Source organism: Comamonas sp. A23 (genome assembly GCF_004522605.1).
Taxonomy (GTDB): domain Bacteria; phylum Pseudomonadota; class Gammaproteobacteria; order Burkholderiales; family Burkholderiaceae_C; genus Comamonas; species Comamonas thiooxydans.
The window spans coordinates 793,381-849,756 of record NZ_RSDT01000001.1; the positions used below are offsets into that span (position 1 = coordinate 793,381).

At 61.4% G+C, this 56,376-nt stretch carries 50 protein-coding genes (1 of these 50 only partly in view); 31 read left to right on the forward strand and 19 right to left on the reverse strand.

Going from position 1 to position 56,376, the window contains the following annotated elements; translation table 11 throughout:
• Positions 1-885, reverse strand: the 5' portion of a protein-coding gene (locus tag EIC84_RS03690) for a LysR substrate-binding domain-containing protein (RefSeq protein WP_004340705.1). The gene continues 24 nt to the left of window position 1, outside the view; 885 of the gene's 909 nt are visible here — the first part of the coding sequence; the start codon lies at positions 883-885; the stop codon falls past the left edge of the window.
• 114 nt (positions 886-999) lie between these two features.
• Between EIC84_RS03690 and EIC84_RS03695 the strand changes: the two genes are divergently transcribed.
• The 9 genes from EIC84_RS03695 (at position 1,000) to EIC84_RS03735 (ending at position 10,936) form a co-directional block, all read left to right on the forward strand.
• Positions 1,000-1,986 (forward strand): tripartite tricarboxylate transporter substrate binding protein, encoded by a 987-nt coding sequence (locus EIC84_RS03695; protein ID WP_004340706.1) that lies wholly within the window; start codon positions 1,000-1,002, stop codon positions 1,984-1,986.
• On the forward strand, positions 1,983-3,230 hold the full coding sequence (locus EIC84_RS03700) for a CaiB/BaiF CoA-transferase family protein (RefSeq protein ID WP_004340708.1): 1,248 nt from the start codon (positions 1,983-1,985) through the stop codon (positions 3,228-3,230). Before EIC84_RS03695 ends, EIC84_RS03700 begins: the two co-directional genes overlap by 4 nt.
• Positions 3,227-4,456, forward strand: coding sequence for a CaiB/BaiF CoA-transferase family protein (locus EIC84_RS03705; protein ID WP_004340710.1), 1,230 nt, complete (start codon positions 3,227-3,229; stop codon positions 4,454-4,456). Before EIC84_RS03700 ends, EIC84_RS03705 begins: the two co-directional genes overlap by 4 nt.
• A gap of 25 nt (positions 4,457-4,481) precedes the next feature.
• Positions 4,482-4,991, forward strand: coding sequence for a MaoC family dehydratase (locus EIC84_RS03710; protein ID WP_004340712.1), 510 nt, complete (start codon positions 4,482-4,484; stop codon positions 4,989-4,991).
• 79 nt (positions 4,992-5,070) lie between these two features.
• Positions 5,071-6,063, forward strand: a complete 993-nt coding sequence (locus EIC84_RS03715) for a tripartite tricarboxylate transporter substrate binding protein (protein ID WP_004340715.1) — start codon at positions 5,071-5,073, stop codon at positions 6,061-6,063.
• Between the two features lie 14 nt (positions 6,064-6,077).
• Positions 6,078-7,235 carry an acyl-CoA dehydrogenase family protein gene (locus tag EIC84_RS03720; protein WP_004340717.1) on the forward strand — a complete coding sequence of 386 codons (1,158 nt, stop codon included), beginning with the start codon at positions 6,078-6,080 and terminating at the stop codon, positions 7,233-7,235.
• Between the two features lie 14 nt (positions 7,236-7,249).
• Positions 7,250-8,287, forward strand: a complete 1,038-nt coding sequence (locus tag EIC84_RS03725) for an acyl-CoA dehydrogenase family protein (RefSeq protein WP_004340719.1) — start codon at positions 7,250-7,252, stop codon at positions 8,285-8,287.
• Between the two features lie 30 nt (positions 8,288-8,317).
• Complete coding sequence (locus EIC84_RS03730) at positions 8,318-9,106, forward strand: crotonase/enoyl-CoA hydratase family protein (RefSeq protein ID WP_004340721.1); 789 nt, start codon at positions 8,318-8,320, stop codon at positions 9,104-9,106.
• Between the two features lie 279 nt (positions 9,107-9,385).
• On the forward strand, positions 9,386-10,936 hold the full coding sequence (locus tag EIC84_RS03735) for a methyl-accepting chemotaxis protein (RefSeq protein WP_034362519.1): 1,551 nt from the start codon (positions 9,386-9,388) through the stop codon (positions 10,934-10,936).
• Between the two features lie 174 nt (positions 10,937-11,110).
• Here EIC84_RS03735 and EIC84_RS03740 read toward each other — a convergent pair whose 3' ends face one another.
• Positions 11,111-13,348: an AsmA family protein gene (locus tag EIC84_RS03740; RefSeq protein ID WP_004340724.1), complete on the reverse strand. Its 2,238-nt coding sequence runs from the start codon at positions 13,346-13,348 to the stop codon at positions 11,111-11,113.
• A gap of 250 nt (positions 13,349-13,598) precedes the next feature.
• Positions 13,599-14,549, reverse strand: a complete 951-nt coding sequence (locus EIC84_RS03745) for a LysR family transcriptional regulator (protein WP_004340728.1) — start codon at positions 14,547-14,549, stop codon at positions 13,599-13,601.
• Between the two features lie 113 nt (positions 14,550-14,662).
• On the opposite strand from EIC84_RS03745, the gene EIC84_RS03750 reads away from it, so the two are divergent.
• The 7 genes from EIC84_RS03750 to EIC84_RS03780 all read left to right on the forward strand — a co-directional run bounded on the left by EIC84_RS03750 (position 14,663) and on the right by EIC84_RS03780 (position 23,309).
• Entirely contained in the window at positions 14,663-15,778 is a 1,116-nt protein-coding gene (locus tag EIC84_RS03750) for an aryl-sulfate sulfotransferase (protein ID WP_004340730.1), read from the forward strand.
• A gap of 29 nt (positions 15,779-15,807) precedes the next feature.
• Positions 15,808-16,803: a tripartite tricarboxylate transporter substrate binding protein gene (locus EIC84_RS03755; RefSeq protein ID WP_004340732.1), complete on the forward strand. Its 996-nt coding sequence runs from the start codon at positions 15,808-15,810 to the stop codon at positions 16,801-16,803.
• Between the two features lie 83 nt (positions 16,804-16,886).
• Positions 16,887-17,804, forward strand: coding sequence for an RluA family pseudouridine synthase (locus EIC84_RS03760; protein ID WP_004340734.1), 918 nt, complete (start codon positions 16,887-16,889; stop codon positions 17,802-17,804).
• An 85-nt stretch (positions 17,805-17,889) separates the two neighbouring features.
• A complete protein-coding gene (locus EIC84_RS03765) occupies positions 17,890-18,438 on the forward strand; it encodes a TetR/AcrR family transcriptional regulator (protein WP_004340736.1) in 549 nt (182 codons plus the stop codon).
• 5 nt (positions 18,439-18,443) lie between these two features.
• A complete protein-coding gene (locus tag EIC84_RS03770; protein ID WP_004340737.1) occupies positions 18,444-20,624 on the forward strand; it encodes an MFS transporter in 2,181 nt (726 codons plus the stop codon).
• 16 nt (positions 20,625-20,640) lie between these two features.
• The gene (locus tag EIC84_RS03775) at positions 20,641-21,864 is read left to right on the forward strand and encodes an HlyD family secretion protein (RefSeq protein WP_034362521.1); all 1,224 of its coding nucleotides are present in this window, start codon (positions 20,641-20,643) and stop codon (positions 21,862-21,864) included.
• Positions 21,861-23,309 (forward strand): efflux transporter outer membrane subunit, encoded by a 1,449-nt coding sequence (locus EIC84_RS03780; RefSeq protein WP_004340741.1) that lies wholly within the window; start codon positions 21,861-21,863, stop codon positions 23,307-23,309. The genes EIC84_RS03775 and EIC84_RS03780 overlap by 4 nt, the downstream gene beginning before the upstream one ends.
• Before the next feature lie 55 nt (positions 23,310-23,364).
• On the opposite strand, the gene EIC84_RS03785 is transcribed toward EIC84_RS03780, so the two are convergent.
• The 3 genes from EIC84_RS03785 to EIC84_RS03795 all read right to left on the reverse strand — a co-directional run bounded on the left by EIC84_RS03785 (position 23,365) and on the right by EIC84_RS03795 (position 25,780).
• On the reverse strand, positions 23,365-24,069 hold the full coding sequence (locus EIC84_RS03785) for a ribosomal protein L7/L12 (protein ID WP_004340743.1): 705 nt from the start codon (positions 24,067-24,069) through the stop codon (positions 23,365-23,367).
• A gap of 37 nt (positions 24,070-24,106) precedes the next feature.
• Positions 24,107-24,871, reverse strand: coding sequence for a YwqG family protein (locus EIC84_RS03790; RefSeq protein WP_004340744.1), 765 nt, complete (start codon positions 24,869-24,871; stop codon positions 24,107-24,109).
• 126 nt (positions 24,872-24,997) lie between these two features.
• Positions 24,998-25,780, reverse strand: coding sequence for a type 1 glutamine amidotransferase (locus EIC84_RS03795; protein WP_004340747.1), 783 nt, complete (start codon positions 25,778-25,780; stop codon positions 24,998-25,000).
• A gap of 217 nt (positions 25,781-25,997) precedes the next feature.
• Here EIC84_RS03795 and EIC84_RS03800 point away from each other — a divergent pair, with 217 nt between their 5' ends.
• The gene (locus EIC84_RS03800) at positions 25,998-27,911 is read left to right on the forward strand and encodes a potassium transporter Kup (RefSeq protein ID WP_192810456.1); all 1,914 of its coding nucleotides are present in this window, start codon (positions 25,998-26,000) and stop codon (positions 27,909-27,911) included.
• 51 nt (positions 27,912-27,962) lie between these two features.
• Here EIC84_RS03800 and EIC84_RS03805 read toward each other — a convergent pair whose 3' ends face one another.
• Complete coding sequence (locus tag EIC84_RS03805; RefSeq protein ID WP_004340750.1) at positions 27,963-28,292, reverse strand: carboxymuconolactone decarboxylase family protein; 330 nt, start codon at positions 28,290-28,292, stop codon at positions 27,963-27,965.
• Positions 28,293-28,504: 212 nt separating this feature from the next.
• Between EIC84_RS03805 and EIC84_RS03810 the strand changes: the two genes are divergently transcribed.
• The 3 genes from EIC84_RS03810 to EIC84_RS03820 all read left to right on the forward strand — a co-directional run bounded on the left by EIC84_RS03810 (position 28,505) and on the right by EIC84_RS03820 (position 33,822).
• Complete coding sequence (locus tag EIC84_RS03810; RefSeq protein WP_034362567.1) at positions 28,505-30,178, forward strand: VRR-NUC domain-containing protein; 1,674 nt, start codon at positions 28,505-28,507, stop codon at positions 30,176-30,178.
• Positions 30,175-32,595 (forward strand): helicase C-terminal domain-containing protein, encoded by a 2,421-nt coding sequence (locus tag EIC84_RS03815; protein ID WP_004340757.1) that lies wholly within the window; start codon positions 30,175-30,177, stop codon positions 32,593-32,595. Before EIC84_RS03810 ends, EIC84_RS03815 begins: the two co-directional genes overlap by 4 nt.
• A gap of 99 nt (positions 32,596-32,694) precedes the next feature.
• The gene (locus EIC84_RS03820; protein WP_004340761.1) at positions 32,695-33,822 is read left to right on the forward strand and encodes a suppressor of fused domain protein; all 1,128 of its coding nucleotides are present in this window, start codon (positions 32,695-32,697) and stop codon (positions 33,820-33,822) included.
• Positions 33,823-33,903: 81 nt separating this feature from the next.
• Here the strand turns inward: EIC84_RS03820 and tsaA are convergent, their stop codons facing one another.
• The gene (gene tsaA, locus EIC84_RS03825; protein ID WP_004340764.1) at positions 33,904-34,386 is read right to left on the reverse strand and encodes a tRNA (N6-threonylcarbamoyladenosine(37)-N6)-methyltransferase TrmO; all 483 of its coding nucleotides are present in this window, start codon (positions 34,384-34,386) and stop codon (positions 33,904-33,906) included.
• Positions 34,386-34,811: a molybdopterin-binding protein gene (locus EIC84_RS03830; RefSeq protein WP_004340767.1), complete on the reverse strand. Its 426-nt coding sequence runs from the start codon at positions 34,809-34,811 to the stop codon at positions 34,386-34,388. Before EIC84_RS03830 ends, tsaA begins: the two co-directional genes overlap by 1 nt.
• Positions 34,812-34,956: 145 nt before the next feature.
• Between EIC84_RS03830 and EIC84_RS03835 the strand changes: the two genes are divergently transcribed.
• Positions 34,957-35,490 (forward strand): GNAT family N-acetyltransferase, encoded by a 534-nt coding sequence (locus EIC84_RS03835; protein ID WP_004340770.1) that lies wholly within the window; start codon positions 34,957-34,959, stop codon positions 35,488-35,490.
• Between the two features lie 169 nt (positions 35,491-35,659).
• Positions 35,660-35,962 (forward strand): YkvA family protein, encoded by a 303-nt coding sequence (locus tag EIC84_RS03840; protein ID WP_004340774.1) that lies wholly within the window; start codon positions 35,660-35,662, stop codon positions 35,960-35,962.
• Between the two features lie 54 nt (positions 35,963-36,016).
• Here EIC84_RS03840 and EIC84_RS03845 read toward each other — a convergent pair whose 3' ends face one another.
• Positions 36,017-36,931 carry a crotonase/enoyl-CoA hydratase family protein gene (locus tag EIC84_RS03845; RefSeq protein ID WP_004340777.1) on the reverse strand — a complete coding sequence of 305 codons (915 nt, stop codon included), beginning with the start codon at positions 36,929-36,931 and terminating at the stop codon, positions 36,017-36,019.
• A gap of 139 nt (positions 36,932-37,070) precedes the next feature.
• Between EIC84_RS03845 and EIC84_RS03850 the strand changes: the two genes are divergently transcribed.
• The 3 genes from EIC84_RS03850 (at position 37,071) to EIC84_RS03860 (ending at position 39,903) form a co-directional block, all read left to right on the forward strand.
• Complete coding sequence (locus EIC84_RS03850) at positions 37,071-37,703, forward strand: TetR/AcrR family transcriptional regulator (RefSeq protein ID WP_004340780.1); 633 nt, start codon at positions 37,071-37,073, stop codon at positions 37,701-37,703.
• A gap of 29 nt (positions 37,704-37,732) precedes the next feature.
• Positions 37,733-39,376, forward strand: coding sequence for an AMP-binding protein (locus tag EIC84_RS03855; RefSeq protein WP_004340783.1), 1,644 nt, complete (start codon positions 37,733-37,735; stop codon positions 39,374-39,376).
• A 131-nt stretch (positions 39,377-39,507) separates the two neighbouring features.
• The gene (locus EIC84_RS03860; protein ID WP_237704477.1) at positions 39,508-39,903 is read left to right on the forward strand and encodes a hypothetical protein; all 396 of its coding nucleotides are present in this window, start codon (positions 39,508-39,510) and stop codon (positions 39,901-39,903) included.
• Positions 39,904-40,086: 183 nt separating this feature from the next.
• Here the strand turns inward: EIC84_RS03860 and EIC84_RS03865 are convergent, their stop codons facing one another.
• The gene (locus tag EIC84_RS03865) at positions 40,087-41,718 is read right to left on the reverse strand and encodes an ATP-binding cassette domain-containing protein (protein WP_004340788.1); all 1,632 of its coding nucleotides are present in this window, start codon (positions 41,716-41,718) and stop codon (positions 40,087-40,089) included.
• 169 nt (positions 41,719-41,887) lie between these two features.
• Positions 41,888-42,805, reverse strand: coding sequence for a LysR family transcriptional regulator (locus EIC84_RS03870; RefSeq protein WP_004340793.1), 918 nt, complete (start codon positions 42,803-42,805; stop codon positions 41,888-41,890).
• A 438-nt stretch (positions 42,806-43,243) separates the two neighbouring features.
• Between EIC84_RS03870 and EIC84_RS03875 the strand changes: the two genes are divergently transcribed.
• The gene (locus EIC84_RS03875; protein WP_004340799.1) at positions 43,244-43,666 is read left to right on the forward strand and encodes a VOC family protein; all 423 of its coding nucleotides are present in this window, start codon (positions 43,244-43,246) and stop codon (positions 43,664-43,666) included.
• Positions 43,667-43,781: 115 nt separating this feature from the next.
• A complete protein-coding gene (locus tag EIC84_RS03880) occupies positions 43,782-44,411 on the forward strand; it encodes a DUF2625 domain-containing protein (RefSeq protein ID WP_004340802.1) in 630 nt (209 codons plus the stop codon).
• 89 nt (positions 44,412-44,500) lie between these two features.
• On the opposite strand, the gene EIC84_RS03885 is transcribed toward EIC84_RS03880, so the two are convergent.
• From EIC84_RS03885 to dsrO, 6 genes are all read right to left on the reverse strand, one after another.
• Positions 44,501-45,040: a DUF1697 domain-containing protein gene (locus EIC84_RS03885; RefSeq protein WP_004340805.1), complete on the reverse strand. Its 540-nt coding sequence runs from the start codon at positions 45,038-45,040 to the stop codon at positions 44,501-44,503.
• Between the two features lie 333 nt (positions 45,041-45,373).
• Positions 45,374-46,081, reverse strand: coding sequence for a hypothetical protein (locus EIC84_RS26165; protein WP_171832509.1), 708 nt, complete (start codon positions 46,079-46,081; stop codon positions 45,374-45,376).
• A gap of 79 nt (positions 46,082-46,160) precedes the next feature.
• Positions 46,161-46,835, reverse strand: coding sequence for a hypothetical protein (locus EIC84_RS03895; RefSeq protein WP_004340813.1), 675 nt, complete (start codon positions 46,833-46,835; stop codon positions 46,161-46,163).
• A gap of 726 nt (positions 46,836-47,561) precedes the next feature.
• A complete protein-coding gene (locus EIC84_RS03900; protein WP_004340816.1) occupies positions 47,562-50,753 on the reverse strand; it encodes a tetrathionate reductase subunit A in 3,192 nt (1,063 codons plus the stop codon).
• A 106-nt stretch (positions 50,754-50,859) separates the two neighbouring features.
• The gene (nrfD, locus tag EIC84_RS03905) at positions 50,860-51,900 is read right to left on the reverse strand and encodes an NrfD/PsrC family molybdoenzyme membrane anchor subunit (protein ID WP_004340820.1); all 1,041 of its coding nucleotides are present in this window, start codon (positions 51,898-51,900) and stop codon (positions 50,860-50,862) included.
• A gap of 13 nt (positions 51,901-51,913) precedes the next feature.
• The gene (gene dsrO, locus EIC84_RS03910; protein ID WP_034362525.1) at positions 51,914-52,762 is read right to left on the reverse strand and encodes a sulfate reduction electron transfer complex DsrMKJOP subunit DsrO; all 849 of its coding nucleotides are present in this window, start codon (positions 52,760-52,762) and stop codon (positions 51,914-51,916) included.
• Positions 52,763-53,355: 593 nt separating this feature from the next.
• Between dsrO and EIC84_RS03915 the strand changes: the two genes are divergently transcribed.
• Genes EIC84_RS03915 through EIC84_RS03925 form a run of 3 tightly spaced genes read left to right on the forward strand, consistent with a single transcriptional unit; the run spans position 53,356 to position 54,470 of the window.
• Entirely contained in the window at positions 53,356-53,667 is a 312-nt protein-coding gene (locus EIC84_RS03915; protein ID WP_004340823.1) for a DUF883 domain-containing protein, read from the forward strand.
• A 25-nt stretch (positions 53,668-53,692) separates the two neighbouring features.
• Entirely contained in the window at positions 53,693-54,094 is a 402-nt protein-coding gene (locus EIC84_RS03920) for a phage holin family protein (RefSeq protein WP_080554187.1), read from the forward strand.
• Position 54,095: 1 nt separating this feature from the next.
• The gene (locus tag EIC84_RS03925) at positions 54,096-54,470 is read left to right on the forward strand and encodes a hypothetical protein (RefSeq protein ID WP_004340829.1); all 375 of its coding nucleotides are present in this window, start codon (positions 54,096-54,098) and stop codon (positions 54,468-54,470) included.
• 78 nt (positions 54,471-54,548) lie between these two features.
• Here EIC84_RS03925 and EIC84_RS03930 read toward each other — a convergent pair whose 3' ends face one another.
• Complete coding sequence (locus EIC84_RS03930; RefSeq protein WP_004340830.1) at positions 54,549-55,607, reverse strand: quinone-dependent dihydroorotate dehydrogenase; 1,059 nt, start codon at positions 55,605-55,607, stop codon at positions 54,549-54,551.
• Positions 55,608-55,641: 34 nt separating this feature from the next.
• On the opposite strand from EIC84_RS03930, the gene rpiA reads away from it, so the two are divergent.
• The gene (gene rpiA / locus EIC84_RS03935; RefSeq protein ID WP_034362526.1) at positions 55,642-56,340 is read left to right on the forward strand and encodes a ribose-5-phosphate isomerase RpiA; all 699 of its coding nucleotides are present in this window, start codon (positions 55,642-55,644) and stop codon (positions 56,338-56,340) included.
• Positions 56,341-56,376: the final 36 nt, after the last annotated feature.

Consider the following 56,376-nt stretch of genomic DNA (forward strand, 5'->3'; position numbering starts at 1 on the left):
AAATTGCAGTGCATGTTCAATGAGCGTCTGCACTGCCCGGCTGCCCGGCGTGAGCGAATGCACCAGCGCAATGCCCACATGAAAGCCCGGAGGATTGTCCAGCAGCGGCAAACACTTCACGCCGCGCGGCTGAACGAGATGCGAAACGCCCGCGACCAGACCCACGCCCAGGCCGGAAGCCACCAGGCTCATGATGGTCTGCACCTGCATGGCCTCCTGGGCGATGCGCGGGGTGAAGCCCGATTGCTGGCAGCGTAGCTTGGCCAGTGCGGCGAGGCTGGGTACCGTGTCCTGTGGATACATCACAAAAGGCTCATGAGCTGCCTCGGACAGGGCGATAGCGTCGCGCTGCGCCAGGGGACTGTTGTCCGAGACGGCCAGCACGAACTCGTCCTGATCCAGCGGCGTGAGCGCGATGCGCTCATCGAGTTCGAGCACGGGGTAGCGCAGCAGGCCGGCATCGAAGCGCCGGCTTGCCAGCCCTTCGAGGATTTCGGCGCTGGTCGCTTCGTAGAACTCCAGCCCTACCTTGGGGTAGCGCTCGCGAAACGAGGGAATCAGGCGCGGCAGCAGTTCGTAGGTGGCCGAGCCGACAAAGCCCAGCCGGATCAGGCCGCCCACGCCTTCCCTGGTATCGCGCACCGCCTGGCGGCATTGCTCGGCATGAAACAGGGTCGCGCGTGCGCTCTCCAGCATGGCCTTGCCGGCAGGCGTCAGCACGACGCCGGTGCTGGTGCGATCGAACAAGGCGCTGCCCAGCTCCTCCTCCAGCTTGCGAATCGAGATGGACAGCGGCGGCTGGGCCATATGCAGCTGCTCAGCGGCACGGTGAAAGTTGCCGGTTTCGGCCAGGGCAATGAACTGCTGCAGTTGCTTGAGATTCATTGATATTCAATCGATATCAGAAACGAAATTTTTAATATTAGACATTAATTCCACGCCTGCCTAAAGTGGGCTCACAAGAAAAACACGGCAGCAATTCCGTATCAGGAGACAAACTTGAAACAAGCACGCAGATACCTGCTGGCGGCACTGCTGGGCTGCGGCCTGCTCGGCGTCGGCATGACCTCCATGGCTCAGGCACCGGCTCAGGGCTTTCCTGCCAAGCCGATCAAGCTCATCGTGCCCTTCGGTCCGGGCAGCGGCACCGACACCTCGGCGCGCTATTTCGGGCGCAAGCTGCAGGAGCTCACGGGCCAGCCCGTGGTCGTCGAAAACAAGGCAGGAGCCAACGGCTTCATTGCTGTCAAGCAGGTGCTGTCTGCGCCCGCCGATGGCTATACCGTATTCATCGGCAGCAACTCGACGCTGGCGGTCAATGCGGCACTGTTCAGGCATCTGCCCTACGACCCGTTAACGGACTTTGCACCGCTGACCATGATGATGCGCTCGCCGGCCATGCTGGCCGTCATGCCCCAAGCTGCCTACTCCGACCTGAAAGGCCTGATCAACCATGCCAGGGCCAACCCGGGGAAGGTGAATTTCGGAGCCGGCTCGGCAGGCTATCAACTGATGGGCGAGCTGTTCAACGACGCTGCCAGGATCGAAACCGTGCATGTCCCGTTCAAGGGGGCGGGGGAAACCACCACGGCAGTCGCTTCAGGGACGGTGGACTACACCTTCGCGGAAGTCACAGCAGTCCAGGAACTGGCCCGCGGAGGGCGTGTCAAGGTTTTGGCGGTGGCCTCCGACAAGCGCGTGAGCACCTCCCCCGAGATACCCACGGCCGCGGAGGCCGGTCTGCCCGGATTCGAGGCCTACACCTGGGTGGGTGCCATGGTGAGCGCCAGGACACCGGCGGCCGAGACTGCCAGGCTCGCCGAGCTTTTCACCGCCATTTCGAAGATGGATGAAACCCGTGCCTTCTACGAGCGTCTGGGGGCCATTCCCATGACCGGCGGCCCGGCACAGATGCATGAATTCCAGAAGAACGAAATCGCGCTGTGGAAGCGCATCGTCGTCAAGGCCAAGGTTCCCCTGCAATGAAAGCCAATGACAGCCAGCCGGCACAGGCGCTGCAGCACATCAAGGTGCTCGATCTTTCAAGGGTTCTGGCAGGCCCGTGGGCGGCACAGACGCTGGGTGATCTGGGCGCCGAGGTGATCAAGGTGGAAAGACCCGGCAGCGGTGACGACACGCGTGCCTGGGGGCCGCCCTATGTGGTCGACCCCGAAGGCTTGCCCACGGGGGAGTCGGCCTACTATATGTGCACCAACCGTAACAAGCAGTCGATTTCCGTGGACTTTACCCGCGGCGAAGGCCAGGAGATCGTGCGTCAGCTGGCGGCCCGATGCGATGTGCTGATCGAGAACTTCAAGACTGGCGGTCTGGCGCAGTACGGGCTTGATTACACGAGCCTCAGTGCCCTGAATCCCCGCCTTGTCTACTGCTCGGTCACGGGCTTCGGCCAGGACGGTCCCTATGCACACCGTGCGGGCTATGACTTTCTGATCCAGGGCATGGGGGGGCTGATGAGTATTTCGGGCCATGCCGATGGCCAGCCCGGAGGCGGTCCCATGAAGGTGGGTGTGGCGCTGACCGACATCCTCACCGGGCTATATGCCAGCACGGCGATTCTGGCGGCTCTGCAGGCCCGCGAGCATACGGGGCGCGGCCAGCACATAGATCTGGCTTTGCTTGATGTAGGCGTGGCCTGTCTGGCCAACCAGAGCATGAACTATCTGTACGGGGATCAGGTGCCTCAGCGCATGGGCAACGCGCATCCGAATACGGTGCCCTACCAGGAGTTCCCGACCGAAGACGGCCACATGATTCTGGCCGTGGGCAATGATGGCCAGTTTGCCCGTTTCTGCCAGGCTGCAGGCAGGAGCCAATGGGCCGAGGACCAGCGCTTTAGCAGCAATGCGGCGCGGCTGGCCCATAGAGCCGAGCTGGTGGAGATGATCCGCCGCGTGACGCTCACGCGCAGCACCAGGGCCTGGGTGCAGTTGCTGGAGCAGCATGCCGTGCCTTGCGGCCCCATCAACACGGTGCGTGAGGTGTTCGAGGATCCGCAGGTCAGGGCTCGTGGCATGCAGATCGCCATGACACACCCCAAGGCAGGCCAGGTGCCGCTGGTCGCCAGCCCCATCCGTTTGTCGGACACACCGGTGACGTATCGCCATGCACCGCCTCAGCTGGGCCAGCACACACTAGAGCTGCTGGAGCGCCATCTGGGTCTGTCTACTCAGCAAATGCAGGCCTATCGGGACAGCGGAGTATTGGGATGAACAGCCAGGAATCGTTGACGCACACGCGCATCGCGGGCCAGGACCAAGCCCTGGGGGCATTGTCAGGGGTGCGGGTGCTGGATCTTTCCAGCGTGATTTTCGGCCCCATGGCCAGCCAGGTGCTGGCCGACTACGGCGCCGAGGTGATCAAGATCGAGCCGCCGGAGGGCGACTCCACGCGTCACACCGGCCCGGCACTGGAGCCTGGCATGGCGGCCATGTTCATGGGCTCCAACCGCAGCAAGAAAAGTGTGGTGCTGGATCTGAGGCAAGAGCAGGCACAGGCCGCGCTGCATGCGCTGTTGCAAGGCGCAGATGTGCTCATGCACAGCATGCGCCCGCAAAAGCTGGCCAGGCTCGGGCTCGATCCGGACAGTCTGCGCAAGCAATACCCGCGTCTCATCTATGCGGGCCTGCACGGTTTTGGCGAAGACGGCCCCTATGCCGGGCAGCCTGCATACGACGACGTGATCCAGGGCATGAGTGGCCTGGCCGATCTCATGCGGCGCCAGACGGGCGAGGCCCGCTATCTGCCCACGATTGCGGCCGACAAGACCTGCGCTCTGGTGGCCGCGCATGCGGTGCTGGCGGCGCTCTACCAGCGCGAGCGCAGGGGCGAGGGCAGCTATGTGGAAGTGCCCATGTACGAGACCATGGCGGGCTTCAACCTGGTGGAGCATTTCTACGGCATGCATTTCACACCCGCACAGAGTGTCGCGGGCTATCCGCGCGTGATGGCGCCCTGGCGTAAGCCCTACAGGACGCTGGACGGCCATGTCTGCCTGATGCCTTACACCGATGCGCACTGGCGCCGTTTCTTTGCGGCCGTCGGTCAGCCCCAGCTGGCACAGGACCAGCGCTTTGCCACCCAGGCGATGCGCACCCGCCACATAGCTGAGCTGCTGGAGACGATGAGCGGCTACGTGGCGCAAAAGGACACCGCCTATTGGCTGGCCAGCTGCGAACAGCTGGAGATTCCAGCCGCCCCGGTGACACGCATGGACGATCTGCCCCATGACCCGCACTTGCAGGCCACCGGCTTTTTTGTCGAGAAGAAAGACGCAGCGATGGGGGTTGTGAAATTTCCGCGTTCGTCCGTGCGCATCAACGGCAGCCAGCCACCCATAGGCATGCCCCCGCGCCTGGGCGAGCACACACAGGCATTGCTGCGCGAGGCGGGCTGGGACGACGCGCGCATTGCGGCCTTGCAGTCGAAGGACTGCTGAACAAACAGTATGAAGCGGAGACAGAATGAGCGTGAGCAATTTGATTTCATCCACTGAAAACCGTGCCGCAGCGCTGGCAGACACGCCGCGCATGGGCCAGGGTTTTGTCTGGCAGGACCTGCGCGTAGGCCAGCAACTGCGCACCTTTCGCCGTACGGTGACCGAGACCGATCTGGTCAACTTCATCAACACCACAGGCATGCTCGAGGCGATCTTCATCGAGGACGGCTATGACGGCGGTGCCATTCAGGGCCGCGCGGTGCCGGGTGCGCTCACCTATACCTTGATCGAAGGCTTCATCCTGCAAAGCATGATCCAGGGCACGGGCCTGGCCATGCTCGAGTTGCACCAGAAGATTCTGGCTCCTGTGGTGGTGGGCGACACCATTGAGGCGCTGGTCGAAGTGATCGACATCAAGCCAACGAGCAAAGGCGGTCGCGCAGTAGTGAGCTCGCGGATCGAGGTCTACAACCAACGTCACCAGCAGGTGATGGCCTATACCGCCGTGCGCCTGCTGGCCGGCCGTGGGGCTTAGATCCGCGCTGCCGCGGATGCCGTTGCACCGGTGCGTACTTTCCAGTGCGCCGAGATGAAAAAACTACAGGAGACACAAGATGAGTTATCGATTTTCACGTCGGTCGTCGCTGCTCGCCGTTGCCGCGCCGGCCGTTGCCGCGCTGGCAGTTTGTGGTGCGGCGCAGGCGCAGGACAACTGGCCCAGCAAGCCGATCACGCTGATCGTCCCTTTCCCGCCCGGCGGTCCCACGGATATGGTGGCACGGGTGCTGGCGCAGCAGGTAGGCCAGCAACTGGGGCAGTCGGTCATCGTGGACAACCGGCCTGGTGCCAACGGCAACATCGGCAATGCGCTGGTGGCCAAGGCGCCAGCCGACGGCTACACCGTGCTCTACAACACTTCCTCGATTGCGCTCAGTTCGTCGCTCTACAAGAAGATGAGCTATGACGTGACCAGGGATCTGCGCCCGGTGGCCTTGACGGCGGTGGTGCCATTGGGGCTTGTCGTCAATCCCAAGGTGCCTGCCAACACCGTGCAGGAGCTCGTGAAGTACGCGCAGGAGCACAAAGGCAAGCTCTCCTACGGCTCGGCTGGCAACGGCAATGTCACGCACCTGGCGGCTTTTCAGGTGGTGCAGCACTACAACATGGATGCAAGTCATGTGCCTTACAAAGGCAGCGCCCCCGCCGACGTGGACCTGGTGGCTGGCCAGATCGATTTCATGACCGACACCATCAATTCGGTGGCGCCTTTCATCAAGGACGGCAGGCTCCGGCTGCTGGCCGTCAGCACGGCCGGACGTATTCCCAATTTCCCCAATGCGCCTACGCTGGCCGAAAGCGGCATGACCGGATTCGAGGCCGGAGCCTGGCAAGGCGTGATGGTGCCCGCCAAAACACCTGTTGCGGTCGTGGAACGCCTGAATGCCGAGCTGATGAAGGCGCTCAAGGATCCGGGAGTGCTGGAAAAGCTGCGCGTGCAGGGTGCGGAGCCGCTGGGGTCTACGTCCAAAGCGTATGGCGACTACATCCAGAGCGAAATCAAGCGCTGGGCAGGGGTTGTCAAAAGCACGGGCGTGTCCCTGGACTGAGAGAAAGCAAGACGATGACCATTCTCGATGGACTGAGCCTGACAGGCATCCCGCCGGAAGGCGAGGCACTGCGCGCCGAGGTGCGTGCTTTTCTGCAGGACGCGGTCAAAGACATTCCTGCGCATATCCGTGCCAAATCCTGGAGCGGATATGACCCGACACTCAGTCGCAAGCTGGGTGAAAAGGGCTGGGTCGGCATGACCTTGCCCAAGGCCTATGGCGGAGGCGAGCGCAGCGCGTTCGCCCGCTATGTGCTGGTGGAAGAGTGTCTGAACTTCGGTGCGCCTGTGGGCTCGCACTGGATTGCCGACCGCCAGAGTGCGCCGCTGATCCTCAAATATGGTACGGAAGCGCAAAAGCAGTTTTACATTCCCAGAGTCTGCCGGGGAGAGGTGTTTTTCTGTATCGGCATGAGCGAGCCCAATGCCGGCTCGGATCTGGCAAGTGTGAGGACTAGAGCGGTTCCCAACGAGCAGGGCTTCTTGCTCAATGGCCAGAAGATCTGGACCACCAACGCGCATCACTGCCAGTACATGATTGCTCTGGTACGAACCTCCGGCAGTGCCGAGGACCGTCACAAGGGCTTGTCGCAAGTCATCGTGGACCTGACATTGCCCGGTGTGACGGTGCGTCCCATCCAGGATCTATCGGGTGACAGCCATTTCTGCGAGGTTTTTTTCGAGAATGTGCAACTGTCGGCCGATGCGCTGATCGGTGCCGAAGGTCAGGGCTGGGAACAGGTTACCGCCGAACTCGCTTTCGAGCGCAGCGGCCCGGAGCGCCTTTTCTCCAGCATCGTGCTGTTCGATCAATGGCTGCAGTATGCACGTACGCCGCAGGGACGCACCGAGTCCGGCATGCGGCTTGCGGGCAAGGTGCTGACGCAACTGGCACCGCTGCGCGCGATGTCGGTATCCGTGCAGCAGAAGCTGACCCAGGGAGCAAGCCCTGTTGTGGAGGCCGCACTGGTCAAGGAGCTGGGCACGACACTGGAGCAGATGATCCCGGCGGCCATTGCCGACGAGCTGTTTGCACGACCGGACGAGGATGTGCCGGTGGAGCTGCTGCTGACGCTCAAGTACGTCACCGAAGCTTCTCCCTCGTTTTCCTTGCGCGGTGGCACGCGTGACATTCTGCGCGGCATGATCGCCCGTGGACTGGGTTTGCGCTGATCGGAGACAAGTTCATGAGCAATAACGATTTGTTTGCAGATGCCGCGCGCAAGGTGCTGGCAGACTGGTGCATCCCTCAGGTGATTCGCGAGATCGAGAGCGCCGGTAGCCGCTCGGTGGCCGTCGCCCGGCTATGGCAGCAGCTGGAGGAAACCGGCCTGGCCGATGCCTTGCTGGCCGAAGAAGATGGCGGCGCCGGTCTGGGCTTGGGTGAGATATTTGGCGTGCTGGAGCAGTGCGGAGCCCATGCCCTGCCTCTGCCTCTGGGAGAGACCATGCTGGCGCGGGCCATGCTGGCGCAGGCGGATATGGCCTGCCCGGCCGGCAGCATTGCGCTGGCGCAGGGTGCGATGCAGGCAGATGGCGGTTTGCATTGCGCGCTGGTGCGAGGCGGGCAAGTCGCGGACTCGGTGCTGGTTCAAGTGCAAGAGGAAGCCGGGGTCTGGCATCTGCTGAGCGTGTCTCGGGCAGGACTTGCGCCGCACGCTCTGGTGCTTGACGCGTCGTTGAGCTGGGCGCCGGAGCAGTTGCAGGCAGCCGGAGTCCTCCGGCTCGGGCCGCAATTCGATGCCCGGAGCCTGCAGGCCGCCGTGGTGGCTGCGCAGATGGCGGGGGCCATGCGCGATGTGTTCCAGCGTAGCTTGCAATATGCGAACGAGCGTCAGCAGTTTGGGCGTGCTATCGGGAAGTTCCAGGCGATCCAGCATCAGCTGGCAGTCATGAGCGAGCATGTCTTTGCCGCCCGCATGGCGGCTCAGCTCGGGTGCAGCGGTGACGGCATCGTGCCTGACAGATTGCGTGTGGCCGTCGCCAAGGCACGCTGCAGCGAGGCGGCTTTGGTGGTCACCGAGCTTGCGCATGCGATTCATGGCGCGATTGGCTTCACCGAGGAATATGACCTGCAGCTGTTTACCCGCAGACTGCATGCATGGCGCCTGACGGCCGGCAGCGAAGCCTATTGGCAGGCACTGGCCGGGCAGGCCCTGATGTCGCACGAGGGCATGACACTGGATCTGATTCGACGGATCACCGATGTCGAGGCCCTGGCTTGAAGCAGCTCAACAACTACGGAGATCTGGAACATGGCATTTCTGAACATTGAACGCGATGGCGGTATCTTGACCGTCACCATGAATCAGCCCGAGACACGCAATGCGCTGACCGGCAATACGGCGGTGGCGGAATTCGTGCAGCTCTGTGCAGATGTGCGCCTGGACGCCAGCGTGAAGGTGCTGATCCTGACCGGCGCCGGCTCTATCTTCAGCTCCGGCGGCAATGTCAAGGACATGAGGCGCTATTTCGATGACGCACTCACTCCCGACATGATTCGCGAGGAATACCGTCAGGGCATTCAGCAAATTCCGAATGCCCTCTACCAGCTGGATGTTCCTGTGATCTGCGCGGTCAACGGCCCGGCCATCGGTGCGGGTCTGGATCTGAGCTGCATGTGCGATATCCGGATTGCGTCGGAAAATGCCACTTTTGCGGAGAGCTTTGTTCGCGTGGGCATTGTTCCCGGTGATGGCGGGGCCTGGTTGCTGCCGCGTGTGGTGGGGATGTCAAAGGCCAGCGAAATGGCTTTCACGGGAGAGGCGATCAGCGCGGGCCAGGCATTGGCCTGTGGTCTGGTGAGCCAGGTCGTGCCTCCGGATGAACTGCTGCCGGCAGCCAGGGCATTGGCACTCAAGATTGCTGCCAATCCGGGCGGGGTGATGCGCATGACCAAGCGTTTGCTGCGAGAGGGCCAGAACGCCACGCTGGCTTCGCTGCTGGAAATATCGGCCGGGTATCAGGCAATTGCCCATAAAACGGCCGATCATCGTGAAGCCGTGACGGCCTTTGTCGAGAAGCGGGCTCCCCGCTTCTCATGAGCCGGCAGGTTTGCGTAGCCAGACCAGGTAACAAAGACAGCAAGGGCGCATTTTGCGCCCTTGCTTGTTTTGGCGAAGGCAGCAGCGCCTTGCTTGCTGAGATGATGTTTCGGGTCGGCCAATCCAGCGACGTAATCCCTTGATAATACTAATTACATTGTGTTGCTATTTGCGCTAGGCGAGCGACGCAGCAAGCGGCTTTGCCGGGTTGGCCCCATTTCATGTATCGGAGTGGCCGCTTTGCCGGCTATTTACTTTTCTATGGAATGGATGAAAGCGATGAGATTGACCAAGCTGAACATTGGTGCCCGACTGGGCCTGGGGTTCGCAGTGGTGTTGGCATTTGCCGTGGTGATCACGGTTATCGGCATCTGGCAGCTGCACTCGGTGGGCAAGGCCACGCAGCAGATGATGCAGGAGCCGCTGACCAAGGAGCGCCTGATCAGCGACTGGAACAGCAATGTCAGCGTGGCGGTGGCTCGCACCACGGCCATCGCCAAGAGCAGCGACGCAAGTCTGGTGCAGTTTCTGGCGGCAGATGCGGCCGCCACTACCAAGAGCACGGCCAATGTGCTAAAGCAGATCGAGCCCCTGATCACCCAGCCTGCGGAACGCGAGATCCTGGACAAGATCATGCAGGTGCGCAAAACCTATATTGCCAGCCGCGACAAGGTCAGTCAGCTCAAGGCCGACGGCATGGCCGAAGAGGCTGAGTCCACGTTGATCAACAACTATGTGCCGGCCGCCCAGGGCTATCTGAAGCTGCTCGGCGAGCTGCTGAACCTGCAGCGCGCCAGCCTCGACGCCAAGGCGGCAGAGGTGGAGCAGATCGAGAGCAGCAGCAGGACGTACTTCCTGATTCTGGCCTTGCTGGCTCTGACCATCGGCACCGTCAGCGCCTGGCGTCTGACGCAAGGCATCACCGCTCCGCTCAAGCATGCGGTCAGCGTGGCCCGCCGCGTGGCCGATGGTGATCTCACGGCCCGGATCCATGTGAGCAGCAGCGATGAAACCGGGCAGCTCATGCAGGCCTTGCACGATATGAATACCAGCCTGGATAGGCTGGTGGGGCAGGTGCGTCAGGGCACGGACAGCATTGCCACGGCATCGGGCCAGATTGCGGCGGGCAACCATGATCTGTCTGCGCGCACGGAAGAGCAGGCCAGTTCCTTGCAGCAGACCGCTGCCTCCATGGAGCAGCTCACTTCCACGGTCAAGCAAAATGCCGATAACGCCAGTCAGGCCAATCAGCTGGCGCTGTCAGCCTCCGATGTGGCCGTCAAGGGCGGCATGGTGGTGTCGCAAGTGGTGGAGACCATGGGGGCCATCAGCCAGTCCTCGCGCAAGATTTCCGACATCATCGGCGTGATCGACAGCATTGCTTTCCAGACCAATATCCTGGCGCTGAACGCCGCCGTGGAAGCGGCCCGTGCCGGCGAGCAAGGCCGCGGCTTTGCCGTCGTGGCATCGGAAGTGCGCTCTCTGGCCGGTCGCAGCGCTGAAGCGGCCAAGGAAATCAAGCAGCTGATTCAGGCCTCGGTCACCAAGGTGGAAGAGGGCAGCGCGCAGGTCAGCCAGGCCGGTCAGACCATGGATGAAATCGTCAGCAGCGTGCAGCGCGTGACGGACATCATGGGTGAGATCACAGCCGCCAGCCATGAGCAGACCAGCGGCATCGAGCAGATCAACCGCGCTGTGGCCGAGATGGATCTGGTGACTCAGCAGAATGCCGCTCTTGTGGAAGAGTCCACCGCTGCTGCGCAATCCATGCAGCAGCAGACCAGCGACCTGTCGCAGATGGTCAGCGTCTTCCGCCTCAAGAGCGCTTGATTCCGTGACGCTGCCGCAGTCCAGGCTGCGGTTGCCGCTTCCGCTTTGCTGATCTCCGAGACATGAAATATGGTGTGAGGCACTTCCGCCATATTCCGTCCGAGCGGCTGCCTGCATTCTTTGCAGTGTGCCAGGACTCGATGCTGAGATCGGGCTGTGAGCTGCTTGCCCGTATTAGCGGTTGCGTACTTGAGTCAGCAACTGCTTGCAGTTCACATCGTCGTCAGCTGCAGGTACGGTCAGCGGTACCAAAGCCAGTGCCGCTGGTGCAAAAACGGCAGCAGCCACTGCAGCGCCGGCACGGGCTGCCAGGGGGCCTGGCTCCAGGCCCACATCGGGCTTGGCAAAGCTGCCGCGCACATAAAGTGGCGTGCGCAACGAAAAGAACTTCCACTTCAGCGATTCGGGGACGATGCGCAGATTAAGCTGTTCCTGCGCCAGATTGATCTCGCCCGTGGCCTCAACAACGGCTTCTGTGGTGGCCAGCTTGGCCATGCGTGGGCGGGCAATGCCTTGTTGCACATTGAAGTCGGCCACGGCACAGCGCAACTGAACTTCCTTGTCGCTGCCAAACAGCTTGGCGATGACGATGGAGCCTACGTTCAGCCCCGCGAGGTCCAGCAGTTGCGAGCTGAAAGTGCCGTCGCGTACAAACAGGCGTAGCGAGCCATTGCCCGTGCCCAGCCACTGGGCCAGCGACTCGCCCTGTCCGGTGAGCGCGACTGCGCCATCGAGCCGGCCCAGGCTTTTTTTCATCTTTTCAATCGTGGGAAACAGGGCGGAGAGCTTGAGCGACTGCACCTGTGCGTTGAGTTTGGCAGCAACGGGCTTGGCATGGCTGTCCACGCTGGCGTCGATATTCAGCGAGCCTTCGGCGAGGCCGAACTTCAGTGGCGAGAGGGTGAGTCTGCCGTTGTCCAGCAGCGCATGCACGCTGAGGTTTTGCAGGGGCAGAGCTTCGGGCCGCAGGATATGGCTGCTTTCATAGCGCAGGTCGAGATCCATCTTGTCCCAGTTCTCGGTCTGGAACCGGACTTGTGGCAGTACCTTGCCGTTGACGGGTTGGGGCTTGTCGGGGCTGCCGGACGGGGCTGCGCCTATGACCGGTCCCAGATCCACCAGTCGCAGTTGTTTGGAGTGCAGCTGTGCCGTCAGCTTTGGCCGAGGCTGGGCGGAGCGGTATTGGAGATCGCCACGCAAATCGCTCTGACCCAGCTTGCCCTGAAACTTTTCGTACTGCCAGACGGCCTTGCCCGGCGCTAGGCTGCCGATCAGACGGCCGCTGGTTTCGAACGGCGGAGTGGCGGGCAGCAACAGGCCGCTGAGCTCGAACAGGTCGGCCATGCTCTTGCCGCGTATCTGAACTTGAAAGTCCAGTCCGTCCAGTGTCTTGGGATTGTCGAGAATCCCCTCGGCAAACGCTTGCAGGCTGCCGGCATTGGCCGATATGCGCAGCGGAAAGCGCAGCCTGTCCTGACGTAGATCCAGTACCGGTCCCGCCAGACCCTGGGCCTGAATCCGCGCGCGGGTCTTGCCTTGATGCAGATAGCCAGCGAGGCCGAAGCGCACACCATAAGGTTGATCGGCGCTGACCGGTCTGCGCAGCGTGTCGAAACGGGCGCGCACGGCCATGTTCTTGACGGCGTCGGACCAGCCCAGAACGCCGTCGCTGATGCGCAGCTGGCCTATTTCAAAACTCCACTTCGGGCCGTTGCTTGCGGGCTTGTCAAATGTCCAGTTGTTCTCGCCCTTGTCGTTGCGGGCCAGCACCATATCCGGAGCCTGTAACAGCAAGGAGTCGAGTTGTACATGGCGCGCCAATAGTGGCCAAAGGCGCAGGCTGGCCGTGGCATTTGCTGCGGTGATCATGGTGCGAGCATCGCGCTCGGGCGGTTGCCGGCCGGCATCGGCTATGGCGTCTTCGTCATCTACGCTCGTCTTTTTCTCGTTCGCTACCTGGTCTTGCTCGGGCAGGCGACCGGTATTGAGCTCCTTGGGTGTCGCAGGCAATACCGGCTGTTTGTCATCGGCTTTTTCAGGTGCCTGCCGAACCAGCCAGCCCTGGGGCTGCGAAAGTGTCAGATCGCTGGCATGCAGCACCACTCCGGGCACCCAGTGGCGCCAGCCCGTATCGAGGGGCTGTGGCCAGGTCCATTGCAGCTGCAGGTCACCGTTGATGGCAAAGTCGCGGCCCGCGGAAGTGCTGACTTTTTCATTGATCCATGGCCTGAGCTTGTTCCAGTCCATGAAGGCAATCAGCAGTGCCGCTGCCAGAATCAAGGCCAGCAGCAGCGCAATCGCAATGGCCGCCCAGCGCAGCCAGTGGCGCGTCAGGCGCTGATGTGCAGGATTGGGTTCAGAGGCTGAAGTGCTGGCGTTATCGACCATGGCGGTTGCATCCTTTTGCCACATGCTATTACGCATAGAGGTACTGCCTCGTCATCCAATTGCCTGACGCATGCAGGTCCGCATGCTATGAGTTCAGAAGTTTCCACACCGGTCGAGGAAACGGTGCAGCAGCTCGAAGCCTCCTTGTGTTGTGGGCGCAATCGTCTGAAGCAATGGCTACAGCGCTTCAAGAAATGCAGCTCCACTCCGCAAGAGACTTCAGCATCGACTTTCTGGCGCTTGTGCTTCTCCAGCGCGCGTCGTACCAGTGCAGTCAAACGGCAAGATTGCCGATGGACCAGGAAACACCGGTATCGAAGTTCGCCTTCAGCTCGTCCGCTGCATGTTCCAGCTCGGTCAGAAACATTTCCATTGCGGCTGCCATCGCATAGCCGGTTCGCTGATAAGCGCAGCTGTGCAGCAGCGAACCGGCATCGTGCAACGCACGCCAGCTCAGACGCTCGGCTGCCATGTCTTCCGCCACATTGTCCGGCAGCATGAAGGCCAGTGCCTGGCCGCTTGCCACCAGGCGACGGGCCATGGGGATGCTGCTGGTCTCCACCAGCGGCTGGATCCGGCTCAGCGCACCGTCGCCCAGACGCTCGAGCATGCTGCGCAACTCCATGTCGGGAGTCATCATGATCAGCGGATAGGCCAGGCAGTCACGCAGACGCAGCAGTCGCGGACGCATTCGCAGAGGGTGGTCCGGAGCCATCACCACGCCCAGGGGCTGTGCCCAGGAGCGCATCTCCTCGACACCGGCAGGAGGTGTTCGGCGCAGGCAGTAGGCCACATCGATCTCGCCCTGAGCCACATGGCGCAGCAGCTCTTCACCGATTCCGGCGCGCACGCTGAAGGTGATATCGGGATAGCGTTGATGCATTGCCGCAATCACCTTAGGGACGAGGTATTCGGCCGTCGCGTGGGGAACACCCACGCTGACATGCCCATGTCGCAAGGCATTCAGATCCTCGACCTGGGCCAGGGCATTGTCAAAGTCTCGCTGACTGCGCCTGACTGCTGCCAGCACGATCTCGCCCGCCACTGTCAGCTGCATGCCTCTGGGCAACCGGTCGAACAGAGGCTGACCGACCTGCGCTTCGAGATTGAGGATCTGCTGGTTGACCGCTGCGGCGGTCAGGTGCAGCGTCACCGAGGCCTTTCGCACCGAGCCTCGGCGCGCCACCTCGTCAAAGCACCGAAAGGCTTGTGAAATCGCTGGCATGGGCTGAGTGTAAAGTTTTTTCTGACATCTATTAAAAAACAATCAGCTATTCCTGACGCTGACGAACTCCTAGAGTGGCAGCCATCAATCCCTCAAGTCACAGAAAGAACCCCATGGCTACCACCGTTGACCAGGTCACCCAACGCCGACGCGGCACAGGTCTTATCGCTCATGACAGCGCTCTCAGCGCCGGCGGCTACACATTGATCGCCCCCCAGACGGCCGATGGACATGTCTACCTCATAGATATCCACGGTCAGGTGGCGCATGAGTGGAAGCTGCCTGTACGCGCCGGTCGCCATGCGGTCATCTTGCCTAACGGCAATCTCGGCTACAACGGCAACCATCGTGAATCGCCTGATCTCTATGCGCCCTGGTCCATGTGGCATGGCGGTGATTTCTACGAGGTCAGGCCCGACGGGGAGGTGGTCTGGCGCTATGAAGACCCGACACACCACCATGACGCACAGTGGTTGCCCAACGGTCATCTGCTCTATGCAGCCTGTGCCCCTGTTCCCCAGGGCTTTGCCGAACGGGTGCCCGGCGGCACCTCCCTTGGTGCTGATGAGCTGATGTATGGCGATGTGATCCGGGAAGTGGACCGCACAGGTCGATTGGTCTGGGAATGGAAGGCCTGGGAGCATCTGGAGCCTGAGGATTTCCCCATTCACCCGGGCTTCGGCCGCTATCACTGGCCCCTGGTCAACGGACTCGGGCTGGCCGCCGATGGGACAGTGCTCATGAGTCTGCGCACCACCTCGGGAATCATTGGCGTGGACAAGGCCAGCGGCAAAGTGAAGCTGCATATCCCGCCATCGGTGGTCTCGCACCAGCATGCTCCGGTTGCGCTGGCAAACGGCCATGTCCTGACCTTTGACAACGGCAACTTCCGCCAGGGAGCCCATGTGGCTTTCTCGCGTGTGCTGGAGATAGATCCTGTTTCCCACGAGATCGCATGGAGCTACCAGGACGAGATGGTCAACGCCTTCTACACCGCCTTCATGGGCAGCGCGCAGCGGCTTTGGAACGGCAACACGCACATCACGGAGTCCGCCACTGGGCGATTGTTTGAAGTGACGCCGCAGGGCGAGCTGGTCTGGGAGTTCATTCTGCCCTGGTTCGGCGAGTACTCCGATGCCGCTGCACGCCGCACAGGCCCGGGGCGCTTGAACACGGTGTTCCAGACTTGGCGCTATCAGGCAGAGCAACTGCCTTGGCTGTCCCGCTGAGCCATTCCAGGCCCAGCAGAAAGATCATCATGCAAATACGACGCAGACAGTTTGCAGCCTGGGCGCTGGGCGCTCCACTGCTTCAGCAACTGCCACTGGCCAGCCAGGCGACGGCACAGGCCTGGCCTTCCCAGGCACTGACGGTGGTGGTGCCCTTCGCACCGGGCGGCAGTGTTGATGTGGCTGCCAGACTGGTCATGCCACGTCTGGCAGAGCGCCTGGGCCAGCCCGTGATCATAGAGAACATGGTCGGGGCATCGGGGACTATTGCAACGCAGCGTGTTATCAAGGCCAGACCCGATGGCTATACCTTGCTCTTCGGTGTGGCCAGCTCTGTGCTGGTCGCGCCGCTGATCTCGCCGACCAAGTTTCGCTACGACGGACTGCAGGAGCTGAAGCCCGTGGCACCTGTAGCCTCTTCGGTCTTTGTGCTGCTCGCACGCCCGGGACTAGCTGCGGGCAGTGCGGACGATCTCATTGAACTTGCGTGCCAGAAGCCGGGGCGACTGACCCTGGGCACCGATGGCATCGGAACCAGCCTGCACCTGACGGGGGAGCTGATTCAGCAGATGTCCGGTATCGATCTGGTACATGTTCCCTACAGATCTGGCCCACAGGTGCTGACCGAGCTGGCAGGTGGTCAGATCGACCTTGCCGTTCTGCCTGTTGCGCTGGCGCAGCCGTTTGTTCTGGAGGGCAAGGTCAAGGCACTGGGCGTGACATCCCGCCAGCGTCTGATCACGCTGCCCCAGGCGCCAAGTCTTTCGGAGACGCCGGCCCTTCGCAATCTGGAAGTCGAGGCCTGGCAAGGCTTGCTGGCTCCCGCTCATACAGATGCCCGTATCGTGAAGCGTCTGGCCGATGAAATCGCGATCCTGCAAGCGGACCCCGAGATGGTCAGAAAACTGACGGAAGCAGGCTTCAAGCCCATGCGTATGGGGCATCCTCAGTTTCTGGCCTATCTGGAGCAGGAGAAAAGAGTTCTGGAGACCACCATTCGCAAAGCCAATATCCGAACGGATTAGCCGGCGCGAAGTCGCAGCGCTGGCGCGGCCATGCCGCCATGAACGCGAGGAGTCGGGCCAGCCAGCCACTAAAATTCCGCGCCATGCATAACTCCCACGATCCCAAGGTTCTGCCCGTGCGCGATGGCGTCAGCCCTAGCTGTGTGGTCTTGCCATCCCAGGGCGGGGGGCTGCTGATCGACTTCTTGTGCGAACGCCTGCCCGCCGTTGGGCGCACAGACTGGCTGCGTCGCATGGGAGCCGGTCAGGTGGTCAGTGAAACCGGAGAGATGGCTGGCCCGGACGCTGCATTTATGCCGGGGCTGCGCTATTACTACTATCGCGAGCTGGAGGCCGAGCCAGAGATTCCGTTTGCGGCTGAAGTCATCCATCGCGATGCGCATCTGCTCGTCGCCGACAAGCCACACTTTCTGCCCGTGGTTCCTGCCGGCCACTATCTGCAGAACACGCTGCTGGTGCGGCTCAGGCGCGAGTTCGACCTGCCCGAGCTGTCGCCGATTCATCGCATCGACCGCGACACTGCGGGGCTGGTGGTGTTTTCGGTACAGCGCGCCACACGCGGCATCTATCAAGGGCTGTTCAGGGACAGGGCCATTCACAAGGTCTACGAGGCCGTGGCGGCTTACCGCGCGGAGCTGAGCTTTCCGCGCGAGCACGCGAGCCGCATGGAGGAGAGTGGGCATTTCTTTCGCATGCATGAGGTGGCTGGCGAACCCAATAGCCGCACCTTGATGGAAATCATCGAGCACAACAGCGCCTGGGCGCGTTACCGGCTCAGTCCGGTTTCGGGCAAGCGCCATCAGCTGCGTGTGCATATGGCGGCGCTGGGTCTGCCGCTCAGGGGCGATGCGTTCTATCCCATGGTCAATGACCCGGAGCCGGGCGACTATTCCAGGCCCTTGCAGCTGTTGGCGCGCAGCCTGGCCTTCGATGATCCCCTGACTGGACAACGGCGCGAGTTCACCAGCCGGCGCAGCCTGCAGGCGCTGCCGCGCGACTGAGCGCAGTCCTGTCTGACCCTTGCCAGGTCAGGGGAAACGCCGAGTGCTGCAGTTTATCGGACAAAACTGTCCGATAATTGGCGCCATGTCCACCACCCGTCCTCCATCCGCCGAACGCCGCGCCCAGTTGTTGGACGCGGCCGATGCCGTGTTTGCCGAGCATGGCGTGACCGCACCCCTGGATCTCATCGTCGAGCGTGCCCAGGTGGGCCGTGCCACGCTGTATCGTCAGTTTCCGGACCGTCGCGCCATCATGCTGGCGCTGCTGGAGCGCTCGGTCGAGAAGACCCGCGCCGCCGCAGCTTCCTGGAAGGACGACGACCAGGCCTTCTTCAAGCTGCTGGCTCTGGTGGGCGAGCGCATTGCTGTGTCCGCCACGCTGGTGGACTACTGGCGTACGGTGGACCAGAGCGATGCAGAAGTCATTCATGCGCGCCAGCAGATGTGGCTGGTGTTCGAAGAGCCCATGAAGCGTGCGGTGGCCAAGGGCCTGTGCAAGCAGGCCTTGAATGCCAAGGATTTGTCTCTGGTGTTCGGCATGCTGGGCGGTGCCCTGCGTGGCGAAACTCCTGCCCAACGCAAGCAACTGGCGCGTCGTGCCTTGCAAATCATTCTGGACGGAATCAAGGCCTGAGGTTTATGAGTCAAGCTGCAGCACAAGCCACTGGGGCTCAAGCCAATCAAGAAGGCCCGAAACCTCCCAGCAGCCAGGCTTCAGCTTCTCCAGCCATTGCGCAGGGGCCCGTCATCCTGCTGCGCCGCCCGCCGGACTGGGCCGAGCATGAAAAGCCCGCGCTGCCTGGCTCGCCGGCCATGCCCCATCACGAGCCCTGGGTCCGCGTCTGCTATGGGCTGATTGCGGTCCTGGTCGGGCTGACCGGCGGCCTGGGCAATGCCTTGTTCACCGCCAATCTGCCCACGATTCAGGGACAGTTGGGGCTGACGGCGGTCGAGGCCGCCTGGCTGACGGGCGCCTACGTCATGTTCAATATGACGGCCAATCTGCTGGTCTATAAATTCCGCCAGCAGTTTGGCATGCGCCTGTTCACCGAGATCGGCCTGGGTTGCTACGCGGCGCTCAGCGTGCTGCATCTGCTGCTGGGCAGCTACGACAGCCTGATTCTGCTGCGTGCGGCCAGCGGCCTTGCTGCGGCGACCTGCTCCTCGCTGAGCACACTCTACATGCTGCAGTCGGCACCGCGCACCTATGTGCTCAAGATGCTGGTGATCGGCGTGGGCGTGGTCCAGCTGGCCACGCCGCTGGCCTGGATTCTGTCGCCGGGTCTGCTCTATAACAGCGAGTGGCACAACCTCTATCTGTTTGAAGCCGGTCTGGCGCTGATGTCCTTTGCCGCCGTGGTGCTGCTCAAGCTGCCCTCGGGCCTGTACATCAAGACCTTCGAGAAGCTGGACTTCGTCACCTTCTGCCTGATGGTTCCGGGTCTGGGTCTGTTGATTGCGGTGCTGGTCCAGGGCTACTCGCGCTGGTGGTTCGATACGCCGGGGCTGGCCTGGATGCTGGTGGCGGCGATCGCGCTGCTCAGCGTCGCGCTTTACATCGAACACCATCGTGCCAACCCCATGTTCCACACGCGCTGGTTCGCGCAGATGCCGACGATCCGTTTCGTGATCGGAGCCATCTTGCTGCGCTTTCTTACGGCTGAGCAAAGTTACGGCGTGGTGGGGTTGATGCGCACGCTGGGCATGACATCCGACCAGATGCAGCCGCTATTCATGGTGATTCTGGTGGGGACACTTATAGGTGTTGCATTGTCTGCTATTACTTTCGGTGTTCCCAATATGGGCAAGCAGATCGTGGTGGCGATTGCGCTGTTCGCTGTGGCAGCGTTTCTCGATCACCATCGCAGCAGCGTGGACCGGCCTTCGGACTTTTTCTTCAGCCAGTTTCTGCTGGCAGTGGGCTCGGGCGTCTTCATGGGTCCGCTGATGCTGACCGGCATCATCCAGGGGCTGAAATTCGGTGCCAACCACATGCTCACCGCCGTGGTCACGATTTCCATGACCCAGGCCATGGGCGGCTTGCTGGGTTCGGCCTTGCTGAGCACTTACCAGACCTACCGCGAGCAGATCTACTCCGTGGCTCTGGTGGCGCAGATAGACCCGACCGACCCCGTGGTGGCCGAGCGGCTCAAGATACAGAACCAGATCTACGGCAAGGTGACGCCCGATCCCGCCATGCGCGCCAACCAGGGAACGCTGCAGCTGTCGCAGATCGTGCGGCGCGAAGCCAATGTCAGGGCCTATAACGATGTGTTTGCGCTGACGGCCGCCATCGCCTTGCTGTATTTGCTTTGGAGCCTGGGAGCCTCGGCGCGCGTGCGCCAGGCTGCGGCCATGGTGCGCGCCATGACAAGGCAAAGCGGCAACCAGGTGGCGGCAGCCGCAGGGACCGACGGTACGCCCCAGCGCGCACCTTCGGTGGCGCCGGTTGCAGAGCCTGAGGCAGCGAACGCCCATGAGCCCGACGCATCGCAGCGTGTCACGGTCGTGGTGCAGCCCACGGCCACCGATGCCTATGGCGATGTGGAAGAGGGCGGTCAGAACGAGCCCGCCAGTCCGGCGCGCACCGTGGTGATCGAAGGCGCGCAGGCCACGCACCTGGCTGCCGCCGCGCAGGCGGCCGAGACTCGCGAGCAGGCCGTGCTGGCCAGCCGCGACCCCTTGCAGGACAACGCCCAGGCGCTAGAGCTTGAGGCCGAGCTGGAGCAGGAAATCGACAAGAACGCCCGCAGCAGCCCTGCGGTCGGCGATGGCGGCCGGGATGGCTCCGATCACCAGGCAAGGAACTCAAACCGATAACAGCAAGAGATTGAGCATGAGCGACAGTCAACAACCCCATTCCCCCGCAGCCTCTGCGGCGACAGCAGCCCCTTCATCCGCTGCAGCCTTGCCTCCCACGCCGAAGAAGATCAAGCCTTCTTTGCGCAGCGTGCTCATCATGCTGGTGGTGGCCCTGGCAGGCATGCTGCTCGTGCTGCGGGCCTGGAATCTGTGGCCTTTCAACAGCTCTGTGGTGACCACGGACAATGCCTATGTGCGTGGTGCCGTCACCGTGCTGGCTCCGCAGGTCAATGGCTACGTGACCGAGGTGCTGGTCAAGGATTACGAGCAGGTCAAGGCCGGCCAGGCGCTGGTGCGCATCGATAGCCGCAGCTATGAAGCAGCCGTCGCGCAGGCCCAGGCGCAACTGGCCAATGCCCAGGCGCAGCTGAGCAATTCCGAACAGACACAGGCCCAGAACCGTGCCACGCTGAGCGCCAGCCGCGCCGGTCTGGCTGCCGTGGAGGCTGAGGCCCAGCGCTCGCAGGCGGAGCTCAAGCGTGTGCAGGAGCTGGCCGAGCGAGGCTCCGTGTCTCTGAACGAACGCGACAAGGTGCGCGCCACCTCGCGCCTGGCCGCGACCAACGTGGCCAAGGCCCAGGCAGACATCGCGATCAACCAGGAAAAGATCAAGGCCACGACCGTGGGCCGTGACTCTCTCAAGGCCCAGGTGCAGATGGCCGAGGCGCTGCTGCGCCAGGCACAGATCAATCTGGACAACACCGTGGTCCATGCACCCAGCGATGGACAGGTCAGCGAGGTATCGGTACGCAAGGGCCAGTACGTGGCAGCCGGTACGCAGCTCATGTATGTGGTGCCGCCCACTTACTGGGTGGTGGCCAATTACAAGGAAACCCAGACCGCCCGGGTGCAGATCGGCCAGGTCGTGAGCTTCAGCGTGGACGCGCTGGGCGGCTTGCGCCTCAAGGGTCATGTGCTGGAGATTGCACCGGCCACGGGGTCGGAGTTCAGTGTGCTCAAGGCCGACAACGCCACGGGCAATTTCACCAAGGTCGTCCAGCGTCTGCCCATCAAGATTGCCATCGACGAGGGTCAGGCCGATGCCGCGCGCCTGCGCCCTGGGATGTCGGTCATCGTGCGCCTCGATACTGCACAAAAAGTAGAGCATTCAGCGCAGACCCATCAAGCGATTGAGGCCAATTTGGCTCAAAAACCTCAAGCGCCCGCAGTGTCCGCATCCGAACAGGCCAAGCCATGAAGAACGCCTTCCATACCGTGCGTGTCTTGCCCTTGGCGCTTGCAGTCCTGATGGCTGGCTGCAGCGTGCCCAGTCTGACCCGGGCCCCGGACAGCGCCCGGCCTGCGGTGCCGGCCAGCTGGAGCGCGGAACGGGCCGCAGATGGTGCCAGCGCAGTCCAGACCGGTTGGTGGCAGGCCTTTGGTGATGCGCAGCTGAGTCGCTGGGTGGAACTGGCGCTTGCGCGCAACAACGATGTGCTCACCGCCCTGGCCCGGGTGGAGGAGGCACGCGCGAATCTCGATGTGACGGGCTCGGCGGCTGCACCGCAGCTGTCGCTAAGCGCACCGGGCTCGGCCAACCGCAGCCTGAGCGCGCGAACCGGCCAGATGGTGCATGTGCGTTCGGCCCAGCCGGTGCTGCAAGCGAGCTGGGAGCTGGATCTCTGGGACCGCCTCGGCAGTCTGAGTCGGGCTGCCGATAAACGCCTGCAGGCCAGCCAGGCGGATCGCGACGCGGTACGCCTGACGGTGGCCGCGACCGTGGCGCAGGCCTATATCGCTCTGCGCTCGCTGCAGGCCCAGCTCGCCGTGGCCGAGGATACGGTGAAGTCGCGCGAGGATGCGTTGCGTCTGCTCACCGACCAGGTGCGTGTGGGCTATATCTCGCAGCTGCAGCAGAGCCAGGCACTGGCCGAGCTGGAAAGCGTGCGGCAATCGGTGCAGCAGCTGTCTCTGGCGCTGCAGCGCCAGCGCATAGCACTGATGCAGCTGGTGGGCGGCAGCGGTGATGACCAGGCACAGGCCTTGGCCCGTTCCAGCTTGAGCGCCCATGCTGGGCTCGATTCCATGAGCCTGCCCGCCATGCCTGCACCTGGCTTGCCATCGGGCTTGCTGGAGCGCCGCCCCGACATTGCGCGCGCCCAGTTGCTGCTGGCGGCCAGCGACAGCAATCTTACGGCACAGCGCGCGGCCTTTTTGCCGCAGGTGAGCCTGAGTGCGAACTTCGGCAGCCTGTTCATCAACGCGCTGGATTACAACCCGGCCCGGGTCTGGTCGCTTGGCGGCAGCATTCTGGCGCCGCTGTTCAACGGCGGTCGCCTGCAGGGCCAGTTCGATGCGGCATCTGCCCAGCGCGATCAGGCCGCTTACGCCTATCGCGGCGTGGTCATCAAGGCCTTTGGCGATGTGGAAACAGCCCTGGTCAGCTCCCAGCAACTGCAAGCCCAGTGGGAGCATGCCAAGGAACGCGAAAAAGTGCTGGGTCGTACCCTGGGCTTTGCCAAGGATCGCTATGAGGCCGGCTACGCCAGCTATCTGGAGGAGCTGGATGCCCAGCGAAATCTGTTTACTGTGCAGCAGGAAGTGCTGCGCCTGCGCCAGAGCCAGCTGGAAAACGCCGTGGCGCTGTACCAGGCGCTGGGTGGCGGCTGGCAACTGGCGGATGCAACTGTCCCGCAACCTTGAGTTCAAGCTGAATGCTCCTCAAAAGTGAGCTTTTTTCCTTTGTCTGATAAAGGCTTCAAGGCATCTTGAAGTAATACCAAAGGCCGGCAGCAGCCAGTGCCAGCACCAGCAGCCACAGATACCGGCCTTGTCCTCTGGGGACTTCGCCCGGTGATGGTGCTCCAGGCTGAAAGCTGTTTGGGATGCTGGCCTGCACCGATTGCCGTTGCAGAATCTGCCAGTCCAGCGCAATGCCATCCATGGCCGCATCGATATGGTCCTTGGCCTGGGCCAGACCCAGGCCCGTGGCGTCGCGCAGCAGCTTGATGGCTTCGACCTTGTTGCCGCGTGCCATGGCCTCTTCCACCTCGGCCCTGGTCTCCGCGGGCACTGTGTTTGCACCGGACATCAGCGCCTCTATGGCCTCTGCATGATCGCCGCTCACAGTGACGCTTGTGGTGGTCTTGCCATTGACGGTCGTGGTGGTGGTCTTGATGGAAGAGAAGGAGCTGCCTGGCGCGGTGTCGGCCCGATTCAGCTGGTCCAGCAGCAAAGTGGCATCCTTCATGCCCAGCTTTTCCAGCTGCTCGCGCAACTGCTGCATGGCTTGCGCCCGCTCTGCTGCGCCATGCTGGACAAAGTCCGGCTCGTCGCTGGCTTCCAGCAGGTCTTTGGCCTCCTTCAGACCCAGCCCGCCTTGCTCGCGCAGCTGTTTGATGGCTTCGATCTTGTGACCGTTTTTCCAGTGCTTGAGGATCTCCGGTGGAATCTGTGTGGGCATGAGCTGCTCTTTATGGTTGTGGCTGTTGAACCAGGCGTCAGCCGCAGTCCACTTGCAGATGGCCGAAGTCCCTGGCGTGCAGCTTGGCATCCTCGATAAAGGCCATGAGGCGTGCGCCGTCCTGCCAGCACCAGTGGAATTCCTCGTGCGACTGGAGCGTCAGTAGCGAGCGCCAGTGCGAGCTGCCGGGGTGTTCCTCGGCCTCGGGCGTGGGGTCGTAGCCCAGGCTGTCCCAGGAGGGGTGGCCCAGCAGATAGTCGCGAGGCAGATCGCCGCTTTCCTCAAACCCATGGAGCCAGTCCTGGAGTTCATCGAACTCCACGGGCCAGTCCTTGCACAGCTCCTCGTGGCGAGGAAGGTCGATGCCGTTCTCAAACTGCAGCGCACGGCTGTCCGTGACCCACTGATGGGGAGCCTGGATTTCATGCATGCCGCTGATGTCCGGCCAGTAGAACGCCTTGAGATAGTCCTGGTCGCGCCAGAAGATGGCGTCGTCCTCGTCAAAGCCGTGGAACAGCGACAGCAGGCCGCTGGCCGGCAGCTCTGCAGGGCGACCGGGTCCGCCGGGGAGCTCGGCAAAGTTGATCTGTCCGACAAACAGGTAGTGGCCGTTCGGATGCTCGGGCCAGACAAAGCCCGCAGGCACCATGGGCTGGCCGCCAAAGCGGCTTTGCAGGGGCTCGCCCATGGCGTGGCCCAGGCGAATGGCCACGGCGGGCTGGGCCAGATTCAGGAAGTATTGCTTGTGCGCCTTGAGCAGTGGCGAGGTATCCAGGTGTTTTTCAAGCGTTGTGAAGTCCATGAAGCTTGGAGCAGTGAGTTTGCAGGCCATTCTGACCCAGTCAGCGGCCGGGCTTTGCCAGAGACCGTCCGCTAGATGCAAAAAAACGTCTGTTTATGGCCTTCATGGTGCCTGATGCTTTCAAACTCATAGCTGCATGCGAAGGTATGCATCGGACTTGAGGCGAAATCGGCTCAAAGTTTCCAAGGAACTGCTGCAAGAAACCGAAACCGGCTTGTCCAACTGATCGGTCCATGCCTTGTAGGTACGCAATGCCATGGCATGCAACTGGTCTATGTGTTGCGGCAGTCGGTCCAGGATCTGGGCTTCGCTCTGAACGGCCGGGCCCTGGGCCTGCAGCAGTTCATCGTGGCCCTCGCCGCACCATTGACGCACGCTGTCTGCGGTCACTTCCAGATGGCCTTGAAACGCCCATTGCCGGCCATGGACAAAGCCTTTGTTCAGGCAATGCTGTCCGTACATGGTGCGCCTGGCGGCCGCCGGAATGTCGAAAGTGTCGTAATGCCAGTTGAAGATGGTGGCTTGCGCGGGCAGGTTCATCAGTTGTTGGGCGCTGGGGGTGATGCGGACTTCGCTCCAGCCGATATTCGCGCAGGGGTTGCGCCAGACGCCTGCGCCCATGGCGCGGGCCAGCATTTGCGCGCCAAAGCAGTGGCCCAGCACGGGGATGTCGTACTGCAGGGCACTTTGCAGCAGGCAGCGTTCTTCATCGATCCAGTGCAACTGCTCGTTGGCGCAATGATTGCTGCCTAGCACGATGATGCCGCGATAGTCGCGCGCATTGGCCGGGGCCGTGCCTTCGGCACAGGGATCTATCAGCACATGGGCAATCCCTTGCTGGCGCAGATGGTCGAGCAGGATGCCGGGGCCTTGCGATGCTTCATGCTGGAGGATGGCGACGGGCTTCATGGGAGACGGGCTTGAAGGGCAAGCCGGTTGTTGCGAAGCCTTGAATCTAGAAAGGCAGGCCTCAAGCCCTGGTATGGATTGTGGCTGCTGCTATCAAGATTGCATAAAGAAAGACAGCTCGGCCCAGCGTCATCCAGCTTTCCAATTTCCGTCAGCGTGCCATACTGGGCTGCCGCCGCCCGGCTGCAGCGGCCTCTATCACTGCAAAAGCATGGCTATGTCACAAAGCAAACACGGGCTTCAGGGGGCTGGGGATACGAGGCAGGGCAGCAGCCAGTCGGCACTGACATTGGCGGCGCTGGGGGTGGTATTTGGCGATATCGGTACCAGCCCGCTCTATGCGTTCAAGGAGGCTTTTACCGGCGTCCATGGGCTGACGGTGGGCCACGAGAATGTGCTGGCCGCGCTCTCGGCCCTGCTCTGGGCCGTGATCGTCATAGTCGCCATCAAGTATGTGTGGGTTGTGCTCAGCCACGATAACGATGGCGAGGGCGGCGTGCTGGCGCTGACGGCACTGGCCCACCGCGTGATGGGCGATCAGTCGCGCCGCTCCCGCTTTGTGGTCGGGGCCGGCGTGTTTGCGGCCGCGCTGTTCTATGGGGATGCCATCATCACGCCGGCGATTTCCGTGCTCTCTGCCGTGGAGGGCATGAGCATTGCCACGCCGGAGTTCGAGCATTTCATCGTACCTATCACGATAGGCATACTGATCGGACTGTTTTCCATTCAGATGAAGGGCACCAGTGTGGTGGGGAGGCTGTTCGGCCCGGTCACCATTGTCTGGTTCCTCTGCATTGCCTGGGCGGGCGTGGCCAGCATTGTGCAGACGCCCATGGTGCTGCAGGCCGTCAACCCGCTGCATGCGCTTCGCTTCGCCGTGCAACACACGGACAAGGCCTTCTTTCTGCTATCGGCCGTGTTTCTTGCCATGACAGGCGCCGAAGCTCTTTATGCCGATATGGGCCACTTCGGCAGCCGGGCCGTGCGTCTGGGCTGGTATGGACTGGTGTTTCCGGCTCTGATGCTCAATTACTTCGGTCAGGGTGCCTTGCTGTTGCGCGATGCGACTGCGGCCAGCAATCCCTTTTTCTTGCTGGCCTCACCGTCCTGGTTGCTGATTTTTGTGGTGCTGGCCACGGCCGCCACGGTGATTGCCTCTCAGGCGACCATCTCGGGGGCTTATTCCATGACGCTGCAGGCCAACCGTCTGGGGTATCTGCCGCGTGTGCGTGTGTTGCATACCTCCGATCAGGAACAGGGCCAGATCTATATCCCCAGCGTCAACTGGTTGATGCTGCTGGCCGTGATCGCGCTGGTGCTGGCCTTCAAGTCCTCGGGAGCGCTGGCGGCGGCCTATGGCATTGCCGTGTCGGGCACCATGCTGATCACCACCATGCTGGTGGGCTTTGTGGTCTATCTGGGGCGCAGCCGAGCAAGAGCCGTGACACTGGCGGCGCTGGCCTGTTTTGCGGTGCTGGAGATAGGCTTTTTTGCCTCCAACCTGACCAAGCTGGAGCAGGGCGGCTGGCTGCCGCTGACTCTGGGCGCCATCATCTTCATCGCGCTGACCACATGGCGCGACGGTACCCAGCTGGTGGCCGAACATCGCCGTCGCCTTGATATTCCCATGAGCGATCTGATGAGCTCGCCCATGAGCGGCGTGCCGGTGGTGTCCGGCACGGCCGTCTATCTGACTTCCGATCCCAAGCTGGTGCCGAACGCGCTGTTCCACAATCTCAAGCATTTCAAGGTCATGCATGAGCAGACGGTGTTTCTCCACGTGATCAACGAGAACACGCCCTATGTGCATGATGGCGAGCGCCTGCAGCTGAAGCCTATGTGCAATGGGGTCTGGGCACTGGACATGCATTTCGGCTTTCGCGAGCAGCCTGATATTCCGGCGGCGCTCCAGCGGATTGCGCCGGACGTCGATGGCGAGATACCGAACCTCGACCCGATGACGACCAGCTTCTTTGTGGCCAGGGTGCAGGTGGTGGACGGGCCAGGCGGTCTCTCGGCCTGGCGCTGCGCGCTGTTTGGCTGGATGTCTCGCCAGTCGGCCAGTGCGGCGACTTATTACAAGTTGCCAGCCAACCAGGTGGTGGAGCTGGGCACGCAGGTTGTGCTTTGACGGCTAGGTATGGCTAGCCAGACAGGCGCTGGCTGCTATCTTTTTAGAACGTTACTCGTCCAAAGCGTCCAGAGCGCGAGCCGAGTAGACCATGGCGGCACCCGCATTCAAGGCCACGGCCACACCCAGGGCTTCGGCGATTTCTTCCCGGCTGGCACCAGCTGCCTTGGCAGCCTTGGTATGCACGGCAATGCAGCCGTCGCAACGCGTGGTCACGCCCACGGCAATGGCAATCAGCTCGCGCGTCTTGGCATCGAGATGGCCGGTCTTCCTGCCTGCACCGGACAAGGCCTTGTAGCCCTCCATGGTGCCTGGGCTCAACTCGGAAAACTCTCCCAGCCTGCCCGCCAATTCCTTGCGGTATTCGTTCCAGTCCAGCATTGCCTGCTCCTTGTTGAATGAAGCATTGATTGTGTGCCACTGTCACAGGGCATTCAAGTCGCAAGCGTTTCGTCCGACGATCGGCAGTACTGGGTTCGGAGGAGCCTGCAGGGATTTGTGGGCTGTATGAAAATACAGGTTCGTTGTCGGCATCCAGCCGTTTTTTCGCCGAGCATTTTGTGAGCGTCACCGTGACCGCATCCCAGGCCGCCATTCTTGCGCCGCACCGCTTCTACTATCTGCACAACTTCAAGCAGGCGCTGGATTGGCTGGCGCAGCGCTATGGAGATCTGCTCAGCGAGCAGGAGGCTGATTTCATCGCTGGCTTTGCGCGCTTGCCGCAGAACTCCAGGGCGCTGCTGGTACGAATGCTGATGCGGCGCGGGCCCTGGTTTCGAGCCAGCAAGCTGGCCTATGAGGAGATTCCGGTGACGGTCGATGCTGCAGCGCCCTTGCTGGAGCGTGGCTGGCTCAGTACCACCGAGCCCATGGAGGCGGTCGAACTATTCGGCTTGCACACCAAACCCGAGCTGCTGCAGATCTTGACTGGCTTTGAGTTGTGCTCCTCCATGCGCAAGGCCGAGATGCTGCAACTGCTGGCTGAGAGGCAACCCGAGCCTCTGCCGTATGCCGTCTGGCATCCCGAGGCCGTGGAACCTGTCTGGCGCGTCATGGTGGGTGAGCTGGGAGAGCGTCTGAGGCTGATGTTCTTTGGCAATCTCTACCAGGACTGGTCGGAGTTCGTGCTGGCCGACCTCGGTATTTTTCGCTATGAGCCGGTGACGCTGGATGCTGACTCGCGCGCATTTCAACGCCGCGAAGATCTGGACTTCTATCTGGAGATATCGGCCCGGCGTCGGGATCTCGACGAAGGCGTGGAGCCGGCACAATTGCTGCCTGCGCTTATTGAAAATCATAGCGAGAACCCATGGCTGGACATGCGCCGGGCCAAGGTTCTGCTGAAGCTTGGCCAGATGTGCGAGAGGCTGCAGGACTGGTCGCTGGCAGCTCAGGCCTATGGAGCCAGCCGCTATGCAGGCGCACGTCACCGTCATATTCGCGTGCTGGAGCGCATGCAATGCTTCGACCAGGCGCTGGCTCTTGCCAACCAGGCGCAAGCGGCTCCGGAGAGTGAAGAGGAGCGTCAGCGCGTGGCGCGCATGTTGCCGCGTCTGAGCCGCAGCCTGGGACTGGTGGTTGCGGGGCGCCAGCCTGCTCTGGCCCCGGCCGTGGCGGCCCTGCGCAGCGATGTGCTGCTGGACCGACCCGTCCAGCCCATGGCGGTGGAGTGCGCGCTTCAATCCCATTGGCATAGCGCCGATGCGCCGGTGTTCTATGTGGAGAACGCGTTGGTCAACTCGCTATTCGGTCTGCTGTGCTGGCCTGCCGTCTTTGCGCCGCTGCCAGGGGCGTTTTTTCATCCCTTCCAGAGTGGGCCGGCCGATCTGGGTGCGCCGGATTTTGTGCTGCACCGCCAACTGCTGTTTGATGCCTGTCTGGCCGAGTTGGAGGACGGTCGCTATCGGGCCACGATTCGCCAGCGTTTTGCCGACAAGCAAGGGGTTCAGTCGCCGTTCGTGTTCTGGGGCACATTGACGCAAGAGCTGCTGGAGCTGGCGCTCGATTGCATGCCTGCCGTCCATTTGCGGATTCTGTTTGCGCGGCTGCTGCTGGACCTGAAGGCCAACCGCACCGGTTTTCCTGATCTGGTGCGCTTCTGGCCCTTGCGGTCCGATGCCGGCTCACGCTACGAGCTGGTGGAAGTCAAAGCGCCAGGTGACAAGTTGCAGGACAACCAGATTCGCTGGCTGGCCTATTGCACGGAGCAGGGCATTCCCGTGAGCGTCTGCCATGTGCAGTGGCGTGACGAAGGTCGCATGCCATGAAGCCTGCGCTTAGCGTGGCAGTACGCGCACTGTGCGAGTTCACGGCGCGCGGCGGTGATCTGGATCTGCGCTTCACGCCCGCGCCCAGTGCGCTGGAGGGTATGGAAGGGCATGCCGTGGTGCAGAAACGGCGTGAGAAAGTGGGAGGCTACGAGGTGGAGCTGGCGCTCAGCGGCCGGTTTGAAGAGCTGCAGGTTCGCGGCCGAGCCGATGGCTTTGATGGCGTGCAGCAGCAACTCGAAGAGATCAAGACCTATCGGGGCCGGCTCGACGGCGTGCGTCCCCATCATCGGGCCTTGCATTGGGCCCAGGCCAGGGTCTATGGTCATTTGCTGTGTCAGGAGCGCGGCCTTGAGCGGATCAAGCTGGCGCTGGTTTATTTCCAGATTGGCAGCGCAGAGGAGACCGTGCTGGTAGAGGAATGCTCTGCCACCGAACTGCAAGCCTTTTTCGAGTTGCGATGTGCCCGTTATCTCGACTGGGCACGCAGCGAGGCCGCCCACAGGCGGGCGCGCGATGCGGCCATGGCGCAGCTGCAGTTTCCCATGCCTGCCTTCAGATCCGGGCAGCGGGAGCTGGCCGTGGCCGTCTATCGCACGGCCCATGCCAGCGAAGGCGGTCGTTGCCTGATGGCCCAGGCCCCTACTGGCATCGGCAAGACTTTGGCCACGATTTTTCCCATGCTCAAGAGCATGGCAGCAGTCATGGCCAAGGGTGCCTCGGAGGCTGATGCATCCGGTCTGGACAAGCTGTTCTTTCTCACTGCCAAGGGCACCGGCCATGGACTGGCGCTGCATGCGCTGGGCCAGCTGCAGCAAGCCTTGCCGGCATCGGCATCGGCATCGGCATCGGCATCGGCATCGGTTGCTCCATTGCGTGTCCTGGACATGAAGGCGCGCGAAAAGACCTGCGAGCATCCCGACAAGGCTTGCCATGGAGAGTCCTGTCCGTTGGCGCGTGGCTTCTTTGACCGACTGCCTGCGGCCAGGCAACAGGCGCTGCAACTGCCGCTCTGGGATGCGCCGACGCTGCGGACTCTGGCCTTGGAACATGGCATCTGTCCCTATTACCTGTCGCAGGAGTTGGCGCGCTGGGCCGATGTGGTGGTGGCCGACTACCACTATTACTACGACAGTGCCGCCATGCTCTATGCGCTGGCCTTGCAACAGGACTGGCGTGTGGGCGTGTTGGTGGACGAGGCGCACAATCTGCTGGAGCGCGCGCGCAGCATGTACACGGCACCGCTGTCCCAGTTTGATCTGGCGCAGGCCCGCCAGGCTGCGACCGGAGCTGTCAAAAAGGCACTCGATGCACTGCAGCGCCAGTGGCAGGCGCTGAACAAGGCCCAGGATCAGGCCAGTTACCAAAGCTACGAGAGCATTCCTGGCGTGCTGCTGGGCGCCATGCAGCGGGTCGTGGGTGCAATAGCGGATCAGCTGGCTGAGCAGGAGATAGCCGGTCATGCGGCCACAGGGGGGCAGCCTGCGCTTGCCGAGCATGCCTTGCTGGATTTTTACTGGGAACTGCTGCATTTTCAGGCGCTGGCCGATCAGTTCGGGCCGCATGCGCTGTTTGATATTCAACTGGCCACGCCACCGCAGCGTGCGAGCAGAGTGCGTATGCCGACATCCACGCTGTGCATTCGCAATGTGGTGCCTGCGCCGCATTTGGCGGCACGCCATGAGGCGGCACAGGCCACGGTGCTGTTTTCGGGCACGCTGAGTCCCCCCGGGTTCTACCGTGACCTGCTGGGACTGCCTGCCGATACTGCCTGGCTGGATGTCCCGTCGCCGTTTGCGGCCCGGCAGCTGCAGGTGCATATCGCAGGCCATATATCGACACGCTGGCGAGATCGCGAGGCATCGCTGATCCCCATGGCCGAGTTGATCGCGCAGCAATATGCGCGTCAGCCCGGCAACTATCTGTGTTTTCTCAGCAGCTTTGATTATCTGCAGCAATTGGCCGCCACCCTGGAGCGGCTGCAGCCGCAACTGCCGCTTTGGCTGCAGCAGCGCGGCATGGACGAGGCTGGGCGTGCCGAATTTCTGGCCCGCTTTGTCGAGGGCGGTCAGGGCCTGGGCCTGGCCGTGCTGGGCGGGGCGTTCTCCGAAGGCGTGGATCTGCCCGGCAGCCGTCTGATCGGTGCTTTTGTTGCCACGCTGGGTCTGCCCCAGTTCAATCCTGTCAACGAAGCCATGCAGCGTGCCATGGATCAGGCCATGGGAGTGGGGCTGGGCTATGACTACACCTATCTTTACCCGGGCTTGCGCAAGGTGGTGCAGGCGGCTGGCCGGGTCATACGTGGCGAGAATGATCGTGGCATTCTGGTGCTGATGGACGACCGCTTCGCGCGCGCCGAGGTGTGTGCGCTGTTGCCTGCCTGGTGGCAGATCGAAGGGGTCGACCGAGGTTTCTGAACGCATGGTTGCCAGAAACGCTCGCTCACATCTCCGTTTGTAATCCCGCTCGAACGGCTTTCGCCAGCCTTGATACTTGGGGCAAAGGAGAAAAAGGCCATGAATTCCCGCGAAACCTACGACTCTCAAACCCACGCGAACGGGCAAGAGGGCAGCCAGGGATGGGATGCAATCGATAGGGCGCTGCAGACGGTTTATGGCGATCAGCAGCCCGCGCATTTCGGGACGCTGATCAAATTTCGTCTTGGAGGAGAAGAGCCGCTGGACGGCGTCAGCGTCTATCGCAGCGAGCAGGGCGTGCCGCACTGGCACTATGTCAGTTATGGCTTCAGCGATTTGTATGGCGATCTCGACGACAGCTACGACATCGCTCCAGGCAAGCCCAGTGGCTATGGTTTCGAGTTGAGCTTCAGGCTGATGCGTGCCGTCAGCGAGCAGGAGCCGCCTAGTTGGCCTGTTAACTTCTTGCAAAATATTGCTCGATATGTATTTCGCACCGGCAATGTGCTGGCCCCCGGCCACTGGATGACGGCCAGCGGCCCTATCAAGGCCGATGCCGACACGCTGCTGACCGAGATGGGCTTTGTGCAGGATCCCGAGCTGCCGGCCATTCACACGCCCTATGGTGACCTGATGTTTCTGCAGCTGGTTGGGTTGACCAGTGACGAGTTGCGCGAGGTACGCCGCTGGAATGTGCTGGGAGCGCTGCAGTCTCTGCAGAGTTATATGCCGTTGTGGATCACCGATCTGGCCCGGCCCAGTCTGCATGACTTGCCCGATATGCAGGCCGCCATCGATGCGGGGGCGGCACGAGAAGGCTCCAAGACGGGCGTGCTCTACAACGATGTGCTTGGCTTCAGTCATCGCAAGCGCCTGCTGCGCAGCCCGCAGACCGTGATACGTCTGGGAAGCCTGGGCGTGCGCGACCTAAAGGCCATGCTGCCGGCTCGCCTGCCTCATGGCCGCCCGCTGATTCTGGCAGGCGATGGTTCCACGCTGGAGCTGGTGCCTGCCGGCGACAGTGAAGGCGGGATGCTGAACTGGCATAGCGACCACGAGCTCAAGCTCAGCCTGACCCAGGCTCAGATGCAGGCCTGGAAACAGGCCGTCAAGGGGCGCGACGGCGAGTACACCGTGCCCGGACTCGATGGTCTGGTCTGGCAGGTCAAGAGCAGTGTGGTGACGGATAGCCAGGGGCGAGTGACCGGCAGGTACGAAGAGCGTTAAGTACCATGCCACACATCAAGTAGCCGCATGTGCTTTGGAGATAGACGCATCAGCTGTTCCAGCTCGGAAAACAAATAGCTCTCAACGCATGCGCTCGTCGGAGAGCCTGCCCGGCAACTGATCCAGCCCTCTGGCAAACCAGCCTATGCGTTCTGTCTCGCGCACATCCAGCTGCGGCACATAGGGCTTGATGTCGAGCACGGGCGTGCCATCCAGCATGTCGTTACCGCGGAAATGCAGCCAGCATCCGTCCATGCCAAGCAGTTCGACAATGGACAGTCCGATGCGGTTGGGTCTTGCCGGCGCCCTTGTGGCAAAAACGCCATGGCTGCTGGTGTCCATAAAGGGCACGACTTCCAGCTTTTCCGTAGCTTCATGCAAGTGCGTGAGCAGGATCAGGTATTGAAACTCCTGCACATCACGCAAACCCGCGGCAAAAGGCGAAAAAACCTCGATCTTTCCCTCATGCTGCTGGGCAGCCACGGTCTGTATGGGCATGCCCACGGCATGCTTGAACGGGCTGTGTACGCGGCCTATGGGCTGCAGAACAATGGATTCGTTCATCAGGGCAGCACCGCCAGCACGACCTGAGAAGCCTTGAACAAGGCCGTAGCCGTCTTGCCCACGGCAAGGCCCAGGTTTTCGGTGCTTTCCTGGGTGACCATGGCCACCACCTGCAGGCCCTGGGCGTCTATGGTCACTTCGGTATTCACTGCTCCGGGCTTGATTCGGGTGATCTTGCCGTTGAGCTGGTTGCGCGCCGAGAAGCGCACGCCTTCGCAATTCGTCACCACCATCACGGACGGCGCCTTGACCATGGCGATCACCGTACTGCCGGCCTTCAGACCCAGGCTGACGGCACTGCCATGCGTGATGGTCGCCACCAGCTCCGCATTGTGCTCGGTACGGATCTGGACTTCATCGGTGACGATGCCGTGGCTGATATGGGAGACACTGCCCTTGAACTGGTTGCGTGCGCTGCTTTGCATGAGGGTTTCCTGAAAATACCGGCGGGACGGAAGCTGAATCTATTCTTATAGCACCCGCGCCTGTGCAGTTAAACGCTGCGCAGGCCACGACTGCTTGGACCTTGCCCATAATACCGACTCTGATTTGGGTGCCTGAGGCCAAGAAATGAGTGATCTGAACATCGTGCAATGCACGCACGAACGCCACGCCGCTGCGATTCTGGACATTTTCAACGATGCCATCGTCAATTCCACGGCGCTCTACGACTACCAGCCGCGCACGACACAAAACATGGTCAGCTGGTTCGAGGCCAAACGTGCAGGCGGCTTCCCCGTCATCGGCATCGAGGATGCGCAAGGCCGGTTGCTGGGCTTTTGCAGCTGGGGAGGTTTTCGCGCCTACCCCGCCTATAAGTACACGGTCGAGCATTCGGTCTATGTCCATCCACAGCACCGGGGCCGAGGTTTGGGGCAGCAATTGATGGAACTGCTGATTGCCGAGGCCAGGCAGCGTGGAGATGTGCATGTGCTCGTCGGTGCCATCGACGCCGCCAACGCGGGCAGCATTGCACTGCACAAGCGGTTGGGTTTCGAGTCCGTGGGACTGATGCCCCAGGTGGGCTTCAAGTTCGGCCGCTGGCTGGATCTGGCCTTCTACCAGCTCACGCTGCAGACGCCGGAACACCCTATCGACGGTTGATTTGCTGTCAAATCAGGAGCATCAATCTTTTTCGATAAAAGGATTGATGCTTTTGGGTTTCGGCTCTTGGATACATTCTGTGGCAGACCGGCAATGCCTCGCTCTTGTCATCGTCCAGTTCGACCGCAACTGAAGATTCGGTTTTTTCACTTTTGCCGGAGTGACTGCTATGTGGAAACTGGGTCGTGCGCTGTCACGCTTTCGCAAAGAGCTGCTGCTCGCCTGGGCCGTGCTGCGCGACCAGCGTTCGCCCAGGGCGGCCAAGCTGGTCACCGTGCTGGCGGCGCTCTATATCGTCAGCCCCATAGACTTCGTACCTGACACCATCCCCATTCTGGGCTGGCTGGACGATGGCCTTATCGGCTTTTTGCTGCTGCAACTGGCTTTCAGGTTTCTGCCTGAGGAATTGCAGGCCTCGCTGCGCCGCCGCGTGGATGGAAAGGTCGAGGCGCACCAAAGGCCAAGCATCTAAAAACATAGCGGCCAGCGCTTTTTCACCAGGCGTTGGCCGCTGTTTTTGCAGTTGCTATTCTGACTTCAAGTTAGCGATCTGCGCCTCCAGCCGCTTGATCTCGCGGCGCGCTTCGTCGCCCTCAGGGATGCTTCGGCCCGAGTCGCGCCACTGCACTGCGGCCTTGAAGCCCTCGGCCTGGGCATAGCGGCGAAACCACATGCCCTCGGGGTTGTGGCGGGTGATGCCGTCAAACACCGTGGCCAACATCTGGCCTTGCTCCAGGCCCATGGTCAACATGGTCTGGTTGACCACCAGCTTGTGCATGGCTAGGTGGCCGCGTGGCACGGAGGCAATGCGGTTGGCGAGCTTCATGGTGGCGGCCTCCAGCTCAGATGCATCCACGGCCTCGTTGGCCAGCCCCCACTCGGCGGCCTGGGCGCCGCTGATCACATCGCCGGTAAACATCATCTGCTTGGCGCGCATGGGGCCTAGACGCTGAGTCCACATCGCTGTGGTGGGGCAGCCCCAGACGCGCGTGGGCATATAGCCAATGCGGGCGTCATTGGCCATGATGAGCAGATCGCAGCACAACGCAATATCGCTGCCGCCCGCCACGGCCGCTCCATGTACCTTGGCAATCGTGGGCTTGCTGCAGCGCCACAAGCTCATGAAGTCTTCGGTATTGCGCTTCATGAAAGCATAGTCTTCCATGGGGTCCCAAGGCGTTCTCTCCTGCTGGCAGGGGTGCTCAATTTCCTGTTCGGCGGTTTCGGCCAGGTCGTAGCCTCCGCAAAAGCCCTTGCCCGCACCCTCCACCACGATGACATGGACGTCCGGGTTGTCCTGGGCCCACTCCACGGCTCGGCGGATCTCGCGTGGCGTCTGGTTGCCTATCGCATTCAAGCGCTCGGGGCGGTTGAGCAGCAGGCGCGCAATGCGCGGATTGCTGGGGTCTGGTGTGATTGACAAAGTGCTATGGCAGGGCATGAAAAGTCTCCTGATTGAAATGAATGAATATCGATGGATGTTGATAGTCGATTGATAAGAAAGAATTTTTGACAGTCAATGTTGACTCTAGGTGCATTTGTTTTTACAGTCAATGCAGACTGTTAAATTGGAGATGGCGATGACTGGCGAATTCAAGACGGCTGAGGGCCGCAACATGCGTGAACTGCAAAAACAGGCGACGCGTGTGCGCATTCTGAATAGCGCCATGACCTGTCTGATGGATCTGGGCGTGGCGCGCACCACCACACTGGAGGTGCAGCGCCGAGCCGCTGTTAGCCGGGGAGCGCTGCTGCACCACTTTCCTACCCATGCCGAGCTGTTGTGCGCCGTGGTGGATGCCATCGTGGTGCGCAATGAAGAGACCGTGCTCAAGCGTTTGCGACGCAAAGCAAAACATGATGACCCCGTGGAGCGCGCGATTCACACGTTGGTCGACAGCATGAAAGAGCCGTCGTTCCTGGCCGAGCTGGAGCTATGGGTCGTGGCGCGCACCGATACCGAGTTGCGTGAAGCCCTGGTGGCTGCAGAGCGCAAGGCTTTGCGCGACCGGCTGCGCGTGCTGGACGAGATATTTGCGCCGCTCAAGTCATTTCCGGCCTATGAGCTGGTGGTCAGCACCAGTACTGAATTTGTACGCGGCCTGGCGGTCTCGGGCATCTTGCGCAGCAACCCGCATGCCGTGGCGGCGCTGACGCAGCAATGGATATGGGTCGTGAGGCAATTGCTGCCGTTGAAACCGCCCATTCACTGATTTTTCAACACCACAACAAGGAGACTCCCGTGCCTCAGCTATCGAGCCCACTGACCCAGTCCTACTGGCCCGCAGACACCTCGCGGGAAGTGTTGGAAATCACCGAAGGGCAGGCGCTGCGCGAAGCAGCTTTGAAGGCGCCGGAGCGATGGGCGCTGGTGGAGAAAATGCCTGCTGGCTGGCCGTCACTGACCGGGGCGGTGCAGACCGACCGCCGCTGGACTTATGCGCAACTGTTAGACGATGCCACGGTCTGCGCGCACTGGTTGCTGCAGCGTTACCAGCCTGGGCAGCGCATCTGCCTGTGGGCTCCAAATGTGCCCGAGTGGGTCATCCTGCAATACGGTGCATCGCTGGCCGGGCTGGTGCTGGTCACGGCCAATCCGGCGCTGCGCACGCAGGAGCTGCAATATGTGCTGCGCCAGTCACGCGCCGGTGCCTTATTCCACATCGATCAGTTTCGTGGCAGCGATATGGCGGCCATGGCCAGTGCGGCGATAGCGGGGCTTGAGGACTCGGTCGATATCATCAGCCTCAGCGGTTGGCTTGAGCAGGTACGACAGACCCCGCATGACGGGGCACTGCCCGATGTAGCGCCGCGCAGCCCCGCGCAGATCCAGTACACCTCGGGCACCACGGGTGAGCCCAAGGGCGCGTTGCTGCATCATATGGGTCTGGTCACCAATGCCCGCTTTGTCGCTGCTCGCGCGCAGCAGCATGAGGATGTGCATATCTGCCCCATGCCGCTGTTTCACACCGCGGGATCGGTGATGAGCGTGCTGGGCTGTGTCACCACCTTGTCCACACTGGTGCTGATCGTGGCTTTCGACCCCGATCTGGTGCTGCAAGCCATAGCCGACGAGCGTGGCACGCGACTGGGCGGGGTCCCCACCATGCTGCTGGCCTTGCTGGAGCAGCGCAAGGCCAAAACCTACGACCTCTCCAGCCTGCAATTGGCCATGTCCGGTGGCGCACCCGTGCCCGTGGCATTGACCGAGCGCGTGCGCACTGAGATGGGCTGCGATCTGGTTACGGTCTATGGACAGACCGAACTCAGCCCCATCGTCTGCCAGACTGCACCTGGTGACAGCGCCGAGGACAAGGCCCAGACCACGGGCCAGCCGCTATGGCAGGTAGAGGTGCGCATCTCAGGGCCGGATGGTGAAGTTCTGCCCGTGGGCGAGGAGGGTGAAATCCAGGCGCGCGGCTATCAGAGCATGCTCGAATATTTCGAGCAGCCCGGAGCCACGGCCCAGACCCTGCTCGGCGATGGCTGGCTGCGCACGGGAGACCTTGGCACCATGGACGCGCGCGGCTATTGCCACGTCACGGGAAGGCTCAAGGACATGATCATTCGTGGCGGCGAGAACATCTACCCCGTGCAGGTAGAAGGCGTGCTGATGAAGCATCCGTCTGTGGCCGATGTGGCGGTGTTTGGTCTGGAAGACGCGCACTGGGGTGAGCAGGTGGCAGCGGCGATCCGCTTTAAACCCGAAGCACAAGTCTGTGCCGCAGAGGAACTGAAACAGTTCTGCCGCGAGCACCTCGCGCCCCACAAATCGCCAGAGTATTGGTTTATCTGCGAGGCATTCCCGTTGACGGGTTCGGGCAAGGTGCAGAAATTTCGTCTCAAGGAGCTTGCACGCCAACAGCAGCTGCGCACATTGAGGTAATAAGTCTTGGGAAAACAATGGCTGTCAGCGCCTATCCAGCCAAGCCGCCCCGCCCGCATGACATGTCGGCATGGGTTTGCCATTCTCCATAGAAGCAACTGGCATACTGGGCTCTCATGATCGCAAAGCCCTTGTTTTCCTTTCTGCTGCTGGCGCTGACAGGTCTGGCGAGCTGCAACTCTGGCGAAACCCAAGCACCTCTGAGCAAGCAGGCGCAGGCCACGCGTGATGCAGCGCCGGAGCACGTCTTCAAAGGCGTGTTGGCAGGCCAGCCGGTATTCCTGTTGGTCCACGATTGCGAGGTCTTTCTTGTGGAGCCTTTGGAAAAGGGTGAAGTTCGCTGGGAAAAGGTGCTGGCGCCCGAGCCATACCCGTTCTTCACCTCCTGCCAGCGTCAATCCATCCGCTATGAGGAAGGCGTGCTTCGGGTCACACTGGGACGGATGGCCTTTGGTGCAGGCGGTTGCTGTGCCACGGGTGGTGACTATCGCTCCACTGACGGAAGAAGCTGGAAAAAGACCTCCTGAACCCCTGAAGCCGAAAACAGGGGGCAAGCACGTGAATGGTCGGGGAGCTCGGGAGCATGGTGTGCACAGGTGCCTCGTGCATTGCCGAACTGTGGGCAGGATGCACAGCGTTGCACAACCGAGACCCAACCGAGAGCTGCCCCTGTCAGTTGGCAATGACCGTGACAGCGCCGACTGCAGCGATCAGAGCGTTGTCAATGTCCATGTTTCAGCGGCAAAGCTCAGCTGGTGCGTCAACTTCAGCGCCCGGAGCAGCATGCTGTCGTGTGAGACGATGATCAGCGTGCCCGCGTATTGGCGCAACATGTTCTCCAGCGCCTGAAGGGATGGCAGATCCAGGTGGTTGTCGGGTTCGTCCAGCAGCAGCAATTGCGCTGGCTCGTCACGGTAAAGTGCACAGGCCATGGCAGCCTTGAGGCGCTCGCCACCGCTGAGTTGTCCGCTAGGCTGATCGATATGGCGCGCATCCAGCCCGACCTGTGCCAGTCGCATACGTTGCAGCGACTCGGGCGTGCGCGGACTGGCGGCCAGCAACTGGCTCAGCACCGGTGATTCGGCTTGCAACAGACTCTGGTGCTGGTCCAGCAGCGCAAACGGCGTATTCAGGCAGTGCTCGCCCGTCACCGGCTGCAACTGCCCGGCCAGCAGTTGCAACAGCATGGACTTGCCGCAGCCATTGGGGCCGCTGACGGCCAGGCGCTGACCGGCGCGCAGCACCAGATTCAGAGGAGGGTGCGGCCCAACATGAGGCAGTTGCACATCACGCAGCTCGGCAACGATGCGGTCTCCCTGGCTCCTCGGCTCTTGAGGCGCATGCCAGTGGATGCTGTCGGCCTGCCAGTCCACCTGGCGCTGCAGTGCCAGGGCGGCCTCGCGCACGTTTTGGTTCAGGGCTTCGCGCGCTGCGGCCTGCTGGGTCGCCAGCTTGCCGCCCGAACTCTGGGCGCGTTCCTTGCCTGCGTCCAGCAGAATCTTGGCCTGATTGCCGTTCTTTCCCAGTCTTTCACCGCGTGCCTGCCTGCGACTCTGGCGTTCGTGCTGCGTGCGCAAGGCCTGCTCGGCGCGGCTGCGTTCCAGCTTGAGGCGGGCCAGCTCGTCTTGTGCATTCTGGTTTTTCTGGCACTGGACTTCTCTGTAGAAAGAGTAGTTTCCGCCGTAGATGTTGATTGCGCTGGGGGTCAGTTCCGCAACTGAGTCCATGACCTCCAGCAAGACTCTGTCATGGCTGATCAACAGCAGGCCGCTGCGCCATTGCTGCAGTTGCTGCGCCAGGGCAGAGCGGCTGGCAGCGTCCAGATGATTGCTGGGCTCGTCCAGAATCAGAAAGTCGGCCAGGGACAGCTGTGCACCCAGTAGCGCCACGCGCATGGCCTGGCCGCCACTGAGCTGGCTGGCAGGTGTTTGCGGTGCCAGCGGAGGCAGGCCGATCCGCTCGAGCTGCATCCGAAACTGCTGACGTATGTCCCAGCGCTCGGCTAGCAGTTCGTAGTCGCTGGCTTCACAGCTGCCTTGCTCAATACGCTCCAGTGCCAGCAGCGTGTCGCTCAGGCCTGCCAGTGCAGCGATGCTCAGATCTGGACGGGATGCCAGAGGGTTTTGCGGCAGATAGTGAATGCGGCCCGCACGGGTTACGCCGCCGCTGCCGGGAGGTAGCTCGCCAGCCAGAATGCGTGCCAGCACGGTTTTACCCACTCCATTGCGGCCCACCAGCGCCGTGCGCTGTGAGCCGAAGTTGCAGCAAAGATTGGAAAAGAGTGGCCGCCCATTGGGCAGTGTGTAAGAGACGCCATGCAGCGTCAGGCGAGTTTCTGTCATAAGACCATGCGATGGGGTGATGCCTGACATCCCCAGGCTGCACATGTGGACGGCAGCGATTGGGAGGAGGGGAGGTGGCCGTCAATCAGACGGCGGCATCAATGGCGCATGGGTGAAGAGTCTCGTTTGAAAGCGAAAGTTCTCAATTCTAGGCAGTCCAGCGCTGAGGTCAAGCGAGCTGTGGCGCGCACGCCGCTGCCTGATTGCCGAACTCTGCCAGCACCGTCAGCACGCTGGCGGTCGCAGGGTTCAGCGTTGGCAATTGGCGATGGGCGATGGCCATGGGGCGCATCAAGGTGGGTGACAGATGCCGTATCTGCACGCTGCTCTGTTGCTGCTGCTCTTCCATGGCTTCCAGCGGCAGCAGGGCTGCAGCCTGACCGGCGGCTGCCAGGCTTTTTAGCGCCTCGGTATAGGTCAGAGCAATGAATGGGCGAGGACTCAGGCCTGCCTGGCCGAACCAGCCGGCAATCAGACCGTGCATCTGCGTGGCGGAAGCAAAGCAGGCCCAGGGGCGGCTTGCCAGCCATTCGGGGCTGACCCGTTCGGGGACCTCCCAGGCTGAGGGCAACAGGGCCACCATGGGATCGTTACGCCAGGGCGTGAGCATGATCTCGGCCGTCTCCGCCTGCGGGCTGGCGACCAGGGCGATATCGAGTGTTCCGGCCTTGAGGCGCAGCATGGAGTCGGCCGAGCCAACAGCCTCCAGCTTGATGTCAATGCCCGGGCTGCGGCGGCTCAGGGCGTCGAGCATCAACGGAAACAGCCGGATATTGACCCCGGCCGATACGCCTACCTTGACTAGGCCGGCGCGGCCGCTGGCGTGACGCTGCACCTGATCGATCAGGTCGTCTCCGGCCTCCAGCAGCTTGCGTCCCTTCTGCACCAGTACCAGGCCGGCCGATGTCAGCTCCGCCTGGCGCCTGCCCCGCAGCAACAGCGTGGCGTTCATGCGTGCCTCCAGCTCCTTGATATGCAGGCTGACCGTAGGTGGTGCCAGATGCAGCGCCTGGGCCGCTGCGGCGAAGGTGCCGAGATCGGCGATGGCAATCAGCGTCTGCAGTTGGTCGAGATTGAGGTTTCGCATGATTTATTATTCAGATTTTCTGAATTGAATGGTTAGGTCATTCAACTTTACAGATGTCAGGTGTCTGTAGACCATTGGCTGACCATGAAAAATCATCGAATTGAAGACCGCGGCGAGGAATATGGGGCCTTGAGTGACAGGGCAGCAGCTCAGAACCTCAACTCGCTTGAAGTGGCAAAGTCCGGGGAACTCCGCGCGTTGCGGTGGCTGGCACAAGTCCGGAACTGGCTGGAGCGCGCCGAGGCGCGAGTAGGGGCGGGCTTCAGAGTGCCACCCAATGGCGGTTGAGGAGGAAGCGACATTCTCGGAGATCGGTTGCTCCTGGCTCCTGTGCGGCATGCTTCTCAGAAGATCTCGGTTTCTGCATATCGGCCGCTTTTCAGTACCAGGTCAGCGCTACATTTGTGGGCCGCTGTTTTGCAGAGTCTTTGAAAGCTTATGTTGCTGAAGCAAATTGAATCCGTCGTGCTGTTTGTGCAAGATATTGATGCCGCTGCTATCTGGTATGCCGAATTGTTTCAGACCCAGGTGCAATACGAGAATCATCACTACGCTTTTATCCGGACGCCGGGATGTCTGATCGGTTTCCATCCGCAGGACAGCAAGTGTCCGGGGGGAGCCGGTGGGGCGACAGTCTATTGGGAGGTGGCTGATCTGCAGGAAGCGGTACAGGAACTTGAACAAAGAGGGGCAGTTTTGTACCGAGGTCCTATCGTCACAAGCCTTGGTGCAGCTGCGGCAATGCTGCTGGATCCCTTTGGCTGCACCTTAGGGCTGCATCAGGCGCACCCTCATTCCGTGCAAGCGGTCCAGACACTGCCAGGCGCCAGCCAGCCGCCGGAGCCCATGCCTGGCGAATGAGCCATCACGTCAATGTCGAGCCATGCACCGATTTGAAGCCTTTCACGAGGCTTCTGGATACCAAGATCAAATGTCAGAATTCCGATGTTGTTGACTTTTGCATCAAAGGAGATCGATGCGTGCACTGGCAGAACTTTTGGAGCGCGACGATCCGGCCTTGCCACTGATACAAGCCTGGGCGCAGGACGCGAGCATTCCTGTCGAATGTCTTCCTCCCTCGGCTCAGAGAGACTCCGTGTTGCTTGCTTTGCAGGTCACGACACGCTCGCCGCTGGGGGCCATGGCTCATGGAACCGGTGGAATTCTCATCGACGGGGGCTGGCTCAGAATGCTGGGCTCGGGGCATCCCCGGCTCACACGCGATCTCGCTGCGTGGAATCGCGCGCGCAGCAGCGGATTTTTGCTGATTGCCGACGATGCCCTGGGTGGATTCTTTGCCATCAATGGCGGGGCTCTGGGCGAGGATCTGGGGGCCGTCCATTATCTGGCTCCAGACACCTGGGCCTGGGAATCGCTGGAGATGAGGCATACGGCTTTTGTGCAATGGGCTTTCACGGGTGGGCTGCGCGACTTCTACCGTGATTTGCGTTGGGAAGGCTGGGAAGCCGAGGTGGCCGGCATGGGCAATGATGCTTGCATGAGCTTCTATCCTTTTCTCTTCACGGAGCAGGGCTCCGTACATTCGAGTGCGCGCAAACCGGTGCCGGTAGCAGAACACTACGCATTCATGAGCAAGAGTGGATAGAAAGAGCCTGCCTGAGCCAAGACAAAGGATGAGATGTACAGGTGGCTGTGCCGCTTTCACCGCCTGCGTGAGACTGGCTCAAGCGGGTATCAGCGCTTTTCCCGTGTCGCAACCTCATGGCGTGCTGTCGCCATTTCAACCAATTGGGCAATCGTGTTGATATTTCTGGCCGTACCTTGGGCTGCTGCTGGAATTCTGAGCTTGGAACTGCCCATTCCTGCACCATAAGCCACATAGATCTCGCGCCGTCCCAACTGCAGTTGTTCGTCCTTGCGACCTTTGATCTGGGTCAGCGTGTCTGCAGGTGGTGCTTCATCGAGAAAGATGGCAACAGTGCGGTTGCCCGGGGATTCGGGAAAGGGGTTGTTGGCCAGCACTTCCGTCATCTCCCGGGCCGTTCGCACGATGACATCCACGGGCTTACCCGCATAACTGGCCAGGCGTCGCTCCAATGCCGACTTGAGCTGCTGCTCGGTGCAATCTGCATCCAGCACCACATTGCCGCTGGCAATATAGGTCTGTACCTGCGCAAACCCTTCGGCCTCGCACATGGACTTCAACTCCGCCATGGGGAGTTTGCCGGTTCCGCCGACATTGACGGCCCGCAGCAGAGCGACATAGATGGGCATGACTGATAAATGGAGCGGATCTCGAAGGGGCAGGCGGAGAAATCCCACACGATGTGACGGAGCACCAAGGCGCAAAGAGGATGCTAGCGTATCGCAACAGCCCGCGAGATTAGGTTTGCCTGGATGGAGAGGATTCAGGAGGACTTGCAGTCCACAATGGATCAGGCTGAGATGGATTTGCCCTTCCACGAGACAGAGATTCCACAGCAGCACCAACCGTGTTTGGCTTGGACCAGAGCCCTGGTCATTGCACGGATTGCTGCTGCATTTCACAGAATTCGCCCAGGCTCAGGCTGCCCTTGTGCCGCCCGCCAGGATTGGCCTGAGCGCTCGTCAGTTCGGATAGAGGCTTGCCGTTTGCCTGGGCTCGATTGCCTGCTCGAGACTGGTGCCAGAAACGGCCTGCGTGGTGGACGGTGCAGGACTGCCTTGTGCCGAAGCATCCGGCCCGTAGTTGTTGCGGCGCTCGTCTGCGGTCATGGATTGCGGGCATTTAGAACCCGTGATCTCCAGTGCCACGCGAGCGGCGGGATCCATGCAGTCCATTGCCAGAGAAGCTGCCTTCATGCCCTTGTTCCAGAGCTCACGGCTCATTTTCAGGCGTTTGCAATGCTCGTCCGTCCAGGTTGTGCCGAAGCTCACGCCAAAGCCAGGGCCATTGGCACTGCCGCTGCTGCTGCCCATGCAGGTGTCATTGCTGGTCGTGAGATTGGGGCCGTTCACGCTGGGAACGTTCTTCACGGTGTAAGTACCGCTGTACTCGACGATGTTCCTGGATGTCCCGGATACCGTGTTGTTCAGATTCTGGGTGGTGGTTCCGCTGGTCGTGATGTTTTGATCCGAGCTTGAGGTCGACCTGCTTTCGATGCTGGATACCGATCGGCTGTCCGCCGCGGCAACCGGATTCACGATGGTGATGGATTGATTCTGTTGTGCTCCCACTGACGAGGAGCTGGAGAGGCTTTGTGCACTGCTATCGGCATTCTGCGCAAAGCTGCACAAAGGGACACAAAGGCTTAGCAAGGCTATTGAGGCTTTCATGCTGTTTCTCCTTTGTCCCCGAGTCTTGACTTGGGACGCCTCAACTCGGGGGCAATACAACTGAGTTCACGGACTTTATCTAGTTGGCGGCCGAGTTCGCCCATCCATAAGCATTGCCCGAAGTTCCACCACCATTGGAGCCTCCGAAGGCTGTGCCCAGGCTGAAGCCGGTAGTTGTCGCGTTGCCGACAGAGGAGGCGCCGGAGTTATTGCTGGTCGAGGTTCCTCCCGGGCCCGAGATCGCCTGCGAGTTCCCGCCAAAGTTGGAGTTGGTATGGGCAGTGCTGTTCACCACCGCAATGCCGTTGCCGATGGATGCAGTTCCAGCCACATTGTTGGTGCTCGAGTTGGCGTAGCCTCCGGCGCCACCGCTGACCAACTTGCCGGGAGCGTGGCCGAGGTAATTGCTGCCTACGTCCGAATGTGCGTTGGCGTTGGTGGTTCCGTAGCCGCCGGCAACGCCGCCTCCGCTGGTCGCAGCAAGACTGCTGACGGTTCCTGTGGTGGAGGCGCTTCCGCCGACACTCGATTGCCCCGAGGCCACAGGCCCCCAAGAGCCGGTGGTGCCGGTGCTGGTTCCAAAGCCGCTTGCTTGAGCGCTGGCCGTCGCACTATTGAAGCTCACAGCGCTGCCTGTGCCGGAGCTGGCAACCGAGGAATAAGTTCCTGAGGACGCATTGGTCCCCGTATTGGTCGCAGCAGATGCCACACCAGCCAAGGCAGCAACCGCCATGACAATCAAAGACTTTTTCATGATCATTCCTTTGAATAGCGAGTTCTCAGACCACGGGGATTAATTCAGGCGAAAGACCATTTGCCAGTGCACAATGATCAATGCCAACCGGATTTGCGTTTTGGCTTCGCAGATGCCTGTTCCAAAACGTTCTTTCGGTTAATGGCAGTTTCAATAAGCCGGATGAAAACAGAAATACCTTGTTTGGGCACGAATTAGGATTCTGTTGATCTGCTATCGTTATTTGTGCAATTTATTGAAATATAGAACTGCATTGCTATCAACAATGAAGCGAAATCAGATGATTTCATTATTGTTTTTAAGTGTAAGTTTCAAAACAATATAATTGTCTATATTTAGATGGCTGTATACGAATATTTTCCGAGAAGAAAGCAATCTTGTTCTTCTCGATTTTTAATACCAATATCCAGTGGTTTTTAATTGTAAATAATGTACTGTCCCATTTGATTGAATAGTATTTCGTGGATTTATTACCTTTTTTGAGTTTTCGGAGAAGCTGAAAGACGATCACTCAGGAGTGGTGCTTGTGGTTTGTCATGTCCGATGTCGGGGCGAGCCTAATCCGGCCCAGATTCTTGTTGCAAGCCAATGGTCGGCAATACGGTTGCTCCTCGCCAGGTTCAAGATATCGCCGCAAGTTGTTGGCAGTCGTTTCAATGCCATCCCTCGTAGGCGCGAGCGACGGGACTTTCCATCCCGATCGCCCGCCAGAGCTTTAGGCCCTTATCAAGCCTTTCTCACTCTCACTGGCAGCCCTTGCCTGACCACTGCCCCCGATACCCAGTCGATCCATACATTGTCCTTTTCAGGTCGGGTCGGATCAGTAAAGCCCAGAGCATTGAGGTTCACGCCATTGCCGTGCTGTGGGTTGGCATGGGTGGGCTGGCCGTCGACCTTGTGGGACACGGTGCCCAGTTGCTTGTGACCGTAGCCATGTTCAATGGCGATCGCACCGGGCGCGATACCAGCGCGTACCAGGGCCACGCCTTGGAGTTTGCCGCCGGGGGTGCTGAGTTCGATGTGGTCGCCATTGGCTATGCCCAGCTTTGCCGCGTCGGCCTTGTTGATGCTCACAGGATTGTGCGGGTGCACCTGGCGCAGGCGTGAGGCGGCGATGGACATGCTGCTCATCAGGTTGGACTTGTAGCTGGTCATGGTCAGCGGCCAGTCTTGCTCGGAAAACACTTGGCGCATGTCCGAGCCGTCGGCCAGGCGCGTGGGGTACCAGGTGGGGCAGCCGCTGTAGCGCTCGCCGGTCATGGAGTGGCGCATCCGGGACAGACCTTCGTGCCAGAACGTGGCCGGGAACTTGGCCTGCAGCTTGAGCTGGTCGCCCTCCCAGGCGTCTTCGACCTTGTCGAAGCGACCGCCACGGCTCATGACCATGGCGACGCGGCGCACTTCCTCAGGGGCGACACGCTTTTGCAGCGACGGCATCCATTTCTCGAGGCCGGTGATTGCGATGTCGTCATCGCTGGCTTTGGGCACGGGCTTGCCCGCCTGGTAGGCGATATTGCAGATGCCGCGCAGATAGAAGTCTTCGGCGTTTTCCAGATCGAGCGGCTCGCCGTCTTTGGTGGACATGGCGTTCTTGCCAAAACCAGGCAGACCCAGCTGCTTGGCAACGGCAAAGACAAAGCTCTCGAAGCTGATGGGCTGACCGTCGGCCGTTTTGGCGGTAGCGGCATCGACGGTGGGCCAGCGCACCGTGCTGCTCTTGGCCACCACGTCGGCCCATGGCGCGCCAATGCCCCAGCTCTCATAGGTGACGGTGTCCGGCACGATGTAGTCGGCCAGGGCCGAGGTCTCGTTGATGAAGGGGTCCACCGAGACAAACAGCGGCAGCTTTTTCACGTCCTTGACCGAATCGGCCAGTGCATTCTCGAAACCGCACATGGCGTAGATGGGGTTGCTGATATGGTTGATCCAGGCCTTGACCGGGTAGGGGTAGCCCAGCACTCCGGCGGCCAGCATCTCGCTGGAAAGGCCGCCGGGCGCGGGGTACCAGGGCGCCTTGGCGGGGTAGGGGTTCTGGCCCGCTTCTTTCTTGCGTCGGAACTCGCTGGTCTTCTCGTAGGGGAACTTGGTGCGCGACAGGGCCACGCCCTTGGGTTTGACGGCACCTTCAAACTGCGCAAAGTTGTAGCGTGGGCCGGGGCCGAAGGGGCCAAATGGCCCTGCGTCCATCACCCAGCCGCCGCGTACGTTCAAGTTGCCGATCAGGTTGTTGAGCATGGCGATGGCGTAGGCGGTGTAAAAGCCGGAGCCATTCATGGTGCCGCCGTGGGAGTTGGCCACGGCCTGTTTGCCATGACTGGTGAACTCGAGCGCCAGGTCTTCAATTTCCTTTACGGGCACGGCACAAAGAGCAGCGTATTCCTCTATCGTCTTTTTGTGCGCTTCAGTGCGCAGTTTGACGAAGGCGGTGCAGACAGCAATTGGAGTGGGTTCTTCGGTCGCATCTGCAGCCTTGCGGGGAGTGAACTCACGCTCCATGATCAGCTCGGCGCTCTGGGCCACGGTGTGAGCGGCCAGCGAGCCATCGGCCAGTTGCACCACGTACACGTCTTCGGCAGGTGTTTTTTCGTCCACTGGCTCCGGCATGGGCAGGCCGATGTCCGCGCCGCGCAAGAACTGGCCAAAGCGGGGGTGCTTGGGTTCGTTGATGAGCAAGTGCGTGGCGTTACTCCACGAGGCCTCGCCCACTGCCGCCATGGCGGCGGGGCCGGGCTGGGTCAGAAACTGCTTGTCATAGCGCTCGTTGTCGATGATCCAGCGGATCAGACCCATGGCCAGCGCCAGGTCGCTGCCGGGTTTGACGGGCAGCCAGCGGTTGTTGTCACCTGCCGCATGGCTGGACGAAGTGGGCAGCATGGGTGAGACCACCACATATTTATAGGTGTTCTCGCCGCGCGAACGGGCCTCGGCCAGCTCGCGGCCCACGCGCTGGAACGGGTTGCCGGACTGCGCCGGCGAGGTGCCTATGAACAGGCCGAAGCGCGAATTCTTCCAGTCCGGCTTGCCGTGGGGCATGCCGGCCATATCGCCCAGCGCCGCGCCCGTGCCCACCCGGTAGGTCTGGCCGCAGTAAGAGCCGTGGTTGGACACGTTGATGGTGCCGAACGATTGTTTGGCAAAGCGGTTGACCAGCGGAGTACGGCCTTCGTTGGCGGCCTCCGTCACCAGCAATTGGTTGGACTTTGGGCCGTATTCGGGATTGGCTTCATCGATCAACGTGTTGACGTCGCGGATGGCGCGCAGGCCATCCACATGGCCTTCGCCGAAGAGATCGCCGCCTTCGCAGATTTCCTGAACCAGCTCTTCGAGCGTGATGCTCTTCCACTGGCCGGAGCCGCGTGGACCAACGCGCTTGAGCGGCTTGAGAACGCGGTGCGGTGCTTTTTGGTGCTCGAGCATGGCCGATCCACGGGCGCAACTGGTGGCACGTCCTTCCAGTCCGTTGTCACCGCCCAGCATGGCGTAGACCTCGCGAACCGGTGTTTCCATGGGCGCGGGGTGGGTGGTGGCCAGCGGGTGATAAGGGTTGCCGGCGATACGGATGATCCGGTTGTCGGCAGTATCGACGCGCACACGCACGCCGCACTGCGTCCAGCAGCCCAGACACGAGGAGGGGCTGACCACCTGGCCGGGCTGGGTCGTCAGTTTGCCGCTGACGGGGTCGATGCGGAATTCGGGCATCAGCGAGTTGCCGCGCGTGGCGCTCTGGGTGGCTTTGCCCGAGCTGCCGGTGATCAGCCCCTTGGCTCCCTTGGCCACGGTTTCGCCATAGCCTGCGGCAAAAGCTGCCAGACCGCCTGCGACGGCACCGCCGCGCAGCAGCATGCGGCGGCGGCTGGCATCGGTGCGATCGGCCTCGATGTCTTGTGATTGCTCAGGGGAGAGTTTCTTGTCATTCATGGTCTTGCCCTTGGTATGGGGAAGGGCAAGCGCAGCAGTGGTTCTATGATATTGATAGCTGCAAGCGCTTGCTAATATTACGTTTTAGGCGTATTTGGCTTGATTCTTAAACAGTGCCCGCTCGTTTGCGTACCGGAAACAGCTCCAGCGCCCAGGTGGTCAGCGCAACCAGTGCCACGCACAGGCCTGCCATGCCCAGCATGCCCATCAGGCCGTCACCGCCCAGTGGCATGCTGTAGAGATAGAGGCCGGCGCCGAATTTGGGCACGCCCTGCACGCCCATGAATAGTGCCCAGCGGAAGGCCCAGGCAGATGCCGCCAGGCCGGTGCCCAGCACCAGGGTGTAGCCCTTGGCTGCCAGACGATGCTCGCCGCGCAGCAGGGCCATCACCACGGCTGCTCCAAACACGGCCGAACCAAGCATGGAGATGCGCCAGACGGGGAACTCATTGAACAGGCGCACAGCCATGTCAAATGAAGGGCTCTGGCCCGCGATGCCGGCAATTCCCCAGGTCAGGGCGCTGGCGATCAGGCCGGTGGCCAGCCAAAGGCCCAGATTGCGCAGCCCTTGCAGGGCTGCAGCATCGGGCTGCAAGGATCGGGGCAGAAAGCGGTAGAGCACAAAGCCCATGCCCACGGTGGCCAGCCAGCCGCTGAGTGCCAGATTGATCGGTACCCACAGCGTGTTCCACAGCGGGCGCGATCGGATGACCATGATTTCGGCGCCCGTGTAGACCACGATGCTGAGCGTGGACAGCACCAGTACAGGCACCAGCAGGCGCATCAACCGCTGCTTGCCCAGCCACCACAGCGCGCACATCAACACGCACAGCCCGACAAACGTGGGCATGAGCACGGCACCCAGGCTCATCCACGACCAGGGCGTGAGGTGGGCATAGAAATGCCAGAAGCGCGCAGGCTGGTGTAGGTCGGCCAGCAGGGCCACCGGTGCGGCAATCGCACTCATGGCCAGCACCAGCACCGCTGTGGGCAGCAGGCGCTGGAGCAAGCCTTGGGCCGGCCCGAGCGCACAGGCCGAAGTCAGCAGTGCGGCCCCCGTGGCCATGCCGACCAGAAAGAAATACTGCACGGCCCATGGCAACCATGCCGCTTCGTAGGCTGGGGTCAGGAGTTCAATGATTTGCATGAGGGCACTCCTTTCACAGATGTTCGGCAACAAGGCGAACCGTGGCCTGACCATCGACACCGTTCACAAACTCATCGGGCAGACCGATGTAGAAGACGTGCGGCTTGGTCTTCATGCCGGGCTTGAGGACCTTGATATCGTCCTTGTGAGCATTGATGCGCTGGTTGATTTCGCTGTGCGCGTCGTTCAGATCGCCAATCACGCGCGCGCCACCCACGCAGCTTTCCACGCAGGCGGGCAGCAGACCGGCTTCCAGGCGGTGTTCGCAGAAGGTGCATTTGTCGGCGGTCTGCGTTTCGTGATTGATGAAGCGCGCGTCGTAGGGGCAGGCCTGCACGCAATAGCCGCAGCCCACGCAGCGCTCGTTATCGACAAGAACAATCCCGTCGGTGCGCTGAAATGTGGCTTGCACCGGGCAGACGGGCACGCAAGGCGGTTCGTCGCAGTGGTTGCATAGCCGCGGCAGACTGACCATGGCGGCAGCCGTGTCGCCGGCTTGGTCGATTTCGTATTGCAGCACCGTGGTGCGGAACTGGCCGATGGGGGGCTGGTTTTCGACCGAGCAGCTCACTGTGCAGGCCTGGCAGCCAATGCATTTGCGCATATCGACCAGCATGCCGAAGCGCTTGCCTTGCATGCCGGGTCGGCGCAGGGGCTGGAAGCTGGGGTCGCCGGGCAGCGCTGCGCGGGCGCTGCCCGCAACACCGAGGCTGGCGGCCATGGCAATCAAATCCTGCAAAAAACCGCGCTTGGTGGGCGCAGTCACTGTCTGCTGAGGTGCCTGGGTAATGGATGGAGTGCTGCAGGTGCAGGCCGAACTGCTGGTTGCGCAGTCGGAGAGTTCTCGTTTCTGAAGTGGCATGGCCCTTCCTTTCATCGTCGCACTGGCACCAGAAAACCCTGATGCTTTAAACATAAAAGAGTATTAAATTAATATCTTTTATATCTAATTGACTATATGAAAGTTGCCGTTTGCGCCACTTGATTTGAGTCAAGTCTTCGCTTGCTTAAGCGTTTTTTGAATGGAACTCCCGCAAGCAGATGACTTGTTGCCGAGCATGCAGCCACTTTATTAATGAACTGTTAAGCAATCAGTGTGTTGCCGTATGTAATCCGTTTTGCTTGGCGGCAGATGCTGGAGGTCAAGCTATGCATGCACGGCATGCCTGAGCTCAGACTGAGGTCGCTCTGCTGCGCCAACGTAAAGGCTGCTGCAGCAAACAGATTGGTTTGGAGCCTTGAACGGCTTTATATTCCTTGACATGAGGCAGTTTCGCTGCTGTCCGACAGTGCCGCAGGCCCGCGAGTTTCTTGGAGGCGGTGCGTTTTCTGTAAGATGTTCACATGCTGCAGGTTTTATGAGCGGCCGGCCCTGATGCTTGCTGTCTCGCAGCTATCTTGGTGCACTGCCAAGTGCATGCGATATTCCAATTTCGTCACATTGAAAGGATCGATATGTCACGCTCTGTTTCCGACGCCGTTTCCACCGCCCAAGACGATCTGGAAAAACTGGTCAGCGATCTGCGCGGTCTGCTGTCTGCCCGTGAACTGGACAAGCTTCCTGAAATCAGCGTGCTTCGTCAGCGCATCGACGACGGCATGGCCAACGTGCGCGAGTCTGCCGTGCGTGCGGCTCAGGACGCCGCTCGTCAGGCGCGCGAAGCTGCCGATGTGGCGGATCGTTATGCCCACGACGAACCCTGGCGCGTCGCCGGTGCCGCGCTGGCAGTGGGTGCGCTGCTGGGTTTCATGCTGGGCCGTCGCTAAGCATTGCTGAGCTGCAAAAGGACAAGTGCCTGTGAATTTGATTTCACTACTAGGTCTTGATTCCCTGCTGGAGCGCTGGCGTGCCAATCTCAACGAGGCCGCGATCGCGGCCGAAGATCGTGTTGATCTTGCGCAGCTTGAGTGGCAACAGCACAAGCGCAGCATGCAAACGCTGGCGGTGCTGGCCATTGTGCTCGGCGCACTTACCGTGGTTGTGCTCATTGTCCTGTCCATGGCTGTGCTCGTGCAGTTCTGGGATAGCGAGCATCGTCAGCTGGTGGCGTGGCTGCTGGTCGGTGGCTGGGTTCTGGTCTGGGGCCTGGGGCTGTGGCGACTGCTGGAAGCTGTCAATCAACTCTCCAGTCCATTCAGGCTCACGCGGCGCGAGCTCAAATCGGATTGGCAGGCGATGAAGGAGAGGATTTAGCATGAACAGCATCTCTCCCGATTCGCGATCCACAGAGTTGGAGCCCGTCAAGCCCGCAGGCATGGATGCTCGGCTCTGGGATGAAGCGACCGCCGAGCAAAAGCTGGTGCTGTCGCGCATTGCCAAGCAACGCGCGCGCATCAAGGCCCGAGCCGCTGCCAAGGCGCAGGCGCTGGCCTTGCGCAGCACGCAGCCTGCGCATGTGGACGCAGAGGCTCCCTTGCCTGAGCGACTGCTGTCTTTTGTTCGCCTGCATCCGCTGGCAACCGCGGCAGCGGGGGGCTTGCTCATGGTTCTGGGACCACGCAAGCTGATTCGCTGGGGTAGCGCAGCACTGCCCTGGATCCTCAAACTGCAGCAACGTGCACGCAGCTGAAGGGTCATGAAAAAACAGCCCGTCAGGCTCAGGCATGACGGGCTGTTTCTTTTGGCGCGGCCAGGCCACGCGTCAAACTCAGTGCATATGGGCGATGGCCTGGGCGGCTTCGGTCACAAGATCGGGGCCGCGATAGATCAGGCCGCTGTAGATCTGCACCACATCAGCACCTGCGCGGATCTTGCTCACGGCGTCGGCGCCGCTCAGGATGCCGCCCACGCCAATAATGGGAAAGCGGCTGCCAAGGGCTGAGCGCAGTTGGCGAATGATCTGGTTGCTGGCTTCGAGCACGGGCGCGCCGGACAGTCCGCCAGCTTCTTCGGCATGCTGCAGACCCTTGACGGCATCGCGGCTGATGGTGGTGTTGGTGGCAATCACGCCATCCATGCCATGGCGCTCCAGCGTTGCCGCAATCACGCCGACCTGCTCTTCATCGAGGTCGGGAGCGATCTTCACGAACACCGGCGTGCGCTTGCCATGCTGGCTGGAAAGCTGTTCGCGGCGATTGGCGACCGCACCCAGCAGCGCATCCAGCGCCTCGTCGCTTTGCAGCGCACGCAGATTCTTGGTGTTGGGCGAGCTGATGTTGACCGTCACATAGTCGGCATGAGGATACACGCCGTCCAGCGCCTTGATGTAGTCGCTGGTGGCCTCTTCGATGGGGGTCGTGGCGTTCTTGCCGATGTTCAGGCCCAGCAACATGGCGCCGCCATTGTTTCCTGCTTTTGCGCGCACTTGCGAGCGACGCACATTGGCCAGGAACGCATCCAGGCCTTCGTTGTTGAAGCCCAGGCGGTTGATCAGCGCATTTTTTTCTGGGATGCGGAACATGCGGGGCTTGGGATTGCCGGGCTGGGGGCGGGGCGTGACGGTGCCCACTTCCACAAAGCCGAAACCCATGGCAGCCAGCGCATCGATGCAGCGCGCATTCTTGTCCAGGCCTGCGGCCATGCCCACACGGTTTGGGAACTTGAGGCCGGCGAGCTCGATGGGGTCGCTGATCAGAGGGCGCGCCCAGGCTTTCTGGAGCAAGGTATTTTGACCCTTGGCCATGAAGTTCATGGTGAGGTCGTGGGCCGCTTCGGGGTCCATGCCGAAAAGAATAGGACGCGTCAGTGAGTAAGGAATAAGAGACATGGGGATAATCGCAGGATTACCTGGATTTTCCCTCATGACGACATCTGCTGCACCTCTTTCTCAAGATGAACTGAAAACTTTGGTCGGACAAGCTGCCCTGAAATATGTGGTCGCTGGTGAAATTGTGGGCGTGGGCACAGGCTCCACGGTCAACAAGTTCATTGATGCACTGGCCACCATCAAGGATCAGATTCCTGGCGCCGTCTCCAGCTCCGTGGCCAGTACCGAGCGCCTGAAGGCCCTGGGCATCAAGGTATTCGATGCCAATGAAGTCACCAGCCTGGCTGTCTATATCGACGGTGCCGACGAGATCGACGGCAAGGGCTATATGGTCAAGGGCGGCGGTGCGGCGCTGACGCGCGAGAAGATCGTGGCGGCGCTGGCTCAGCGTTTTGTCTGTATTGCCGATGAATCCAAGCGCGTGCAAGTGCTGGGCAATTTTCCGCTGCCCGTGGAAGTCATCCCCATGGCGGCAGCCCAGATCGCGCGTCGCTTCGAAGCCATGGGCGCTGACGTGACGGCGCAGATTCGCATGAAGGATGGTTCGCCGCTGGTGACCGACAACGGCCAGCATATTCTGGATGTCCGTGGTCTGAAGATCGCCGAGCCGCTGGCCTTCGAGTCCGAAGTCAACCAGTGGCCCGGCGTCGTGACCGTCGGCGTGTTTGCCCACCAAAAGGCTGCGGTGTGCCTGCTGGGAACCGCACAAGGCGTGCAGACGCTGGAATACTAAGCAGCAATCTGCGGCCGGAAAGCCATCTGCTTGTGC

Bases quoted from the DNA above. Each gene is read 5' to 3' on its own strand.
- EIC84_RS03760 (WP_004340734.1), top strand. From the start codon at position 16,887: ATGCATAACTCCCACGATCCCAAGGTTCTGCCCGTGCGCGATGGCGTC.
- EIC84_RS03900 (WP_004340816.1), bottom strand. From the start codon at position 50,753: ATGAATGACAAGAAACTCTCCCCTGAGCAATCACAAGACATCGAGGCC.
- EIC84_RS03720 (WP_004340717.1), top strand. From the start codon at position 6,078: ATGACCATTCTCGATGGACTGAGCCTGACAGGCATCCCGCCGGAAGGC.
- EIC84_RS03765 (WP_004340736.1), top strand. From the start codon at position 17,890: ATGTCCACCACCCGTCCTCCATCCGCCGAACGCCGCGCCCAGTTGTTG.
- EIC84_RS03740 (WP_004340724.1), bottom strand. From the start codon at position 13,348: ATGTGGCAAAAGGATGCAACCGCCATGGTCGATAACGCCAGCACTTCA.
- EIC84_RS03795 (WP_004340747.1), bottom strand. From the start codon at position 25,780: ATGAAGCCCGTCGCCATCCTCCAGCATGAAGCATCGCAAGGCCCCGGC.
- EIC84_RS03715 (WP_004340715.1), top strand. From the start codon at position 5,071: ATGAGTTATCGATTTTCACGTCGGTCGTCGCTGCTCGCCGTTGCCGCG.
- EIC84_RS03930 (WP_004340830.1), bottom strand. From the start codon at position 55,607: ATGTCTCTTATTCCTTACTCACTGACGCGTCCTATTCTTTTCGGCATG.
- EIC84_RS03735 (WP_034362519.1), top strand. From the start codon at position 9,386: ATGAGATTGACCAAGCTGAACATTGGTGCCCGACTGGGCCTGGGGTTC.
- nrfD (WP_004340820.1), bottom strand. From the start codon at position 51,900: ATGCAAATCATTGAACTCCTGACCCCAGCCTACGAAGCGGCATGGTTG.
- EIC84_RS03925 (WP_004340829.1), top strand. From the start codon at position 54,096: ATGAACAGCATCTCTCCCGATTCGCGATCCACAGAGTTGGAGCCCGTC.
- EIC84_RS03785 (WP_004340743.1), bottom strand. From the start codon at position 24,069: ATGCCCACACAGATTCCACCGGAGATCCTCAAGCACTGGAAAAACGGT.
- EIC84_RS03705 (WP_004340710.1), top strand. From the start codon at position 3,227: ATGAACAGCCAGGAATCGTTGACGCACACGCGCATCGCGGGCCAGGAC.
- EIC84_RS03700 (WP_004340708.1), top strand. From the start codon at position 1,983: ATGAAAGCCAATGACAGCCAGCCGGCACAGGCGCTGCAGCACATCAAG.
- EIC84_RS03895 (WP_004340813.1), bottom strand. From the start codon at position 46,835: ATGAAAAAGTCTTTGATTGTCATGGCGGTTGCTGCCTTGGCTGGTGTG.
- EIC84_RS03805 (WP_004340750.1), bottom strand. From the start codon at position 28,292: ATGCTGGACTGGAACGAATACCGCAAGGAATTGGCGGGCAGGCTGGGA.
- EIC84_RS03755 (WP_004340732.1), top strand. From the start codon at position 15,808: ATGCAAATACGACGCAGACAGTTTGCAGCCTGGGCGCTGGGCGCTCCA.
- EIC84_RS03885 (WP_004340805.1), bottom strand. From the start codon at position 45,040: ATGCCCATCTATGTCGCTCTGCTGCGGGCCGTCAATGTCGGCGGAACC.
- EIC84_RS03730 (WP_004340721.1), top strand. From the start codon at position 8,318: ATGGCATTTCTGAACATTGAACGCGATGGCGGTATCTTGACCGTCACC.
- EIC84_RS03880 (WP_004340802.1), top strand. From the start codon at position 43,782: ATGCGTGCACTGGCAGAACTTTTGGAGCGCGACGATCCGGCCTTGCCA.
- EIC84_RS03875 (WP_004340799.1), top strand. From the start codon at position 43,244: ATGTTGCTGAAGCAAATTGAATCCGTCGTGCTGTTTGTGCAAGATATT.
- tsaA (WP_004340764.1), bottom strand. From the start codon at position 34,386: ATGAACGAATCCATTGTTCTGCAGCCCATAGGCCGCGTACACAGCCCG.
- EIC84_RS03790 (WP_004340744.1), bottom strand. From the start codon at position 24,871: ATGGACTTCACAACGCTTGAAAAACACCTGGATACCTCGCCACTGCTC.
- EIC84_RS03845 (WP_004340777.1), bottom strand. From the start codon at position 36,931: ATGCCCTGCCATAGCACTTTGTCAATCACACCAGACCCCAGCAATCCG.
- EIC84_RS03840 (WP_004340774.1), top strand. From the start codon at position 35,660: ATGTGGAAACTGGGTCGTGCGCTGTCACGCTTTCGCAAAGAGCTGCTG.
- rpiA (WP_034362526.1), top strand. From the start codon at position 55,642: ATGACGACATCTGCTGCACCTCTTTCTCAAGATGAACTGAAAACTTTG.
- EIC84_RS03835 (WP_004340770.1), top strand. From the start codon at position 34,957: ATGAGTGATCTGAACATCGTGCAATGCACGCACGAACGCCACGCCGCT.
- EIC84_RS03800 (WP_192810456.1), top strand. From the start codon at position 25,998: ATGTCACAAAGCAAACACGGGCTTCAGGGGGCTGGGGATACGAGGCAG.
- EIC84_RS03915 (WP_004340823.1), top strand. From the start codon at position 53,356: ATGTCACGCTCTGTTTCCGACGCCGTTTCCACCGCCCAAGACGATCTG.
- EIC84_RS03820 (WP_004340761.1), top strand. From the start codon at position 32,695: ATGAATTCCCGCGAAACCTACGACTCTCAAACCCACGCGAACGGGCAA.
- EIC84_RS03830 (WP_004340767.1), bottom strand. From the start codon at position 34,811: ATGCAAAGCAGCGCACGCAACCAGTTCAAGGGCAGTGTCTCCCATATC.
- EIC84_RS03850 (WP_004340780.1), top strand. From the start codon at position 37,071: ATGACTGGCGAATTCAAGACGGCTGAGGGCCGCAACATGCGTGAACTG.
- EIC84_RS03750 (WP_004340730.1), top strand. From the start codon at position 14,663: ATGGCTACCACCGTTGACCAGGTCACCCAACGCCGACGCGGCACAGGT.
- EIC84_RS03770 (WP_004340737.1), top strand. From the start codon at position 18,444: ATGAGTCAAGCTGCAGCACAAGCCACTGGGGCTCAAGCCAATCAAGAA.
- dsrO (WP_034362525.1), bottom strand. From the start codon at position 52,762: ATGCCACTTCAGAAACGAGAACTCTCCGACTGCGCAACCAGCAGTTCG.
- EIC84_RS03745 (WP_004340728.1), bottom strand. From the start codon at position 14,549: ATGCCAGCGATTTCACAAGCCTTTCGGTGCTTTGACGAGGTGGCGCGC.
- EIC84_RS03780 (WP_004340741.1), top strand. From the start codon at position 21,861: ATGAAGAACGCCTTCCATACCGTGCGTGTCTTGCCCTTGGCGCTTGCA.
- EIC84_RS03865 (WP_004340788.1), bottom strand. From the start codon at position 41,718: ATGACAGAAACTCGCCTGACGCTGCATGGCGTCTCTTACACACTGCCC.
- EIC84_RS03725 (WP_004340719.1), top strand. From the start codon at position 7,250: ATGAGCAATAACGATTTGTTTGCAGATGCCGCGCGCAAGGTGCTGGCA.
- EIC84_RS03710 (WP_004340712.1), top strand. From the start codon at position 4,482: ATGAGCGTGAGCAATTTGATTTCATCCACTGAAAACCGTGCCGCAGCG.
- EIC84_RS03870 (WP_004340793.1), bottom strand. From the start codon at position 42,805: ATGCGAAACCTCAATCTCGACCAACTGCAGACGCTGATTGCCATCGCC.
- EIC84_RS26165 (WP_171832509.1), bottom strand. From the start codon at position 46,081: ATGAAAGCCTCAATAGCCTTGCTAAGCCTTTGTGTCCCTTTGTGCAGC.
- EIC84_RS03815 (WP_004340757.1), top strand. From the start codon at position 30,175: ATGAAGCCTGCGCTTAGCGTGGCAGTACGCGCACTGTGCGAGTTCACG.
- EIC84_RS03775 (WP_034362521.1), top strand. From the start codon at position 20,641: ATGAGCGACAGTCAACAACCCCATTCCCCCGCAGCCTCTGCGGCGACA.